Origin of the sequence: Streptomyces flavofungini (assembly GCF_014650815.1) — a bacterium.
Lineage (GTDB): Bacteria > Actinomycetota > Actinomycetes > Streptomycetales > Streptomycetaceae > Streptomyces > Streptomyces flavofungini.
Genome location: NZ_BMVR01000023.1, coordinates 1 through 56724 on the forward strand (window position 1 = coordinate 1; position 56724 = coordinate 56724).

General features: G+C 68.9%; 57 protein-coding genes and 4 pseudogenes (1 of these 61 only partly in view). 15 read left to right on the plus strand and 46 right to left on the minus strand.

Going from position 1 to position 56724, the window contains the following annotated elements:
- Positions 1–634: 634 nt before the first annotated feature.
- Both IE274_RS36760 and IE274_RS40265 read left to right on the plus strand, forming a co-directional pair.
- A pseudogene (locus tag IE274_RS36760) lies at positions 635–1368 on the plus strand (transposase).
- Positions 1369–1461: 93 nt separating this feature from the next.
- Positions 1462–1629 (plus strand): annotated as a pseudogene (locus IE274_RS40265) (IS5/IS1182 family transposase); the annotation flags it as partial.
- A 249-nt stretch (positions 1630–1878) separates the two neighbouring features.
- On the opposite strand, the pseudogene IE274_RS36765 reads toward IE274_RS40265, so the two are convergent.
- The 3 genes and pseudogenes from IE274_RS36765 to IE274_RS39860 all read right to left on the minus strand — a co-directional run.
- Positions 1879–2691: pseudogene (locus tag IE274_RS36765) on the minus strand (IS3 family transposase); the annotation flags it as partial.
- Positions 2688–2960: a transposase gene (locus tag IE274_RS36770; protein WP_190120290.1), complete on the minus strand. Its 273-nt coding sequence runs from the start codon at positions 2958–2960 to the stop codon at positions 2688–2690. The pseudogene IE274_RS36765 and the gene IE274_RS36770, both read right to left, overlap by 4 nt.
- 109 nt (positions 2961–3069) lie before the next feature.
- Entirely contained in the window at positions 3070–3639 is a 570-nt protein-coding gene (locus IE274_RS39860) for a hypothetical protein (RefSeq protein WP_229910051.1), read from the minus strand.
- Here IE274_RS39860 and IE274_RS39865 point away from each other — a divergent pair.
- On the plus strand, positions 3617–4051 hold the full coding sequence (locus IE274_RS39865; protein WP_229910052.1) for a transposase family protein: 435 nt from the start codon (positions 3617–3619) through the stop codon (positions 4049–4051). The genes IE274_RS39860 and IE274_RS39865 overlap by 23 nt on opposite strands.
- A 717-nt stretch (positions 4052–4768) precedes the next feature.
- Here IE274_RS39865 and IE274_RS39870 read toward each other — a convergent pair.
- Positions 4769–5020 carry a hypothetical protein gene (locus IE274_RS39870; RefSeq protein WP_229910053.1) on the minus strand — a complete coding sequence of 84 codons (252 nt, stop codon included), beginning with the start codon at positions 5018–5020 and terminating at the stop codon, positions 4769–4771.
- Positions 5021–5038: 18 nt separating this feature from the next.
- Here IE274_RS39870 and IE274_RS36780 point away from each other — a divergent pair, with 18 nt between their 5' ends.
- Positions 5039–5887: a hypothetical protein gene (locus tag IE274_RS36780; RefSeq protein ID WP_229910054.1), complete on the plus strand. Its 849-nt coding sequence runs from the start codon at positions 5039–5041 to the stop codon at positions 5885–5887.
- 271 nt (positions 5888–6158) lie between these two features.
- Here IE274_RS36780 and IE274_RS36785 read toward each other — a convergent pair whose 3' ends face one another.
- The 15 genes from IE274_RS36785 to IE274_RS36855 form a co-directional block, all read right to left on the minus strand.
- Positions 6159–7625, minus strand: coding sequence for an MFS transporter (locus IE274_RS36785; protein ID WP_190120292.1), 1467 nt, complete (start codon positions 7623–7625; stop codon positions 6159–6161).
- Between the two features lie 99 nt (positions 7626–7724).
- Positions 7725–8138: an SRPBCC family protein gene (locus IE274_RS36790; protein WP_190120293.1), complete on the minus strand. Its 414-nt coding sequence runs from the start codon at positions 8136–8138 to the stop codon at positions 7725–7727.
- An 89-nt stretch (positions 8139–8227) separates the two neighbouring features.
- On the minus strand, positions 8228–9484 hold the full coding sequence (locus IE274_RS36795; RefSeq protein WP_190120294.1) for an ACP S-malonyltransferase: 1257 nt from the start codon (positions 9482–9484) through the stop codon (positions 8228–8230).
- The gene (locus IE274_RS36800; protein ID WP_190120295.1) at positions 9481–10143 is read right to left on the minus strand and encodes a 4'-phosphopantetheinyl transferase family protein; all 663 of its coding nucleotides are present in this window, start codon (positions 10141–10143) and stop codon (positions 9481–9483) included. The genes IE274_RS36795 and IE274_RS36800 overlap by 4 nt, the downstream gene beginning before the upstream one ends.
- A gap of 44 nt (positions 10144–10187) precedes the next feature.
- Complete coding sequence (locus tag IE274_RS36805) at positions 10188–11078, minus strand: DNA-3-methyladenine glycosylase family protein (protein ID WP_190120296.1); 891 nt, start codon at positions 11076–11078, stop codon at positions 10188–10190.
- Positions 11075–12268, minus strand: a complete 1194-nt coding sequence (locus IE274_RS36810; protein WP_190120297.1) for a beta-ketoacyl synthase N-terminal-like domain-containing protein — start codon at positions 12266–12268, stop codon at positions 11075–11077. The genes IE274_RS36805 and IE274_RS36810 overlap by 4 nt, the downstream gene beginning before the upstream one ends.
- Positions 12265–13548: a beta-ketoacyl-[acyl-carrier-protein] synthase family protein gene (locus tag IE274_RS36815; protein ID WP_190120298.1), complete on the minus strand. Its 1284-nt coding sequence runs from the start codon at positions 13546–13548 to the stop codon at positions 12265–12267. Before IE274_RS36815 ends, IE274_RS36810 begins: the two co-directional genes overlap by 4 nt.
- A 28-nt stretch (positions 13549–13576) precedes the next feature.
- Positions 13577–13987: a hypothetical protein gene (locus tag IE274_RS36820; RefSeq protein ID WP_190120299.1), complete on the minus strand. Its 411-nt coding sequence runs from the start codon at positions 13985–13987 to the stop codon at positions 13577–13579.
- Between the two features lie 5 nt (positions 13988–13992).
- Positions 13993–14748, minus strand: a complete 756-nt coding sequence (locus IE274_RS36825) for a cyclase family protein (protein WP_190120300.1) — start codon at positions 14746–14748, stop codon at positions 13993–13995.
- A gap of 15 nt (positions 14749–14763) precedes the next feature.
- The gene (locus IE274_RS36830; RefSeq protein ID WP_190120301.1) at positions 14764–15978 is read right to left on the minus strand and encodes an NAD(P)/FAD-dependent oxidoreductase; all 1215 of its coding nucleotides are present in this window, start codon (positions 15976–15978) and stop codon (positions 14764–14766) included.
- Positions 15965–16444 (minus strand): SRPBCC family protein, encoded by a 480-nt coding sequence (locus tag IE274_RS36835; RefSeq protein WP_190120302.1) that lies wholly within the window; start codon positions 16442–16444, stop codon positions 15965–15967. Before IE274_RS36835 ends, IE274_RS36830 begins: the two co-directional genes overlap by 14 nt.
- Entirely contained in the window at positions 16431–16877 is a 447-nt protein-coding gene (locus IE274_RS36840) for an SRPBCC family protein (RefSeq protein WP_190120303.1), read from the minus strand. The genes IE274_RS36835 and IE274_RS36840 overlap by 14 nt, the downstream gene beginning before the upstream one ends.
- Positions 16878–16884: 7 nt before the next feature.
- Entirely contained in the window at positions 16885–17406 is a 522-nt protein-coding gene (locus IE274_RS36845) for an SRPBCC family protein (RefSeq protein ID WP_190120304.1), read from the minus strand.
- Entirely contained in the window at positions 17403–17645 is a 243-nt protein-coding gene (locus IE274_RS36850; protein ID WP_190120305.1) for an acyl carrier protein, read from the minus strand. Before IE274_RS36850 ends, IE274_RS36845 begins: the two co-directional genes overlap by 4 nt.
- 60 nt (positions 17646–17705) lie before the next feature.
- On the minus strand, positions 17706–19109 hold the full coding sequence (locus IE274_RS36855; protein WP_190120306.1) for a coproporphyrinogen-III oxidase family protein: 1404 nt from the start codon (positions 19107–19109) through the stop codon (positions 17706–17708).
- Positions 19110–19510: 401 nt separating this feature from the next.
- Between IE274_RS36855 and IE274_RS40270 the strand changes: the two genes are divergently transcribed.
- The 10 genes and pseudogenes from IE274_RS40270 (at position 19511) to IE274_RS36905 (ending at position 27833) form a co-directional block, all read left to right on the plus strand.
- Entirely contained in the window at positions 19511–19891 is a 381-nt protein-coding gene (locus IE274_RS40270) for a reverse transcriptase N-terminal domain-containing protein (protein ID WP_307822197.1), read from the plus strand.
- Between the two features lie 54 nt (positions 19892–19945).
- Positions 19946–20911: a GlxA family transcriptional regulator gene (locus tag IE274_RS36865; protein WP_372447276.1), complete on the plus strand. Its 966-nt coding sequence runs from the start codon at positions 19946–19948 to the stop codon at positions 20909–20911.
- Between the two features lie 743 nt (positions 20912–21654).
- On the plus strand, positions 21655–22758 hold the full coding sequence (locus IE274_RS36870; protein WP_190120308.1) for a sensor histidine kinase: 1104 nt from the start codon (positions 21655–21657) through the stop codon (positions 22756–22758).
- Complete coding sequence (locus IE274_RS36875) at positions 22755–23477, plus strand: response regulator (protein ID WP_190120309.1); 723 nt, start codon at positions 22755–22757, stop codon at positions 23475–23477. Before IE274_RS36870 ends, IE274_RS36875 begins: the two co-directional genes overlap by 4 nt.
- A 75-nt stretch (positions 23478–23552) precedes the next feature.
- Positions 23553–24497, plus strand: a pseudogene (locus IE274_RS40575) (winged helix-turn-helix domain-containing protein).
- A 436-nt stretch (positions 24498–24933) separates the two neighbouring features.
- Positions 24934–25797 carry an SPFH domain-containing protein gene (locus tag IE274_RS36885; RefSeq protein ID WP_229910055.1) on the plus strand — a complete coding sequence of 288 codons (864 nt, stop codon included), beginning with the start codon at positions 24934–24936 and terminating at the stop codon, positions 25795–25797.
- Between the two features lie 413 nt (positions 25798–26210).
- On the plus strand, positions 26211–26777 hold the full coding sequence (locus IE274_RS36890; protein ID WP_190120312.1) for a C40 family peptidase: 567 nt from the start codon (positions 26211–26213) through the stop codon (positions 26775–26777).
- A 378-nt stretch (positions 26778–27155) separates the two neighbouring features.
- Positions 27156–27416 carry a hypothetical protein gene (locus IE274_RS36895; RefSeq protein ID WP_190120313.1) on the plus strand — a complete coding sequence of 87 codons (261 nt, stop codon included), beginning with the start codon at positions 27156–27158 and terminating at the stop codon, positions 27414–27416.
- A 62-nt stretch (positions 27417–27478) separates the two neighbouring features.
- Positions 27479–27634, plus strand: coding sequence for a hypothetical protein (locus tag IE274_RS36900; protein ID WP_190120314.1), 156 nt, complete (start codon positions 27479–27481; stop codon positions 27632–27634).
- Entirely contained in the window at positions 27627–27833 is a 207-nt protein-coding gene (locus IE274_RS36905) for a hypothetical protein (protein WP_190120315.1), read from the plus strand. Before IE274_RS36900 ends, IE274_RS36905 begins: the two co-directional genes overlap by 8 nt.
- Positions 27834–27908: 75 nt before the next feature.
- On the opposite strand, the gene IE274_RS36910 is transcribed toward IE274_RS36905, so the two are convergent.
- The 27 genes from IE274_RS36910 to IE274_RS37040 form a co-directional block, all read right to left on the minus strand.
- On the minus strand, positions 27909–28793 hold the full coding sequence (locus IE274_RS36910) for a geranyl diphosphate 2-C-methyltransferase (RefSeq protein ID WP_229910056.1): 885 nt from the start codon (positions 28791–28793) through the stop codon (positions 27909–27911).
- A 14-nt stretch (positions 28794–28807) separates the two neighbouring features.
- Positions 28808–30121 carry a family 2 encapsulin nanocompartment cargo protein terpene cyclase gene (locus IE274_RS36915; RefSeq protein WP_190120316.1) on the minus strand — a complete coding sequence of 438 codons (1314 nt, stop codon included), beginning with the start codon at positions 30119–30121 and terminating at the stop codon, positions 28808–28810.
- Between the two features lie 106 nt (positions 30122–30227).
- Positions 30228–31640 carry a family 2B encapsulin nanocompartment shell protein gene (locus tag IE274_RS36920; protein ID WP_190120317.1) on the minus strand — a complete coding sequence of 471 codons (1413 nt, stop codon included), beginning with the start codon at positions 31638–31640 and terminating at the stop codon, positions 30228–30230.
- 1150 nt (positions 31641–32790) lie between these two features.
- Entirely contained in the window at positions 32791–36276 is a 3486-nt protein-coding gene (locus IE274_RS36925; RefSeq protein ID WP_190120318.1) for a LysM peptidoglycan-binding domain-containing protein, read from the minus strand.
- Positions 36277–36280: 4 nt separating this feature from the next.
- Positions 36281–36751 (minus strand): pilus assembly protein TadG-related protein, encoded by a 471-nt coding sequence (locus IE274_RS36930; protein WP_190120319.1) that lies wholly within the window; start codon positions 36749–36751, stop codon positions 36281–36283.
- Positions 36751–37260, minus strand: a complete 510-nt coding sequence (locus IE274_RS36935) for a hypothetical protein (protein WP_229910057.1) — start codon at positions 37258–37260, stop codon at positions 36751–36753. Before IE274_RS36935 ends, IE274_RS36930 begins: the two co-directional genes overlap by 1 nt.
- Complete coding sequence (locus tag IE274_RS36940) at positions 37257–37670, minus strand: TadE/TadG family type IV pilus assembly protein (RefSeq protein ID WP_190120320.1); 414 nt, start codon at positions 37668–37670, stop codon at positions 37257–37259. The genes IE274_RS36935 and IE274_RS36940 overlap by 4 nt, the downstream gene beginning before the upstream one ends.
- Positions 37667–37888, minus strand: coding sequence for a hypothetical protein (locus IE274_RS36945; protein ID WP_190120321.1), 222 nt, complete (start codon positions 37886–37888; stop codon positions 37667–37669). Before IE274_RS36945 ends, IE274_RS36940 begins: the two co-directional genes overlap by 4 nt.
- 53 nt (positions 37889–37941) lie before the next feature.
- On the minus strand, positions 37942–38850 hold the full coding sequence (locus tag IE274_RS36950) for a type II secretion system F family protein (protein WP_190120322.1): 909 nt from the start codon (positions 38848–38850) through the stop codon (positions 37942–37944).
- Positions 38847–39815, minus strand: coding sequence for a type II secretion system F family protein (locus IE274_RS36955; RefSeq protein WP_190120323.1), 969 nt, complete (start codon positions 39813–39815; stop codon positions 38847–38849). Before IE274_RS36955 ends, IE274_RS36950 begins: the two co-directional genes overlap by 4 nt.
- Positions 39812–41335, minus strand: a complete 1524-nt coding sequence (locus IE274_RS36960) for a TadA family conjugal transfer-associated ATPase (RefSeq protein WP_190120324.1) — start codon at positions 41333–41335, stop codon at positions 39812–39814. The genes IE274_RS36955 and IE274_RS36960 overlap by 4 nt, the downstream gene beginning before the upstream one ends.
- Positions 41328–42248: a hypothetical protein gene (locus IE274_RS36965; RefSeq protein ID WP_190120325.1), complete on the minus strand. Its 921-nt coding sequence runs from the start codon at positions 42246–42248 to the stop codon at positions 41328–41330. Before IE274_RS36965 ends, IE274_RS36960 begins: the two co-directional genes overlap by 8 nt.
- A 2-nt stretch (positions 42249–42250) precedes the next feature.
- Positions 42251–42928, minus strand: a complete 678-nt coding sequence (locus IE274_RS36970) for an SAF domain-containing protein (RefSeq protein ID WP_190120326.1) — start codon at positions 42926–42928, stop codon at positions 42251–42253.
- A 32-nt stretch (positions 42929–42960) separates the two neighbouring features.
- Positions 42961–43827 (minus strand): ATP/GTP-binding protein, encoded by an 867-nt coding sequence (locus tag IE274_RS36975; RefSeq protein ID WP_229910058.1) that lies wholly within the window; start codon positions 43825–43827, stop codon positions 42961–42963.
- A gap of 35 nt (positions 43828–43862) precedes the next feature.
- Entirely contained in the window at positions 43863–44387 is a 525-nt protein-coding gene (locus tag IE274_RS36980; protein WP_229910059.1) for a hypothetical protein, read from the minus strand.
- Between the two features lie 1883 nt (positions 44388–46270).
- A complete protein-coding gene (locus IE274_RS36985) occupies positions 46271–46918 on the minus strand; it encodes a hypothetical protein (protein WP_190120327.1) in 648 nt (215 codons plus the stop codon).
- Positions 46915–47781: a carbohydrate kinase family protein gene (locus tag IE274_RS36990; RefSeq protein WP_190120328.1), complete on the minus strand. Its 867-nt coding sequence runs from the start codon at positions 47779–47781 to the stop codon at positions 46915–46917. The genes IE274_RS36985 and IE274_RS36990 overlap by 4 nt, the downstream gene beginning before the upstream one ends.
- A gap of 35 nt (positions 47782–47816) precedes the next feature.
- Complete coding sequence (locus IE274_RS36995) at positions 47817–48263, minus strand: NUDIX hydrolase (RefSeq protein ID WP_190120329.1); 447 nt, start codon at positions 48261–48263, stop codon at positions 47817–47819.
- Between the two features lie 57 nt (positions 48264–48320).
- Positions 48321–50132 (minus strand): radical SAM protein, encoded by a 1812-nt coding sequence (locus tag IE274_RS37000; protein WP_190120330.1) that lies wholly within the window; start codon positions 50130–50132, stop codon positions 48321–48323.
- Positions 50133–50377: 245 nt separating this feature from the next.
- Positions 50378–50629 (minus strand): hypothetical protein, encoded by a 252-nt coding sequence (locus IE274_RS37005; RefSeq protein WP_190120331.1) that lies wholly within the window; start codon positions 50627–50629, stop codon positions 50378–50380.
- 77 nt (positions 50630–50706) lie between these two features.
- Entirely contained in the window at positions 50707–51306 is a 600-nt protein-coding gene (locus IE274_RS37010; RefSeq protein WP_190120332.1) for a hypothetical protein, read from the minus strand.
- Positions 51307–51403: 97 nt separating this feature from the next.
- Positions 51404–52309, minus strand: a complete 906-nt coding sequence (locus tag IE274_RS37015) for a hypothetical protein (protein ID WP_190120333.1) — start codon at positions 52307–52309, stop codon at positions 51404–51406.
- Positions 52306–53154 carry an endonuclease/exonuclease/phosphatase family protein gene (locus tag IE274_RS37020; protein WP_190120334.1) on the minus strand — a complete coding sequence of 283 codons (849 nt, stop codon included), beginning with the start codon at positions 53152–53154 and terminating at the stop codon, positions 52306–52308. Before IE274_RS37020 ends, IE274_RS37015 begins: the two co-directional genes overlap by 4 nt.
- 58 nt (positions 53155–53212) lie before the next feature.
- Positions 53213–53419: a DUF5999 family protein gene (locus tag IE274_RS37025; protein WP_190120335.1), complete on the minus strand. Its 207-nt coding sequence runs from the start codon at positions 53417–53419 to the stop codon at positions 53213–53215.
- Positions 53420–53671: 252 nt separating this feature from the next.
- Positions 53672–53926 (minus strand): hypothetical protein, encoded by a 255-nt coding sequence (locus tag IE274_RS37030; RefSeq protein ID WP_190120336.1) that lies wholly within the window; start codon positions 53924–53926, stop codon positions 53672–53674.
- Positions 53927–54202: 276 nt separating this feature from the next.
- On the minus strand, positions 54203–54622 hold the full coding sequence (locus IE274_RS37035; RefSeq protein ID WP_229910069.1) for a DUF6415 family natural product biosynthesis protein: 420 nt from the start codon (positions 54620–54622) through the stop codon (positions 54203–54205).
- Positions 54622–55128: an ATP-binding protein gene (locus tag IE274_RS37040; protein ID WP_190120338.1), complete on the minus strand. Its 507-nt coding sequence runs from the start codon at positions 55126–55128 to the stop codon at positions 54622–54624. The genes IE274_RS37035 and IE274_RS37040 overlap by 1 nt, the downstream gene beginning before the upstream one ends.
- 335 nt (positions 55129–55463) lie before the next feature.
- Here IE274_RS37040 and IE274_RS40615 point away from each other — a divergent pair, with 335 nt between their 5' ends.
- Positions 55464–56724 carry the 5' portion of an NsdA family TPR-like regulatory protein gene (locus IE274_RS40615; protein WP_506417312.1) on the plus strand. Its footprint extends 122 nt past the window's final position, so only the first 1261 of its 1383 coding nucleotides appear in the window; it begins with the start codon at positions 55464–55466; its stop codon lies off the right edge, out of view.

Sequence of the window (56724 nt, forward strand, 5' to 3'; positions counted from 1 at the left end):
GTCAATCGCCAAGGCCATCCTCACCCTTGAGCGGCAACGCTGAAGAAGCTCATTGTGAGAAAAGCGCTGCTGTGCTGTGCGTGGCGACGCAGAGTTTCATACGGAATTTCCATAGTTGATCTCCGGCAGTCACGTAGGCGTCATCTGCGAGCAGGGAAGCGATTTCAGAGGAATGCATCCCATTGAAGATCTGTAAGTAGTGGGCAGGGCAATGCGCGTGACCCGATAGGGTGTAGCGTCCCTTTTTCGCACTTCTTACTGGCTGTACTCATTAACCCGCGCGGGGTGTGGTCAGGCAAGGTCGGAGAGCGTGCTCCGTGCGTGCCTCCGGGCGTCGCTTTCACCCTTGCGCTTCTTGTAATGTCCGATTGTTGGGCTTTTGGGGGTTTTGGGCGCTCCCCGGCGGGAGCGGACCAAGGTCAGGATGCCAAGCGCAGCCGTATTAGGTTCCCCCGAGGTGCGGAGGAAGCTGACGGTGGGTCAGGCGGGTCTCATGAGTGGGTGGTTCGTGAGTCTGTGAGCTCTTTCAGCGTGGCCACTGATCGAGTGACGGGTTTGTGCTCCGCAATGGACGAGGATCCTGTGCCGTTGAGGGAGGTGTTCGAAGTCTCAACTCACCGGCACAGGAGCCTCGTTGGTTCGCTGTCCTGCCGCACTCGACCTGCCTCATGCGCTGGTCGAGTGGGTCACCATGCTCATCGTCGCCCGCGAGGGTGGCCGTCGCTGCAAGCTCCCGCCGCACCAACGTGCCCTGGTCGGCCTGGTGTACCTACGTCGGCACGACACACTTGCCCAGATCGCTGCCGACTTCGGCATTGCCGTCGGCACCGCCCACGCCTACACCGCCGCCGTGATCGACCTGCTCGCTGACCGTGCCCCCGGCCTGCTGCGGGTGCTGCGCGAAGCCGATCCCGACCACGTCCTGCTCGACGGCACCCTGGCCGAGTGTGACCGTGTCGGCGATGGCCGGGCCGACTACTCCCACAAGCACCGTCGACACGGGGTGAATGTGCAGGTAGTGACCGATCCGGCCGGCCGCACGCTGTGGATCTCGCCTGCGCTCCCCGGCCGCGGCCCGCACCCATCGGATCATCCGGATCTGTGAGCGCCAGGGCATCCCGGTCCTGGCCGACCGCGCCTACCTGGGCACCGGGCCGTGGGTGACGACACCACTCAGGCGCCCGCCCGGTCGCGGGCTGACGCCGACTCAGCAGACCGCCAACCGGGCGCTCTCGGCGGCGCGAGCACCCGTCGAGCGCGGCATGGCCCGGCTCAAGTCATGGCGCATCTTCCGTAGATCACGGTGCAGCCCGAATCGAATGACGTCAGTCGCCAAGGCCCGTCCTCACCCTGGAGCGGCAACTCTGAAAGAGCTCTATGAGTGGTTCTGGTGTCGCCTGATGGTGTGGGTGGAGTCGGAACGTGCCGATCCGGTGCCGGTGGCCTGCTGGGATCGGTGGGATGAGTGAACGCGAGCCGTACCAGAGCGACGTGACGGACGGGCGGCGGGCGTTGATCGAGCCGGTGCTCACGGCCTGGAAGAACCGGCACCGTTCCGTCAGCGGGCTCCAGGGCCGCTATCCGGTGCGGGAGATCGTGAACTCGATCCTCTATCGGTCCCGGACGGGGATGTTCTTGAGTTCGCGCAGGTTCGTTTCCCGGGACCCCGTCCGATCTAGCGCGATCAGGCGGGATCTTGCAGTTTCCGGGGGTGTTTTGAGGTCCGGCCGGGGCTGAACGGCAGTTTCCGGGGCTTTTGAGCTGACCCGAGTTTCGGAGAGTCCGATCTTGGTGGTTCAGGCGGACTGCGGGACTTGCTCCTGGCTCCGCCAGAAGGCTTGCTCGTACTCGGCGGGCGGTACGTAGCGGTACGTAGTCGAGTGCGGGGTGGAGGGGTTCTTCGCTGTGCCAGGTGATCCAATGGAAGATCGCCCGCTCGGCCTGGTCGCCGTCCTTCCAGGGGCCCTGCATCTCGGTCAGCTCGGCCTTGAAGGTGCCGTTCAGCGCCTCGGCCATCGCGTTGTCATGCGAGTCCGCGACCGAGCCGACCGAGGCGCAGGCGCCGATGTCGGCGAGCCGGTCGGTGTACCGAATTGACACGTATTGCGACCCGCGGTCGCTGTGGTGAATGAGGCCGGGATCCTTCTTGAACCTCCGTTGCCACAGCGCCATCTCCAGGGCGTCCAGCGGGAGTTCGGTCCGCATGGGGTTCGCGACCTGCCAGTCGGCGTTCATCCGGGAATGCACGTCCAGGACGAACGCCACGTATGCCCAGCCGGGCCAGGTGCGGACATACGTCATGTCCGCCACCCACAGCCGATCGGGGCGGTTCGCGGTGAAGTCGCGGTCGACCAGGTCCGGCGGGCGGGGCGCCGACGGCTCCGGGACCGTGGTGCGGCGCCGCCAGCCGCGGATGACGTCCTCCAAGCCAAGCTCGACCATCAGGCGCTCGACGGTGCAGCGGGCCACGTCCACGTCCTTGGGCCGAAGCGCGCGGGTGATCCGGCGGGTGCCGCAGGCGCCGCCCGACTCCGCGTGGATCTCCTCGACCAGCGGCATCAGCGTCCCGTCGCGGAGGCGGCGGGCCGACTTCGGCCGCTTCTTGCGGGCGAAGTACGTCGACGGCGACAGGTCCAGCGCCCGACAGACGGCATCGACCCCGAGACCTCTGTCACGCAGGTGGTCTATCACCTGCTCGGCCTCGTCCGGGGACGGTCGATCTCCTGGGCAAAGAACACCGACGCGGCTTTGAGGATCTCGTTCGCCCGCCTCAACTCGTCCTGCTCGGCGGTGGCCAGCCGGTCGTCGCGGTCGGCCTCGGCCTGGCGGACCCCGCCGCGCAGGGCCTCCTTGTGGATGCCCAGGTCCTTCGCGACGTGGGCGATGGGGCGGCCTGTGGCGTGGACCTCACGGATCGCGCGCTCGCGGAGCTCGTCGGGGTAATTACGGGGTGCTGCCATGGTGGTGGTTCTCTTTCGCCAGGACGGTAACCCTGGCATCAGGGACTCCACAAATCTCGGTACAGCTCACCAACCGGATCACCGACATCGTGAAGGCTGTCCTCGTCCTTCACCACGCCTCAAGCTGAGGTTGGAAAACGCTCAGTGAGGTTTTCTCAATGATGTCGATCGAGGTGGTGTTCGCAGTGGGGGGGCGGTCCGGTGCGGGGCCTGAACAGCATGTGAACCCCTGATAGGACGTGTTGTGTCCGCAACTCGTGCCTGTTGTAAGGGGCTTCACATGGTGCACTACTCCGCCATGCTCGATGTTCCGCGTCCCGTCGTCCAGTATCTGGCCCGGCTTCTGTGCGCCCGTCGACGAGAGATCGGCACGCCGAGGGGCTCGCGAGCCCTGAGCCCCTTCCGCCAGGCGGTCCTCGTGCCGCGCTGGTTCCGCGATCACGCCTGTGTGCACTGCCTGGCTCGCGATACGGGCATCTCCCGGGCCACCGCCTGCCGTTACCTTGGCGAAGCCATCGGTGTTCTGGCCGCCGAGGCGCCCGAACTTGCCGACGTCCTTGAGCGATGCCGGGACGAAGGGCTGCCGTTCGTCGTCCTGGACGGCACCCTCGTCCGCTGTGACCGTGTAGCCGGCGAGACCGAGCGCGGCACCGACCTTGTGGTACGCGATCCGGATCAAGCACTGCGCCGGCAACGTGCAGTTCCTCGCCACCCCCGACGGCATCCCGTTGTGGGTGTCCGGCGTCGAGCCGGGCAGCGTGCACGACCTGGCCGCCGCCCGCGTCCATGCTCTGCCGGACCTCTATCCGGCCATCCGGGACGGCCTGCCCGCCCTGGCGGACATTGGCTACCTCGGCGCCGGCGGCGGACTGCAGGTTCCCTTCCGGAAACACCCCGACCTGCCCGGCGACCTCGGCCTGGACAACGAGACCTACAACAAGCTCCACCGCGGGCTCCGCCTCCCCGCCGAGCGAGCCATGGCCGAGCTCAAGCAACGCTGGCGCACCCTCCAGCACGTCACCCTCAGCCCGAACCGGATCGGCGCCATCGCCCAGGCCGCCCTTGCCCTCAACAACGCCTGGCGACCTTGAACGTTGCGAAAACCTCAGTACCCCGATCGGCGAGTCCGTGCTCTGTGCGTCGCTGGTCTGCGGAAAGTACTGCTTCGCACAACTGGAGAGGTTCGGCGTAGCGCGCAGTCCGGTGCGTGGGACGGCTCAACCACGCGGCAGGGTAGGCCCCGCACGCTCCGCGCGGGACCAAGAGGAACGATCCGGCAGTGAGACCGCGGACACCCGGGACGCTGTAGTCGAGAACGCTGGAGACAGTGCCCGTATCCACGAGAAGGATGAGCTCGCTGCGCAGGTGGTCGGCGATCACGGGATGGCCGCCGTCGAGGGGAAGCGCAAGAGCGTCGAGTGTGTGAAGGCCACGCTCCAGCGGTGCAATGATGACGGCTTCCCATCCGGCGTCGACTCTGTCCCACGCCGTACCTACTTCAATGAGCTGTGTAGCGCCGCCACCTCCATACCGAAGTAGTCGAAACGTCTCTTCACTCGGATTGACGAATGACGCCCACCCAGGGGCAGTGTGCTTGGACTTGGCCACATCGGGACGTTAGCGGGCGTACAACTGGAAGTGGGCACGCACGGTGCGTGCTTCGTTATCCGGATCGGAGCTGGGCGGTGCGGAATCAGAGCGTCGGCCGCCGCGTAGCGTACTGGCGCGAGCAGCGACACATCACGCAGTCCGATTTCGGCGCTCTCATGAGGAAGTCCCGTCGGTGGGTTCAAGACCTTGAGGGCGGACTACGCCAGAGTGATCCCCGTCTCTCCGTGCTCGAACAGGCTGCGGCCGTCCTTCAGGTCCCGTTGGAGACACTCCTCCGCGATGTCCCACGCGCCCAGTGCAGAGACCGCGTTGAGCTCAACGCTGTCCGCGCTGCCCTGCAAAGACACGATGTACTCACCGGTACGACCGCCGATGAAACCGTCCTTCTGCCGGCAGACGTCCTTGAGCGCCGTCTGGCCCACGCAAGATCGGCCTTCCAGTCCGGCCACTTCGCCAGCCTCGGCCGCTTGATCCCCAAGCTCCTGATCGACACCAACCATGCTGTCGCCCACCGCCGCAACGCCGGGTGCCCCAGCGGTTTTCGCCTTCTGTCACTGGTCCTGGAACTCGCACAAGCAGTCGCGATCAAGTACGGCGACAGCAATCTCGCCCTGACCGGCAGCCACCGCGCTGTAGTCGCCGCCGAGCGTTCACAAGATCCGGTCGTCATCGCCTCAGCCGCACGGCACCTTGCCGACGCCATGATCATGCACGGGCAGGCTCACGCCGCTGTATCGTTTGCCCTCACCGCCGCCCAACGCCTCGAATCGGCGCTTCGCACCCGTCGTGCCGACGGTGTAAGTGTGCTCGGAATGCTCTACCTCAAAGCCGCCATGGCTCAGGCCGCAATCGGCGCCTCGGACGACCGGGCCGCCGCCGCAGCAGCCCGCACCGTCGCCTGCTTGCTCAAACAAGCCGACAAGCACGCCAAGGAACTCGGCACCGACGGCCTGAACGCGATGTGGACCGCGTTCGGCACCACGAATGTCCGCCTCCACCAGGTGGCCGCACATGTCCATCTCTCCCAGGCAGCAGAGGCCATCGCCGTCGCCAACGCCATCCCCGACACTGCCCTCAAGGCCCTGCCCAAGGAACGTCGCGCGCACTTCCTGGCCGACCTCGCCCACGGATTCACCCAAGTCGGCAACCACACCATGGCCGTCAACGCCCTCCTCGATGCCGAGAACCAAGCCAAAGAAGAGGTACGACGCCGACCACGCACCCGTCAACTCGTGGAGAAACTACGACTCCTCGGCACGGGATCCGCTGACAGACGCTTGCAAGCCCTGGCGATGCGCTGCGGACTACCCGGGTGATACGAACAAGCACACACCCCTGCCGCAACGACGCACGGAGAGCGCAGACTCATTGAGCCTCTTTCATCCTGTCCTGCAGGGCTGAAAGTGCCTGTTCAGTGCGGGTGTGCATGATGTGGCAGAGCCCCTTGTCGTTGGGGTTTTGGCCTCACTCGAACCGGCGCCAAGGGGCTCTGTGGTTCCGATCCTTCCATGCTCGATGTCCCGTACGAGCACGTCTTCTGGCTCCTCTACGACCGGCGACGAGAGTTCCAGTGTCTGGTGAAGGTCGTTAGATCGACAGCCCCGACCTGTCCTGGGGGGCGGGGTGTGGGGGAAGGGCGAGGGCGAGCAGGGCGATGACTGCCAGCAGGGCTGTGGTGAAGATCAGGGTGTGGCGGAAGGCGGTGATGAAGGCTTCGGGGTTGTGAGGCTGGGAAGAAGGGGCGAGCGCGACGACGGTGAGCAGGGCCGCGCCGAGCGCGTTGCTGAGCTGGGCTGTGGTGTTGAGGACGCCGGAGGCTGAGCCGGAGTCTTCTGCGGGGGTGGGGCGGAGGGTGACCTCGGGGATGGGCGTGATGGTCAGGCCCATGCCGATGCCGGTGAGGAGAAGAGTCGGGATCATGCGGGCGGTGGTGAGGTCGATGCCGTGGCGGGTGGCAGCCAGGAGGTAGAGGAGCATGCCGCTGGCCATGACGAGGGCGCCGAGGGTGATGACGTGGCGGTCGAGGCGGGGCAGGAGCCTGGGGACGAGGCCGCCCGCGGCGAGGGCGACGCCCAGGGACAGCGGTAGTGCGGTGAGGCCAGCACGGAGCGGGGAGAAGCCGAGCCCGTACTGGAGGTAGAGCATCCAGGTGAGGAAGAACAGGCCGATCGCGCACTGGAAGACGGCCTGGATGAGCAGGCCACAACTGAAGGGGCCCGCACGGAAGAGCGCGAGCGGGACCAGTGGTGTGCCCGCGCGGTCTGCGACTCGGTGCTCGTGCCAGACGAAGCTGGCCAGGACGACCGGGCTGGCGAGGAGGGAGACGAAGGTCCAGGCGGGCCAGCCGAGTTCGGGGCCTTGGATCAGCGGAAGCGTAAGCAGGAGCAGGCCGAGGGTGGCCAGGGCGACTCCGGGCAGGTCGAGGGTGGGGCGGCCGGGAGCCCGGGTCTCGGGGATCATCCTGGCGGCGGCGATCATGCCGACGATTCCGATGGGGATGTTGAGGAGGAAGATCGGTCGCCAGGAGAGGCCGAAGATGTCGGCGTTGACGATGAGGGCGCCGAGGAGAGGGCCGGAGACGGCGGCGAGGCCGAAGACCGCACCGTACAGGCCGAATGCCTTGGGGCGTTCGGCGGCGGGGAAGACGGCGTGGAGGGTGGCGAGGACCTGGGGGACCATCACGGCGGCGGCTGCGCCCTGGGCGAGGCGGGCGGTGACCAGGAACTCGGGGGTGGGGGCGAGTCCGCAGGCCAGCGAGGTGAGGATGAAGGCGCCCATGCCGATGAGGAAGAGGCATTTGCGGCCGGCGATGTCGCCGAGGCGGCCGCCGGTGATAAGGAGCAGGCCGAAGGCCAGGGCGTAGCCGGCGGCGGTCCACTGGAGCTGGGCGTTGGTGGCACCGGTGGTGGCCTGGATGCCGGGGAGGGCGACGTTGACGATGGTCGCGTCCAGGAGGTCCATGAACGTGGCAATCAGGACCACAGCGAGCACGGCCCAGCGGCGTGGGTACGGCGACGCGGGGACGGCTGACGCAGGTGCGGAGCTGGTGGCCATGGAGTGGTGGTCTCCCGGTGCGGTGGGCCTCCGGCGGGCGGAGGGGCGCGGTGGGCGGGCGCGGTCCGGTGGATCGCGCCCGCCCGTGTGGTTCGGTGCTCAGGCGGCAGCGAGGGTGACGAGTTTGGCGACGGAGTCGGGGATGTCGGCGGTGACCTTGGGTCCCATCTCGGGGCCGACGTGGTCAGCGGCGGGGCCGTCGATCTCGACGCGGTGGGTGACCTTGGTGATGTTGCCGCTTGGTTCCAAGGTGTGGATGAACCGGAGGGTGAGCTCGCCGAGCTGGGTCTCGTCGGTGAAGGAGCGGTGTGGCGTGGCCTCGGAGACGGTGAAGGGCAGCGTGCCCTGGCCCTTGGGGACGAGGGTGCCGGTGGTGCCGGCGGCGAGAGGGCCGTCGAGCTGCATGGATTCCAGGCCGCTGTCCCACTTGGGCCAGCTGGTGGTGTCGGCATAGAGGGCCCAGACGGCCTCGGGGGAGGCGGTGGTCTCCAGGCTGTATTCGTAGTCCCACATGGTGCTGTCGTCCTTTGCTGAGGTGGTAGGGGCCGGTTGGGAATGGTGTCCGCGGTGTGGCGGGGCACGGTCGGAGCAGGAGGAGGTGGTCATACGGGCTCCAGGTCCAGGGCGGCCGGGTGGGGCTGGAATCCGGAGCAGTGCAGTGCGGCGAGGGTGTGGAACAGTCCGTCGAGGTCGGCGCCGGTGCTGTCGGTGCTCACCACCGGGGTGGTAGTGAACCGGCCGAGGAGTTTGGACAGGGCGCGGCCGGGGCCGACCTCGATCCACAGATCGACGGAGTTGTCAGCGGCGCGGACCGCGGAGGTGAAGCGCACCGGGGCGGTGATCTGCTCGCTCAGGAGCCGTTTCAAGTCGGTGCCCGAGCCGAGCCGGTCGCCGGTGACGGTGGAGTACACCGGCTGGGTCGACTCGCTGAGGTGCAACGCGGCCAGGTCGTGGGCGAAGGCTTCGGCGGCTTCGGCGACCAGCGGGGTGTGAAAGGCACGCGACACCGGGAGGGGCGTCATCTCGATGCCGGTGGCTCCCGCCTGGTGACAGATCTCGGTCATGCCGGTCGTGGTGCCCGCGACGACGGTGTGGTCCGGGGAGTTCTCGCAAGCGACCCACGCCTGCTGGCCATCGGTGAAGTCGCGGGCAGTTTCCGGCGGACAACTGAGATTGGCCATGACACCGGGCACCCCGAGTTGCTGCATGCGTTGTCCGCGTACTGCGGCCGTTCGCAGCAGGGTCTGCTCGGTCATGGCTCCGGCCCAGTGCAGGGCACCCAGTTCACCGAGGCTGTGTCCCACTGCGGCCACGGCTTGGATTCCGAGCTGCTCCAGGAGATTCAGACCGGTGAGTGAGGCGGTGATGATGGCGGGCTGATCGACGCTGGTGTCACGACCCGGTCCGGTTGTGGCAGACGGGGCATCCGGGTAGCGGGCGGCGGCGAAGGGAAGCTGCCGGGCCCAGGCGCCGCCGTCCGGTTCGTACGGGACGGCCTGGCCGGGGAAGAGCAGTCCGATCCGGGGGGCGGTGCCTGCGTGGGTGTGGAGGAAGGTGCCGCTGCGGACGTCGAACCGGACCGCGTGGCCTTCGTCGAGCCACCTGCTGATCTTCTGGGCTGCCCGGACCAGCTGGCTGTGGTCTTGGACGACACAGGCCGCACGGACCCTGTCCGGAGCCGCGGTATCAATGCTGTGGTGCCGGGGGCCGGGGAGCAGCGTCGTGTGCGCCCAGGTCTCGACGAGATGCTGTCGCAGGGTGTTGGTGTCTGGTGCTGTGAACAGCACCAGGCGGGCGCCGTCGGGGCCGAGCGGGGCCTGGATCCGGGTTGTGCCGTCCGGGGAGTGCGTGTCGCTCATGAGGTGCTTCCTTGCGGGGCTGAGGCAACTGTGATGACGGAGTGCTGGTCGCGGTGCGCGGTGACGACCGACCAGGGGGCGGTGGGGTGTCCAGGGTGGTGGAGTTCCCAGGAGCTGTAGCGGTTGGTGGCGGGCCCCGGGCCGGGCGTCAGGGAGAAGGAGGGGAAGGGGAGGGCGAAGCCGAGGCCGAGGGCTTTGGCGTATGCCTCCTTGGCTGTCCAGATCAGCTGGAAGCAGGTGGGCTGCCGGTCGGTCGGCTGACTGCGCAGGTAGCGTCGCTCGACGGGGGTGAAGAAGCCGTCTGCGATGTCGTTCATGGCGGGCTGCGGGCGATTCGGCTCGATGTCGACGCCGACGGCACGGTCCCGGGCTATCGCGACGGCGAGGGTGTCACCGGCGTGGGAGAGACTGACGTCCCACGTCTCCCCGGCGACGGCCGCGAGGTAGGGCTTTCCGTGCGGTGAGAGCCGGAGCGGAACCCTGGCAGGGGGAAGACCGAGCCTGTGGGAGAGCAGGCACCGCAGGAAGATGCGGCTGGCGACGAACCGCTGTCCTGGACGGGCGGCCATGCGCACAGCGCGATTCCGCTCGTCCGGGGTGAGTACGGCCGCCGCGCTGGAGGACAGCGGACCGCTCAGATCGGCGCACCACAGCTCCACGCCAGGAGCTATCGCGGCTGTCCAGGCACGTGCTGCACGAGTGATCACGACCCGGCTCGCAGGTAGTGACCCCAGTAGCCCTGCTGGTCCCCGTAGTGCGCGGCGAGTTCGGTGAACTCGGCCTCGGACAACGATCTGCCGTAGACCTTAGCGGCGGCCTTGAGCCCGGCCGGGTCGGCGGGCATCTTCTCCATCCGCCCCAGGCCGCGGATGAGGACGAAGGAAGCCGACCAGGGGCCGATACCCGGCAATGAGAGCAGAAAGTCCTTGACCTCGTCGTACGGGCCGCAACGCAGGAACGCCTCGTCCGTACGTGCGTAAGTGTGGATAGTGCCGTGCAGGTAGCGGGCCTTGCGCTCGTTGCCGACGAGCGTGGCGAGGGCGCTCTCGCTCAGGGTGAGGAACTGGCCGAGGTCGGGGAAGGCCCACAGAGGGCCGGCGTCGGTCTCGACGCGGTTGCCGAAGTGGTCGACCAGGGCCTGTTTGGCCTTGCGGGCGGCGGGCATCGGGGTGCGCTGGGCCAGGATTGCCCAGCACAGGTGCTCCAGCGGGGTGGGGAACTTGACCTGGTGGTAGCCGTGCATGCGGCGGGCGACGGCGGCGAACGGCGGGTCGGCGCGTGCGGCGCGGTAGAAGCTGGTCAGGTCGTCGTCCAGGCTCAGGAAGAACGACAGCCGATCACGCGTCGCCGCGACCACAGGCTCGGTAAGGGGTTCGGCCGCGGTGAGGCGGCAGGCGACGGCGGGCTCGTCCTTGCTGCCGCCGTCGCTGAGCATGGCGGCGACGGTGACGCCCTCGGCGCGGAACGCCTTGGTGAGGGAGGTGCCGGTGGTGATCTGCTCGCCGCCGGTTGCGGGGAAGGAGCAGACGAAGTCAAGGGAGGCTGCGAACCGGTAGGGCGGTGCGGCGTCCAGCCGGATCTCCTGGGTGCTCACGCCGGACCTCCGGTCGCGGCCAGCAGCAGGCTCATCGCCTGGCCGTGGTTGTCGGTGCCATTGACCATGAGGCGCGCGGCATCCGGCAGCCGCTCGACGGCGGTGGGAAAGCGTCCGGCCGGCGGAGCCAGCACGTCTTCCAGCGCGCTCGGCGGGATCTCTGCGCGTCTCAGGGCCAGGCAGGCGGTCACCAGGCTGGTGGCCAGGGCAGCACCGAGCAGGTCGCCGTAGACGGCGGCCGGGGCGGCGAGCACGGCCTCGGGGCTGTCGGACAGCACGCAGGCCAGCGCCTCGTACTCGGCCGCATCGGCCGCACGGGTGCCACGGGCATCAAGGACGACACCGTCCACGGGGCCGGGCGCGGCGTCAAGGGCGTCGCACATCGCCTGGGTGAGGGAGTCCGCGATGCCGCAGTACTGCAGCTCGGCGTACGGGACGGCACCGCGGCCACGGGCCGTGACCGAGCTCTCCAGGACCAGGGCCGAGGCACCCTCCCCGAGTACCGCGCCATCAGCGCTCTGTGTGAACGGCGCGTAGCGTCCCGACGGCGACAGCTCGCCCTCGTCGCTGCGGGCGCGGTGCACCAGCGGGGTGAGCGGGGCTTCCACGCCGATGACGACCACCGCGTCCAGACGTCCGTCCAGGAGAGTGTGGCGGGCCATCTGCAGGGCGTGCCCGGCGCTGATCCGTTCGGCCGACAGTGTCTTGGACAGGCCCTCGATGCCCAGGGCGATGGAGATCTCGCCCTGCGGTGCGGTGGGGAACCAGGCGGTGGCCACGTACGGGTTGATCGCGTCGAGGTCAGGTCCCTGGTACAGCGGGGACATCTGCGGTTCGACATATCCCCAGCCGCCGGTGCAGTTGCCGACCAGGATGCCGATCCGGTCCCGGTTGGTGTCGTCGACCTCGATGCCGGCGTCGGTCAGGGCCTGGCGGGCGGCTGCGTCGGCCATCAGGACGAAGCGGTCCACGCGCTTGAGGTGGCGCTTGGTGAAGCCGTGCGGCAGCCGGGTGTCGTCGACGCGGCCCACAGTGACGGCCGGGTGGTCCTCGCCGTACAGCGGGGTCTGCTCGGTGACCGGGCGGCCGGTGAGCAGGGTGGCCCAGTAGGTGTCGAGGTCGCAGCCGGCCGGGGTGGCGACGCCGAGGCCGGTGACGACGGGGGCCGGGTGCTGTTCGGTGGTGTTCACGCGGCGCTCTCCTCGCAGGCGCGGATGATCAGGCTGGAGTGGATTCCGGAGAAGCCGCTGCTGGACTTCAGCACGGATGTCACCGGGCTCTGGCGGGCAGTGTTCGCGACCACGTCCAGAGCACAGGCGGGGTCCTTCTCGGTGAGGTTGATGGTCGGCGGGATGACGCCCTCGCGGATCGACATCACCGAGGAGACGATCTCGATGGCGTTGGCGGCCGACAGGCTGTGCCCGGTTTGAGACTTGATGGAGGTGACCGGGATGTGCGAGGCACGCGGGCCGAACAACTGGTGGAAGGCGTTGTTCTCGGCGACGTCGTTCAACGGGGTGGACGAACCGTGCGTGTTGATGAAGTCGACCTGGTCGGGAGTGAGACCGGCATCGGCGAGTGCTCCGGCCGAGGCACGGACGATCGGGGCGCCGTCCTGCGGCATGCTCGTCATGTGGTAGCGGCTGTTCACGCTGTCGAAGCCTGCTATCTCCGCGTAGATCCGGGCGCCACGGGCCAGGGCGGATTCCAGGGACTCCAGGACGACGATGCCGCAGCCCTCGGCGAGGACGAAGCCGTCACGGTCCCGGTTGAAGGGGCGGCTGGCCTGCTGCGGCGCGTCGTTACGCGTGGACGTCGCGTTGATCTGCGCGAACGCGGACACCACCAGCGGAGTGATCGGAGCGTCGGTGGCACCGGCGATCACCAGGTCGAGGCCGTCGTGCCGGATCGCACTGAGTGCCCAGCCCATGGCGTCCACACCGCCGGTACAGCCGGTCGCCATGATCCCGTGACGCCCGCGCAGACCGAAACGCTTGGCTACCTCGGCGCTGGTCGCGTTGAAGAGGAAGGGGTTGGTCAGGCCGGTGGTGTTCTCGCCGGGCGGCACGGGCTCAGCGCCAGAGCGGGACTGGCGGGCGTAGAGGGCTTCCATCCGGTTGATGTGGGAGATCGCGCTGGCGATGTGCACGCCGGTGCGTCGCCCGTCGTACCGAGCCAGTTCCTCGGGTCCCAGGCCGGCGTCCGCCAGTGCCTCGGCGGTGGCCTGCATCGCGAAGCGCAGGCTCCGGTCATCGCCGTCCGCGTCGGCCAGAGACTGGGCCAGGGTGGGCCCGTCGTCCCAGTGGTCGGCGACGCCAGCGATCTGGCTCATGTGGGCGGGGATGGCGAACTCGTCGATCCGCCGGACCCCGGAGGTGCCGTCCAGGCTGCGCTTCCAGAAGTCGTTCACACAGGCGCCGAGGGAGTTGACCGTTCCCAGGCCTGTCACGACCACACGCCGCTTGTCCATGTCGCGTACCTGTCTTTCGGAATCTGATTCAGCGCCGGGCGGGCTGGGGCTCGAGGAGCTGGCGCAGGGTGCCCAGCTCGCTGTGCATCCGTGCGGTCTGCTGGCGGGCCGCCGTGTCGTCCGCGTGGTCGGGGAGCGAGACGGTGAACTCCACCTCGGTGCCTGTGCCGGCTGGGTGCAGCAGCAGGGATGCCTGTTCTTCGCGCCCGTGGATGAGCGAGCAGATCGCTATCTCCTGGGCGCAGTCCGGCAGTTGGTTGTGTTCGGCCCAGGTCTGGATCGGACCCATCGCGGACTCGGCGGGGTAGCGCTCGTCCTCGGGCTCGCCCACAGATCGGAAGAAGCCGGTCCACTCCGGGAGGTGGGGGACATGGGCGAGGTAGTCCCCGGTGCGGTCGATGCCGGCCGGGACGATGACGCTGGCGGTGCAGACGGGCATGGTGGTCACTCCTCGACCATGGCGACGACGCGGCTCCAGCCGGCGCCGGCGTCCTTGAGCTTGATGGGGAAGCAGGCCACCGTGAATCCGGTGGGACGGCTGATGGCCGTCAGGTTGGAGAGCCGTTCGATGTGGCAGTACTCGCGCTCGCGGCCGTAGACGTGGGCGGGCCACAGCTCGGCCTGATCGCCGCTGGCCTGGTAGGCGGCGAGCATCCGGCTGAAGGGCGCGTCGAATCCGAAGCTGTCGACGCCCATGACCTTCACGCCGTGCTCGACGAGGTAGGCGGTGGCCTCCCGGGTCACGCCGCGGAAGTCGGTGAAGTACTCCGCTGAGCCCCACAGCCGGTCAGCACCGGTGTTGATCAGCACGATGTCGCCGGGGGCGAGGGTGTGCCCGATGCGCTTGAGCTCGGTCTCCACCTCCTGGGCGGAGACCGGCTCTTTTGCCCCGGTGTCGCAGTGGAGCAGGACGCCGGGGCCGTAGAACCACTCCAGGGGCAGCTCGTCGATCGTCCTGGCCCGCTTGCCCTCGGAGAACGGGCCGTAGTGCGCGGGCGCGTCCACGTGGGTGCCGGAGTGGCTGGTGAGCTTCACGTGCTCCAGGGAGATGCCGAGCCTGTCGGGGAACTCCTCCCGGCCGATGCCGCCGGCCCTGCCGAGGATGTCCGCGCCTTCGGCGTGGGAGACGAACTCGATCTCCACCGGAACGGGTTCGCTCGCGGTCGGCTCGACCATGACGCTCAGATCGACGAATCGCATGACAGCAGACCTCTTCTATAGGTGCTGGAAGGAGTTACGAAGGGACCTGACCGCATCCTGGGGGCGGCCGCACTCCTGTGGCCGGGACAGCAGGGACAGCAGCGGGACCAGGGCGGGGAGGTGGGGGTCGGCCAGCACCGGACGCAGCGGGGCCAGCACATTCCAGTGGCCGTCGTACGACCCGGAGCGCGCGGTCTCCTGCTGGGACTCCACGAACCGGCGATGGGCACCCGCCGCTTCCTCCCGCGCTCCGGCCGAGGTGGCGCTCAGGACACGGTGGGCGGTTTCGGCGGCGTGCACGCCGGTGGCGAGCGCCAGATCGACGCCGGTGGAGAAGAACGGGTCGAGGAATCCGGCCGCGTCACCGGCCACGGCGAACCAGTCGCCGGCCGTACGGGAGCAGAGGAACTCCTGGTTCAGCGCGGGAATGAACGGCAGCACCTGGCGTGCCCCGGCCAGCATCTGGGCAAGCGCCGGATCCTGCGCGACGCTCTCGTGGAACAGCCTCTCCAGCTCCCTGCCGTACGGAGCGGAGCGCTCGGCGCCGGCCACCACCCCGACACTGACCCGTTGCTCCCCGACCGGGATGACGAACGCGTAGCCGCCGTCCAGAGCGATCAGCGTCATGCCTTTCGGATCCACCAGACGGTGCGGCCCGTCGAGGACAAAGTGGGAGAAGACCGCCTGCCGGGGATCCAGCGACTGCCCGCCCTCCCAGGTTCCCTGCGTGTGGGCGATGACAGCGCTCTTACCGGAACCATCTATGGCAAATCGCCCCGTGAGTGTGCTGACGCCCGAGGCCGACGTGCAGGTGACGGTCGTTTCACCGGCGACACCCGTCACGCTCTCCACGCTGACCCCGGGCCGGTACTCCGCCCCGGCGGTGACCGCGGCGTCCAGCATCAGCTGGTCGAAGGCGTTGCGGTCCAGCCGCACCGAGGCGGGCGCGGTCGGGCCCTTGAGGGAGTACAGCGTCAGCCGAAGGCCGAAGCCAGAACAGCTGTCGACCAGCTCGACGCGCGTGCTGCCGTGCAGCGCGGAACCGAGACCGGTTACCCCGAGCCACGTCAGGAGGGCGGCTGAGCGGCCGCTCCAGGACTCCGGAAGATGGGTGCCCGGGAACCCGCTCTGGTCCAGCATGATCACGCTCAGTCCGCTCCGGGCGGCCTGCAGCGCCGCGGCGCTCGCGGCGGGACCGGCCCCGAAGACGATGACGTCACTGTCCGGCATGGGCCTGCTCCTTCCTGCTGAAGTGATCGGCGAAACGATCGAGGATCGCGCCGACGCGGATCTCGAAGGACTGCCCAAACCGCGCCCGCCGGGCGCCGAACGCCGCGGCGGACTCTCCCGGCTCGTCGCGCAGGCGGTAGTCGCGCGTTGCCCGCACCGTGCACCCTCCGCCGGGCGCGTCCTGGATCAGCCAGGCTCCCCGGTGCCACGACATCATCGGCGGCGGTTGCGGGGTGAAGAACTCCATGTCGTGCCCGGTGGTGCGGAACCGGACGGTACGGATGCGCTCGATCCGGCCGTTGCGTTCCACCGCCATGGTGAACTCCTGATGCACGGGATCCTCGTAGAGGACGGCGACCTCGGAGATCGGCTCCCACACCCGGTGCCAGGCGGTGATGTCCCAGAACAGGGGGCCCACGCGGGACGCCGGGGCCGCCATGGGGCGGCTGACGTCAACGCGGTCCATCGGCCTCGACTGCCTTGCGGAACAACTCCAGGTTGGTTGAAAGGAACCCGCGCAGTCGGTTGCCGAACTCCGCCTCGGTGACCCCGAGCGGGTTTCCGTCGGCGAGCGCGAAATCGCGGCTGGCGACGACGGTGGTGCGTCCGCCTGTCTCCTCGAAGGCCCAGCGGCCGTTCATCCGGGCCAGTCCCGGCGGAGTGGTGCTCTGGAAAAGCTCCAGCTCCGCCGGAGGACGGCAGTAGCGCACGCCCTTGACGGTCTCCGGTCCGGCCGGGCGGTCCACCGTCATGGTGAACTCCTGGTGGTAGCCGTCGAAGTAGATGACGTTGACCGCGACGACGTCGGGAAGGATCTGCGGCCAGCGGTCCAGATCGGCGAACGCCTGGTACACGGCCTGGACCGGGGCGTCGACGGTGACGGATTCCGAGACGATCACGGGAGGCTCACTTTCCGCTGCCGGTCAGAACGGACTGCCAGGTTTGCAAGGCCAGCCGGGAGTGACTGGCCAGCACGTCGCAGACCTGCTGGGCGGAGCTCTTGCCACCGCCGGGCGGGTAGACCTCGGCGGCCTCGGCATCCCTGAGGTTCCACACATGGGTGACGGTCACCCGGCAGCGCTGCGGCCCCTCCGCCTCGAAGCGCCAGACACCTCCGTGGTGCACCAGATAGGGAGGGGGCTCGGGCTGAAAGAACTCGATCTTCCTGTCCTGGCAGTTGCGGATGGAGCGGACCTTCAGCACCATCCCCTCGGAGTCCACGGTCATGTAGAACTCCTGGTACTGGCCGTCGTTGTACTGCACGTCGATCGCCGTGACGTGCGGAAGATACTCGGGCCAGGCGCCCATCCGGTGCAGAGCGGCGTAGACGGTGTCCACGTCACGTTCGATGACGATGCTCTCGGTGCAGCGGTGAGCGAAGCCCTCGGCGGAGTCGATGGTCAGCACGGCGGCGGTGGCAGTGGTCATCGGGAAGCACCCGCCGGCTGTCCCAGCAGCGCCGCGACGTCGCCGAGCGAAACCAGCCGGCGCAGCACCTGCGGCCGGTCGGCCATGGCCTCGCCGCGCAGTTTCTCCACGGCGGTCACCATCTGCGCGATCTCCTGGGAATCCATGTCGATGTCGTCCCGCAGACGGGACTCCAGGGTCACGTCGTCGGCGTCGATGTCCATGGCGGTGAGGATCTCGACGAGCACAACAGGCAGCACAAATACTCCTTAGGGCGTGTTCATGGGGTGAAGAGAGAGGAGAACGTGGCAGGAGACGGGTTAGCCGATCCAGTCCTCTCGGCGGCCGGAGAACAGGTCCACCATCGGGGTGTTCATCGACCAGTGCGGCGTCTCGGGAGCCGAGGTGTCACCCCAGAACCGCGGATTGGTGAACTCGATCATGACGTTCATGTGCCAGTCCCGGCCCAGCTCGGTCAGCACGAGTCGGTCTTCGCGGAGCTCGGCGAGCCCACGCTCCAGGAGACGGTGCACGGTCGGCGCGAAGTCGTCCTCGAAGCGGGTGCCGAAGCGCGCGAAGTAGCCGTCGAACTCGACCTGGAGGTACTGGAGCACGTTGATCACATAGCGCTCACGCCGGGTCTCCGCGTCCAGCTTGGCGGAGGCCGCGGTGATCGGATGACGGCCGGTGTCCACCGCCTCGATGTACCCCTCGACGTTCTTCGCCGAGCCGATCCGCTGGCCGTTCACGAAGCCGTAGGCGCCGGGCCCGACGCCGAGCACCTCGACGTCCTGCTTGAAGGTCCACTCGTTGTAGACGTTCTCCCAGCCGGGACGGGCGAAGTGATCGAACATGTACATGTTGAAGCCCATGCCCTCGGCCGCGTCGATCAGGTCGAGGTACATGTTCTTGACGTACGACGACTCCTTGTCGACCGGCGGCGGGACCTTGCCGCCCTGGATGAACCTGTCCTGCGGCGTCCCCTCATGGATCCGGTACAGATACGTCGTCAGATGCTTGATGTCCAGGTCACGGAGCTGCTCCAAATCGCTCTGCCAGGTCTTGCGGGAGTGACCGGGCAGGTTGTACATCATGTCCATCTGGATATTGGTGAACCCGCGCTCGTTGAGCGCCCGGATGACCTCGATGCTCTCCTGCGCGCCGTGCGGCGAACCGATCACCTTCAGCAGAGCCGGGTCGAAGGACTGCACACCGAGGCTGACCCTGGTGATCTGAGAGGAGGCGACGAAGTCGAGCTTTTCCTCGTCGTAGTCGCGGGCGTTGCCCTCCAGCGTGACTTCGCAGTCCTGCACCACCGGGAAGCACTCGAAGATCGTGTCCACGATCTTCTTGAGGTGCTTGGTCTCCAGGATGGTCCCGGTGCCGCCGCCGATGTACACCGACCGCAGCTTGCCCGTGCTCCACCTCCGATAGCCGGCCCAGCGTCGTAGGTCGGCGACCAGAGCGTCGACGTAGCGTTCCTCCTTGTTGCGTGAGTCGTGGATTGACAGCAGCTCGATGAAGTACGGACACGAGTGGCACCGCACGCGGCAAAACGGCACCGAGAGATACAGGACGTAGTCCTCGCCCTGCTCGTCCATGCCGAGGTGCTCGGTGACGAGCTCGTCTCCGAGGGTGTTCTCCCACAACGTGGGCGGGTAGAGCAGGAAGGGCGTCGTGTACTTGACGGGATACGGCGTGGCCGTGGCGGCAACCGTGGTCATGAACGAATCTCCAGGAATGCGGCGATGACGAGGGAGCCGACGGGAGGCGGGCCTCGGAGAGGAGGCACAAGGCAGCCGCTACCTGTCAGGGCCAAGAAAGGACTGGCGAAGGGGAATTGCCTGCGGGAGGCCGCCACCCGGGCCGGTCACTTTCGGGCATATCCATGGTTACCGGCCGAGAACGGGGGATGCTACCCGCGAAGCCGTACAGGGCCCAGAAGGTGGGAATCACGTCTAGCCATGAGAGTGGCGAGAGCCGGATGTGCCGCGACGGTGCGCGGCTGGAAACCGGGGCTGCAGGCCGGGACCTCTCCCGGCGGTTCCCGCATAACGGGCCGGACAGGGCAACTGCCCCGGTCTGAAAGGGCGCCGACGCGGGCCGGGCGAGCCTGTGAAGGCCGATGGACAACGGCACCGGAACCGGGGGGGGGCAAGCCGGACGCCACGACGACGCAGACGAGTGGGGCGGTGCAGACCGTCACAGGCCGCTGTCGCTGGGTGAGCGGACCCGAGGGCAGCGTCACCGGCCGGGCCGGGCCGGGCGGGGATCGACTGGCGACAGGCCGGGGACGGCGTACGCCGTTCTACGGCAGGCGATCTGCACGGAGCCGCAGGCAGGGGACCTGGAGAAGGCCCGTAACCCGCAGAAGCTGATGCTCCGTTCCCGGGCGAACGCTTTGATGAGCGTGCGGCGGGTCACGGAGCTCAACGCTGGCCGCGCGACGGCCGGGATCGCGTCACACCGCGGCCACACGTCCCCCAAGCATAATGAAGCGGCGTAAAAGGTGGGAATCCTGTCATTGCGGCCAGGCGTATTGATGCGCACACTGAGGTGTGTGAGAACCCGAAGTGTGCTGTTTGTGCTCTGTGACGGTGTGGCCTTGTTGGACGTAGCCGGCCCCATGGACGTTTTCACCGGGGCCAATGCCTGGGCGGCCCACCGGTCAGCGGGGCCGGCGCCCTATGCGGTGACCACGGCGAGCTGCGGTGGCGCGCCGGTGCGCACGTCCTGCGGCATGACCGCGGTGCCGGACGCGGACCTCGATGCCGTCGGCGCTCCGCACACGCTCTTCGTGCCCGGCCTTGAGGCCGGGCCTCAGGGCGAATTCGTCCGGCCGGACGTCGTGGCCTGGCTCAGGAGACAGGCCACGCAATCGGACCGGATCGTCTCCGTCTGCACCGGAGCTTTCCAGCTGGCGGGAGCCGGGCTGTTGAGCGGTCACAGGGTGACGACACACTGGAGCGCGGCTCAGAAGCTGGCCCGGGAGTATCCCCAAGTGGAGGTCGACCCCGACCCCATCTTCATCAGGGACGGCAAGGTGTCCACGTCCGGAGGCGTCACCAGCGGCATCGACCTGGCCCTGGCCCTCATCGAGGAAGACCTGGGGCGCGAGGCGTCTTTGGTTGTCGCCCGTCATCTGGTGGTCTTCCTCCGCCGTCCCGGCGATCAGCGGCAGTTCAGCACGCAGCTGCGAGCCCAAGTCGCACACCGGTCGTCCCTGCGCGATGTGCAGCAGTGGATCGCCGACCACCCCGACGCCGACCTCTCCGTCACAGCGCTGGCGCAGCGGGCCAGTCTCTCGCCCCGGCAGTTCAACCGGGCCTTCACCGCCGAAACCGGAATGCCGCCAGGACGCTACGTGGAACAGGCCCGCCTCGAGACCGCACGCCGCCTCCTTGAGGACGACCGCGACAGCATCGACCAGGTCGCCCAGAGCAGTGGGTTCACCCCCGAGGCCCTACGTCGTGCCTTTCACCGCAACCTGGGTCTCTCACCCACCAAATACCGTGACCGCTTCTGACCGGGGTCCGCACGGCGGCCTACCGGTAGTTCGTCAAACCGGTAGCTCGTCAAACCGAGCGGTGGGGATCGAAGGAACATCCCCCATGGGGGTGTTCGGGCATACGTTCAGCGTGCTGGTGAGGGCTGCGGCTTCGGCCGGGCCGGTGCTGAGCTTCCACCGGGTCTTGATGGTGACCCAGGTGGTCGCATGCCCGCAGGCGGCAGCCCGACCGCGACGCGGGTTCTGTCCGTAGCGGTGGCTCCGTCCCATTCGGCGGCCCCGTTGTACCGGGTGGTCCTAGCGGTTCTCCATTGCTCTCAACTGGAGCCGGTCACGCCTGCCCGCGCGGCGGTCGAGAGGCCGTGGTTCGTGGACGGCACGCTGATCCCAGTACGCGACCGGGTGAGGAGAAGCGTGCCGTCTACCGCACGTGCGGGTCGACATCGTGCAATACGTTCACCGCGATCAAGAACTGCAGGTGTTCCACATCTGAGCGAAAGTAACGTCTCCATGCCGTGAGCGTGAAAATAGTTCATGCCCATCGTTGTATGTCGTGAGTCCGTGATGGTCTCGGTGAAATCTGATGTGAATGCTGTGATGAAATACGAGGCGTTATGCACCCATCCGTCGCCTTCTTGTCAGCGAAGTCCGCTCTCCTCCGGGGAGGCGGAGGAGATCCGCTGTCTGCCGAGGTCCCGGGTGCGCGCTGGCGGCTCTCCAAGGGGGACGTCGCATTGTGCCTCGGTGCCGCGATCCTTGAAGTGCAGGACCTGATTCTGCGCGGCAGTCACGACTGGCTTTGGGGGGAACCGTGCTTCGCTTACGCGGCGATCTGGGCGGGCATGAGTGTTCTGCTTTTGATGCGGCGTCGCTGGCCGGTGGCCGTCACGGTCGTGGCGACGGTGTCGGACCTCGTGGCTTTCTACCCCGCGGCCGAAGCCGTGGCCATGTTCACGCTGGGCGCCTACGCACGTTCCTGGGCCTGGAGATGGACGGTCCTGGGCTCGTCTGCTGTCCTGCATTCGATCGCGATGGCGGCCGGTCACGGCGTGAGCGTGGAACAGCTGGGCGTGCACTACGCGGCTTGGGTGATCGCCCCCGTAGTGCTGGGGCTGTACACGGCGACGCGGCAGCGTTTGATCGCAAGTCTCGAAGAGCGGGAACGCCAGCGCGAGAGGGAGCGGGCGCTTCTCCAGGAACAGGCCCGGGCCGGGGAGCGCCGGCGCATCGGGCGCGAGATGCACGATGTGATCGCTCACGCGGTGAGCCACATGGCCTTCAGAGCAGGGACATTGGAGATGATGGCGCAGAGCCGCGATGCCGCCTGGGCGGCAGCCGAAGCGGAGACCATCCAGGCGCTGGGCCGTAAAGCACTCGAAGAACTCAGGAGCACGCTGGGACTTCTGGGGCCCTCCGGTGCGGATCGCTCCACGCGCGCTCCCTTGCCCCGCCTGGCTGACCTCGCAGGGCTCGTACAGCGGACGCGCGAGGCGGAGGTGCCGGCGGAACTCCACCAGGAGGGTGACTTCTCCTGGCTGGAACCACGGCACGAGCGGGCGGTCTACCGGGTGGTCCAGGAGGCTTTGACCAATGTTGTCAAGCATGCTCCGCAAGCGTCCACCCGCATCGACTTGATCGGTCTTGCCACCTCACTGACCGTGCGCGTCCACAATGCCCCTCCTGCCGCACCCACGCAGTCCCTGCCCGCCGGCGGCCACGGACTGCAGGGCATGCAGGAACGCATCGGCCTGCTGGGCGGGACCGTGGACGCCGGGCCCGACGGACAAGGCGGCTTCCTGGTCACTGCCGTCATCCCCCTGCCCACCGCAGCCCTCACCTCTTCAACCACGGAGTCTCACCCTTGATACGCGTACTGATCGCCGATGACGAAGCCCTGATGCGCAGCGGCCTGCAGATGATCCTGGACCTCCAGGACGACATCGAGGTGGTGGCCGTCGTCGAGAACGGCAGAGAGGCGATGGAAGCCGCTCGCCGCAAAAACCCCGATGTCGCCCTGCTCGACATCCGCATGCCCGACATGGACGGCCTGACCGCCACCAGCGCCATGACGAAGCTTCCCTCGCCCCCCGCAGTTCTCGTGCTGACGACCTTCGCCCTCGATGGCAACATCGAACAGGCGCTGCTGGCAGGAGCCGCCGGATTCCTGCTCAAGGACACGCCCCCCAGAGAATTGGTCGAGGCCATTCGCGTCGTCATGCGCGGGGACGCAGTCCTGTCTCCGGCCGTGACGCGCCGTGTCATCGAACTCCAGCGGCGTCAGCTGTCAGCACACAGCGGGCACTCGGACCACTCGAAACTCCTTGGCCGCCTCACCGACCGGGAACGAGAAGTCCTTCCCCAGCTCGCGCGCGGCCTGTCGAACGCCGACATCGCCCGCACTCTTTTCATGAGCGAAGGCACCGTCAAGGGCCATGTAAGCCGCATGATGGACAAACTCGGGGTCACGAACCGAGTCCAGGCCGCCCTCATCGCCTTCGAGGCCGGAGTGAACGACGAACAGCTCGGCCAAGGGCCCGTCCTGCGCGACGATCCGGCAGACGTCGCGGAACCGGGCGAGCGTTAGCGAGCTCGTTACTGACTTTGTAGGTGTGATGTCGTAACCGCTGACATTTGGTGATCGTCGCGGTAGGCCCGAAGCGTGAGATATCCGCAAGGCGGAGGCCTGACCGCCGAACGGCAGGCATTTCGCGAGCGCATCCGCATAGAGGCAGCGGAGATGCTTGCCGTCGGACAGGAAAACGTCGTGGTGGCGAAGCAACTACGGGTCAGTGCGCGGCCGGTGCAGCGGTGGCGCCGTGCCTGGCGCGACGGCAGCCAGCAGGCCCTGCAACCCAGCGGCTCGCCGGGGCAGCCCCGGCTGAGCGAGACCTTGTTCGCCGTGCTGGAACAGGAGTTGGACAAAGGGCCGGTCGCACACGGCTGGCCGGACCAGACCTGGACCCTGGCTCGGAGCAAGACGCTGATCGGACGCCGGTTCCACAAGAGCATCACGCTCTCGGCCATCGCACAGATGCCGCACCGGCACGGGTGGAGTCACCAGGTCCCGGCCCGGCGCGCGCTCGAGCGCGACGAGGAAGCGATCACGGGATGGGTGAAGGAGACCTGGCCCTGTGCTGCTATCGGCCCGGCGAACCGTCCCGGCTGAGCTACCGGCCCATGCTTCACAAGGACCACAAAACCAAAGAGCGCCGCAGTTTCGCCTGGACCGGCTTCCGCGACCTGCTCGTCGCAGCCCACCAGCAGCTCGGTGCGCCACTCGTTCTCGTGTGGGACAACGTGAACACCCAGCGCGCCGCCGGGATACGCGATTTCATCGCCGAGCACGACTGGACCACCTCCTTCCTCCCACCGGTCGCCCTACGCACCCGGCCTCAACCCAGTCGAGGGCGTCTGGTCCCTGCTGCGGCGCAGCTCCCAAGCCAACACCGCCTTCATCGACCCCGACCAGTTCGTCCGCCACCTCCGGCACGGCCTCCGCGAAATCCAGTACCGCAGTGCACTCATCGACGGATGCCCCGCCGCCACCGGACTCCCACAGACCAGATCACCCTGCCGGCATCACGCCTGCAAGGTCAGCAGCTGAAAGCCCGGCCTCCCGCACGAAGGTTCGTCACCAAAGTCTCAACCACAAAGGACGTTCGGCAGTGGTGAGAGCCGACTGCTGTGGATCAGAGTGTGACTCGACAAACCTGATGCAGCGTCAAGTGCTGTGCATTGCAGCCAGAATCAGGCACGGAGGAGAACGCGGCGTGCTGCCGGACAAGTCGAGGGAACTCAAAGCACCAGAAGACGGCGCAGTGGCACGCCGGTCAACAACAACGCCATCCGGCTTCGGCGGCTCTGGCTCGGTGCGCGAACCTCCCGCTAGGGAACGCGTGTTCCACGGGAACGCTCTGACGAAACAGACGAAACCCTCGCCGCCAGGACGTGCCGCAGGCAGACAGCAGACCGCGGTCCCTCCACGGCGGGAGCCAGAACCCGCCCCTCACAAGCCCCCGCCCCGCCTGAGCCAGGAACTGATGGAACGTCGCGGTGCCGCCTGCTCCGGCTGGTGGGCGGTCCTGGTGATGCTGCCATCGATGGCCGGCAACGTCTGGCTCACGCCCCTCGGCCCCCCCGCCGTTGAATGGCCCGCGCTGGAGCGGTGGGGCGCCACCGTGGGCTGCGGCGCGGTCACGCTGCTCTCGCTGAGCGGGCTCACTCGGGGAAAGACCGGCCACGCGTGGGTCCTGACCCTCTTCGGCCGCTACCGCGGCAGCGTACGGCGGACCGGCCTGCTCTGGATCAACCCCCTGGCGCTCCGGCACCGCGTCGACGTACGGCTGCGGCACTGGCGAAGCGAACCAATGCAGGTGGTGGACGCACAAGGAACGGAACTGCGCGTGGTCGCACTCGTGGTGTGGCGCGTGAAAGACACGGCAAGAGCGCTGTTCGCGGTGGATGACTACGTCCCGTACCTGCAGGAGCAGGTCGAAGCCGTCACCGCGCGGACCGTCTCACAGCTGCCCGCCGACTCCTTCGGCGAACCCTCGGCGGACACCCGTACCTTGCGCGACACCGAAGCCGTCGGAAACCTCCTGAGCCAGCTGCTCAGCGCGGAATGCCGCGCGGTGGGCCTCGAGATCTTCTCAGTACGCCCCACGCACCTCGCATACGCGCCGGAACTGGCCACGGCTATGCGGCGCCGACAGCTCGCGGCGATCGACGCCCAACACCGCGACCAGGTACTGACCTCCGCCCTCGACGCCGTCGACCACGCCGTGCGGCGCCTCACCGAGCGAGAGCTGGTCACCCTCGACGACTACGAACGCAACGCACTGGTCAAGGACTTGACCATCGCCTTCTACGCGGCACGCGGCAGCGCAACCGAGCCGGCCCCGTAAGCCGAAGCCAGCCGCTGCGCCAATCACACATGCGACCACCCGGGAACAAACACACCAGAAAGGGCCCTCCCATGCAGGCACCCGCTTTCAGAGAAGAGACACCCGCCGACTGCGACTGCGGCCACTGCTCCAGCAGACGGGTCACGGCGCTCCAAAGCAGCAGCGTGCTCCGGAGGAGCTCCGTGCGCGGGGCCATCGCAGCCGCGGTGGGGGCGACTGTGCTGGTGGGAGCGGGCGCAGGCATAGCCACCGCGGAACCGGCCCCGAGTCATGCCGGATGGGACGGCTCGAAGTACTGGTACAAGGACGCGACCGGCTGGTGGCGGTGGACGAGTCATCGCGACAAATACGAGCGGCATGCGGGAGGCGCCCCGACTCGCACTCATCCCGGCCCTTCGGCTGGACACCACTCCGTGAATCCGACGTTCCGCGGCCGTTCCGGCTGGGACCGCACGGACGGCGTCTACTGGTACCACAGGAACGAAAACTGGTGGTGGACCAGCCACAAGGACAAGTACGAGCGATACGCCGAAAGCTCAGGAACTGCAACAAAGCAGCACCCCGCCCGGCGCTCCACGCCCCCCGCACCAGGCAGGTCCTCCGGCACCCCGTCCCGCTACGGCACCGAAACCGCCATCACCTTCGCAATGTCGCACCTCGGCGACCCCTACAGGTGGGGCGGCAACGGACCGCACGCCTGGGACTGCTCAGGACTGGTCCAGGCGGCCTACCGCCGGGCAGGCATCGCCCTGCCCCGCGTCGCAGACGCGCAATACCGTGCCACCTCGCCGATCTCCCGCGCCCAGCTGCGCCGCGGGGACCTGGTCTTCTGGAGCAGCGACGGCACAACGCGAGGGATCCACCACGTCGCGATCTACCTGGGAAACAGCCAGTACGTGGAAGCACCACGCCCCGGAAAGAACGTACGCACCTCATCTTTCGCCTGGTATAACCCCAACCTGTATGGGCGGGTCCGCTGAGGTTCCCGGGCGGGTGTAGGTTCCGATGAGCGATGTCACCGTCCCAGGGACCTGTCGTCAACTTGTCAGTCGACACCCTCTCTTCGGCCCCTGCGAGACCGGGAGCGTTCGCCGCGCCCTACCGCGCGGGTCCGCTCTTCCGTTGACTTTCCCGGCTTCTCACCCACGTTACTCGTGGCGGAGGCCAGTGCCTTGGCGTCGATGGCACCGGTCACGAAGGGGTGGCCATGGCGGTTGATGTGGGCGAGACGGGCACGACAGAAGGCCAGACGGTTCGGGCCGTGTACCGGCAGGCTGGTGATCAGCTGGTCGAGGTGGGCTTGGACCAATTGCCCGTGGAGGAGCGGCAGCCGGACTGCCGGTCCGCGAGCTCCGCTGGTGCCGGGCCGCAAACACTCTTCGGGCTGGTACCACGCGGCGGCGACGGGCCAGTTGGTTGCCTGTGAGAGCCAGCTGGAGCTGGCCCGGATTCTGCTCGCCGACTTCGACCGGGACGTCGTGGAGATCGCGGCTCGGCCGTCCCAGCTGATCGGTCTGGACGGTGACCGCCTTCGGCGACACGTCCCCGATCTGTTCCTTGTCCACTCCGACGGTCTGGTGACCGTCGGAGTGGACGTCAAAACACCCTCACGCATATAAGGATTCCAAGGTGATCGCGCCGTTCGAATCGAGATGCTCGCCCCAAGCTGACCGCCAGGGTTGTGCCGGACAGGCCAGTCAACGCCGGTGAAGCGGCGTCGTTCGATGACGACCTCCAACGACAGGCTCGCGAGCCCGGCGACACCCTGACCGCCACCCACGCCTTCCCCGACGGCCTCACCCCGGCCGCGGCCGACGGCCGCGCTGCAAGTGTGTGATCGACGGCCAGAAGGCCACCTGCACCTGGTCGGGCTGCAGGGCGTCGGCCCCGCCCCCGCAGCCGGCCAGGGCTCCGCCAGTGACGGTGAACACCAGGCCGATCCCGGCGCCCAGAGCGACAAGACCATCACGTCCGCCACCGAGCCCAACTTCGGCGCCCCGGTCTCCCGCTTCGAAGCGCTGAGGCCCGCCGCCTGACGGCGGCGGGCCTCAAGAGGAGCACACTTCCCAACAGTGTCGGGTGACGGCCCGGCGCTTTCGGCCGGCGGTTGGTCAGACGCGGTCGGCCGCGATCAGGACGTATTGGAAGGAGCCATCCTTGTAGGAGTTGATGAACGCCTCTTCGATGCCGGTGACCAGGGAAGACGTGGCCCGCAGCTCCCAGTAGGGCAGGGTCGCGGGAGTCAGGTCGATGACGGCCTGCGGTACGAGACGGTTGTCGGCCATGGCGCGCAGGTACTCCCGGCGGGAGTGGATGTTGCACTCGAAGTGCGCGTTGATTTGGGAGACCCCCTTCGAGGGCTGGCCGTACCGCGGGTTCCAGCAGCCGGTGATGGTCACATAGCGGCCGCCGACCTCGAGAATCCGGGAGTGCTCGGCGAAGAGGTCCTGCAGATCGACGTACATGCTCGACTCGTTGTTCCACGAGCCCGCGGCCTGCCCGGTCTCGAAGGGTGTGTCGAGCATGTTGTGAACCCGGGCGCGGACGTGGTCTTCGATGCCGAGTTCCTGGGCGCGCTGGTTGGCGAAGTCGGCCTGCTTGGCCGACAGGGTGACGCCCTCGACCTTGCATCCGAATCGCTGGTGAGCCATGACCATCGAGCCTCCCCGCCCGCAGCCGGCGTCCACGAGCGTGTCGTCGCGCCCGATGGAGCCGAGGTGGTTCAGGAGGACTTCGGTCTGCGCCGACTCCAGGCGGTGGAGCTCGGCGATCAGCTTCTTCTCGCCCTCACTGCCGTCGGCGTCCTCCAGGGCGCCGTGGTCGACGTCGCCGATGCCGTAGTGGTGGTGGTAGAGCCCGTCGACGTCGCCGAGGCGCAGGTTCACGGGCCGGGCCTCGGCGTTCCAGTAGCGCGCGATGTCGCCCTGGTAGGGCGTCGCCGGGGCGGGGACGAACGCGGACGTGTGGTTGGCGGTGGCGAACTCGGTGCTGATCACAGATGATTCCGTCCTTACCAGAAATCGGGCAGGCTGTATCGATAGGTGTTGGTCTGGTGCCAGTAGTGGTTGCCGTCGACCCACACGGCCACTCCCCGCAGGAAGCGCAGCACGCTCGGGACGGGACAGGCGGCGGCCAGGGCGGCGGCTTCGGCTTCGAAATCGCGCATGAGGTCGTTGTGGACCTCTACTGCCTTCAGGTAGGCATCCCGGTCGGAGACGCCCTCGCGCCCGGCGATCACCACGGGCAGGTTCAGGTGCCGACCGGGGCCAGCGAGTTCCTTGGTGTACGAATACAGGTCGTTGACGATGGTGCTGGCGTTCCCGGCGAGCGCGAGGACCCGCTGCATGGCGGGCCGGGCGTGAAGGTCCGCCGGCAGTTCGTAGCCGCCGACGGTGTCGGTGATGGTGGGGCATGGCCGGAAGTTGTTGAACTGCCGCATCACCAGGTACTCCCACACCTCGGGCGTGTGGTCCGTCTGGGCCCAGGCGGCCTCCGCGAGGTACCCCAGGTGCAGACGGGCCATGTCGTGCCGCAAACGGTCGGCCTGGGAGGCGGTGGCCTGCTGGACGAAGTACTCCATCGCGGAGCGGTAGGCGCGCCGCGGGGCGTCCGCATGGAGCGACTGAGCCCACTGCGGCTGGTATTCCTTCGTCGTGTGAAGGGGGTCGAGGGCGGTGTGTGCCAAAAGAAGGCGTCCGCCGAGGCCGATGGGTGAACCTCCGTGGTCCTCGCAGTAGCAGTCGTCGACCGCGTTCTCGGCGACCATCAGCCGGGTGGCGAGCATCAGGTGGTCGATGGTCGGAGCGTCCGGATGGCAGGCGACCATGTAACGCCCGACCGAGAAGCCGTCGAACTGGCCCTCCCACTCCTTGGGGTACAGCTCGACCTCGTCCACCGCCCAGTCCTTGATCCGGCGACTGACCTCTTCCACCCGGGCCGGGTCGGGCTCCGGCACCGGGTGGTAGTAGAGGCCCGGGATCGGACGGCCCTCCGTCGGCGCCTCGGCCGCCGCAGGCACCGGCGCCCCCTCGCGCCGGGCCAGGCGCAGGCTCGCCGTGCCCAGACCGCTGGGGCCGCACAGGATCCGCTCCAGGGCAGGCCTCGGCTGCCCCCTCACCGCAGCAGCGCCCACCCCCACGTGCTGAGCGATCAGTTCGCCATCCGGGCCGCTGCCGGGTACGGGCACGGCCCCTGCGGCAGGGACGGGGGGCAGGCCGGGCAGGACGTCGGCGGCGCGGACGTGGGTGGGGGCATGGGCCGCGAGGCGAGGGGCGGCAGCGGCAGGCAGGCTCGACTGCCGAGGGGGAAGCCCGGGATCGGGCATCCGCAGCTCCTTGGTGAGATGGGTGGCCTTTCCCGGATCCGGGCATGCTCGCCCGGCCCGGGAAAGGCCGGGCTGTCGTGACTGCCGTGGCTGCCGAACGGATCCTCTAGTCGCGCCAGCGGGCAATCTGCACGTTCTCCAGCACGCCGAGCGCGTTGGGCACCAGGATGGCGGCGGAGTAGTAGGTGGTGACCAGATACGAGATGATCGCCCGCTCGCTGACGCCCATGAAGCGCACCGACAGGCCCGGCTCGTACTCCTCCGGCAGGCCGGTCTGGCGCAGACCGATGACGCCCTGGTTGTCCTCACCGGTTCGCATGGCGAGGATCGAGCTGGTCTGCTCCTTGGTGATGGGGATCTTGTTGCAGGGCAGGATCGGAACTCCGCGCCAGGCCAGCACCTGCTGCCCGCCGAGGTCGACGTGATCCGGGTAGATCCCGCGGGCGTTGAGCTCGCGCCCGATCGCCGCGATCGTCCTGGGGTGAGCGAGGAAGAGCTTCGTACTGCGGCGGCGGCAGAGCAGCTCGTCGAGGTCGTCCGGGGTGGGCGGGCCGGAGTGGGGCTGGATGCGCTGCTTGAAGTCGGCGTTGCGGAGCAGACCGAACTCCCGGTTGTTGATCAGCTCGTGCTCCTGGCGCTCGCGCAGCGCCTCGATGGTGAGCCTGAGCTGCTCCTCGGTCTGGTTCATCGGCCCGTTGTAGAGGTCGGCCACCCTCGTGTGGACCCGCAGAACAGTCTGCGCGACGGAGAGTTCGTACTCACGCGGCTTGAGCTCATAGTCGACGAAGGCACCGGGCAGCGCGACTTCGCCGACATGGCCCGCCGACATCGCGATCTCGGCCTCGCCGTGCCGGTTCTGGCGCTGCCGGGGGAGTGAGCTGAACTCGTGCATGTGGGCCTGGAGGCCCGGCGCTGCGGACAGCACGGCACCGAAGTCGGCGCGGGACAGGGTGAGCAGGGTACCGGCGGTCTCGGCGGTCGCGGTGTAGTCCCATCTGGCGTCGGCGTCCAGAAGAGCGCTCTCCCCGAACCGGTCGCCGTCGCCGAGTACGGCGACGCTGACCTCGTCGCCGTACTTGCCGAGGGAACTCTGGCTGATCCGGCCGTGGGCGATCAGGTGGAGCTGCCCGGCGGGGGTGTCGCGCGCGACCAGCACCTCGCCGGCACGAAAGTCGCGCTGGACGCACCGGTCAGCGATCGCGGTCAGCACCTCTACGTCTTCGAATCCGCGCAGCAGGGCCAGTTCACCGAGTTCTCGGGGGATCACCCGGACGTCGGCACCGTCTTGGACGAACTCGATGCGCCCGTCGCCGACGGTGTAGCTCAGCCGACGGTTCACCCGGTAGGTGCCGCCCTTGGTCTCCACCCAGGGGAGCATCCGCAGCAGCCAGCGAGAGGTGATCTCCTGCATCTGCGGGACGGACTTGGTCGTGGTGGCAAGGTTGCGGGCAGCCGCGGTGCTCAGACTGGACTGCGGGGGCGGCGCCGACTGCGCTTCCGGGCTGGTCTCAACGGTCATCGGGCGAGCACTCCTTCACAAGGGTGGTAATCGGCGTAGGCGCGCCAACCGGGGACAGCGGAAGTGGAGCGTCCGGATACCGGGAACAGTAGGGGCTGCTACGCGCGACTCGCCCGATGAGGCTGTTGGCGGTACTCGAAGCAGTGACCTTTCTTCGTGCGGGGTTTATCTGGACGACCGCAGCTCTTCCGCACCACCCGCCCACTCATGGGCGTGACGCATCGGAACCGATCCCCGGCCTCGACCTGCCCAGCTGTGCGCTTGCCGATCCTGGAACACAAAGAATCCCGCGTCCTTTCCCAGGTGAAGATCGTGGGACAGGGTGAAATGCGGGACTGAGGGTCCTCGCGGTTTTGGAAAGGAATCTGGTGATGGTTCCATGCCGTGATGCGCAACTTCCGACACTCAGCGTGGAATTCACGCAGAGGACGGTAACCAACCGCCGAGTGTAGAAGTTTGCGAGTGAGCCCGCAACGCGCTTACCCAGCGCTATCTGGATCTGAAAAACGAGTTCTACGAGCGCGTCAAAGAACGTGGGGCCACGCCCGACGTCGAGATCCGCCTCCGCAAAACCATCGTCAAGCTCAAAGGAACCATCGCGAACAAGAACACAGAACTCGACCAGCCCCGCACCGACGTTCCCAGCCTCGCCCGCGCCGTCAAACAACTCGAATTAGAGAACCAGGAACTCCGCAGAATGCTCGCACTACCGGAGCCGAACGTCATTCCGCTCCCCAACAGGCAACCGCCCACCAGCAGGACCTGACATCTGGCAGGGTCGTACCGCGGGCTCCAACGGAGGCTCCTGCAGCACGACACCGCCGCTGCCCCAGGGCCTTCATAGCCCCCTGAGGTTTTTACACGCTGACTTGGCAGGGAAGCGCATCGACTCGCGGACCCTGCAGCGCTGCAGGGTCCGCGACTTCGTGCGCACTGGTTCCTATGGAAACGCCGGAATGCGGGCTCGATGCGCACTCGTCCGGTCGGTCGGGAGCGTGCACTCCCTCCGTCCCACCGTGGATCAGAGCAGGATCGGCTTGCGTGTCACCGCAGGTCGCGTGATCCATTGCGCACTCAGTCCCGGATTTGCGCATCGAGTGCGCAGCCCTCAGCCGACATCGCGCATCGAGACACGGATCCTACGAGCGCCTCAGCTGGCGCTGGAGTCGAACAGGTCCCGGATCAGGGTCTCGGTCTCGATCTCCAGGGGAAGGTCCAGGGACCGGTTGATCTGTTCCAGTCGGGCGATGGCGGCATTGAGTCCGCGGCGGTTGCCGGCCGCTGCCTCGATGCGGAACCAGTCACGGAACAGCAGTTCGGAGAACTCGTCCGCTTCCAGTCCCGTGGTGATGGCGCGCCGGGCGAGGGTGAGGTTGTGGTGCGTGCCGGGCTGAAGGCGGTAGGTGGCGACGGTGTGCGCGACGCCGATGATGCGCATGGCCATCTCCTGCTGCAGCGGCTCGCTCCAGGGCAGCGGCTGGGCGCCGAACGGGCGGCCGCGTACCTGGTTGAGGGCGCGCTCGAGGTCGCCGAGGCCGGCAGTGCCGCGGGGGAGGGCTGTCTCGACGGTCTGCTGGAAGGTGTGCCAGTCGCAGCAGATCGCCTCCGAGAGCAGGAACGGGTCGGCCTTGACGGCGCGCCGGGGGACGTAGGGGTTGCCGTCGGCGTCGTTGCCCAGGCTACGGCGCAGGCCCCCGAGCCGGGCGTTGAGGGTGTCGGGTGACCAGGGATGGGAAGGGTCCATATCTGTGCACAGGGCGTCCGCGTCACGACCGGGCCGCAGATGCAGCAGGGCCGCGAGCTGCGCCTCGCGGGTGCCGTGCTTGGACGCGGCCGCGCCGGTGAGTGTGACCGGGCCGAGCACCCGGATGTGCGGGGAGGGCGGTCCAGGATTCGCCTCGGGCTTCTGCGCACCAGGTGCGGGGGCCGGGACGTGGGGGGTGCCCGTCGGAGCCGGAGCGGCGGTTGCTGGCTGCTCTCGGCGTGGTGGTGCCGAGGGCGCGGTCGGTGTGTGCGGCGTGCCGGGCGCGGTGTCGCCCTCGTTGTCCTCATGGACGGACGTCGCGCCGGGCGGATGCGGCGCCGCGGTGGCGATCCGGGGGATGGCGGAGGGCCCGGTCGAGGCGGCCAACAGCGCGGGGAACACCTCCAGTCCGCCCGCGGCCGCATCGTCGGTCGTACCGGGCCCGAAGGTGACGGGGATGGCGGCCTCGTCCAAGTCGAGGGCCCGGTCGGGCCCTTCGGCCTCGCCCGGTGCGGCCGGGGGCGAACTGCCGTACCCGGTCGCACGGTGAGCGGCGGGCGCCGGATGCACGGAGCTGGCTTCGCGTGCGGCGTGCGCGGTCTGCGCTTCGGAGGGTACGTGCCGCCAGGCGCCCTCGGCGGGGTCCGGATCCTGGCCGGACACGGCCAGCGCCGCGGTGATCTCCTCATATGCCTGGCGGGTCAGGCGTTGCAGCCTGACGTCGGCGGCCAGGGCTTGGAGGCGCTGCGGCTGCCGGTCGGCGGCGTCGAGGAGCTCGCCCTCGTCGAAGAGCAGCGCGTGGCGCGGAGCGGGTGCGATGACCGCGACCTGCATCAGGTCGCCGGTGCGGCTGAGGGCCTCCGCGATGGTCCAGGCGCTGTCGGCGTCGAGGTCGGCAGCGCACAGGATCAGGTAGGGGGCACGCTTGAGGCCCGCGTCCTGTTCCTGGTGGGCTTCCAGCAGCCGCTCGGCGAAGTCCTGGGCAGCGTGATCGGCGCTGGGCATGTGCGCGATCCGCGCGGTGGGCAGCAGTTGGTTGAGCCCGTCACCGAAGCCGCTCACCACCACTTCGACGTCGCCGGCCCAGGGGCTCATCCCCAGTTCCAGGGCGAGCGAGGTGAGGATCTCCTCGCGCGCCTCGCGGTCTCCGTTGAGGAGGATGACCCCGCTGTAGGGCAAGTTGAGCAGGAGAAGGCTGCCGGAGGCGTCGGCGCCGATGGTGGCCAGTCCCGGGTAGGGGGCGTGGGTCTGGGCTGCCTCGGCGGGCAGTTCGGCGTCGTGGCCGAGCGTCCACCAGCTTCCCTCCCCGTTGGTGAACGGCGCCGGGGGCGCGGCGGTGAGGTCGACGGGCAGGACATCGACGCATGTCCGGGTGATCCGTGCGCCGCGTACCGCGGGTACCTCGCGGTCCTGGTGGGCGGCGTGGTGGGCGAGTGTGCGCAGGGCGAGGTCCAGGCGCTGCACCCCGTCGGCTTCGGGGGCCTGGGCGGCTTGGGCGAGTTGGGCTTCGGCGGGGGAGGGCTGTGTGAGCATGGCGATGAGTTGTCCGGGCCGGGCGCGGCGGCGCTGCAGGATGCGGCGGATGGTCAGGGCCAGCGTGACCGCGGCGGCCAGTGAGACGAGTACCCCCGCCACGCGCGTGACGGCGAACGCCGGGGACTGGGAGTTCTCGGCGGGCCTTGCGGTGGCGGAGGGGGCCGGGGCCGTGGGCGCCGGTGAGGTCGGTTTCTGCTCGGGGCTGGCCGAGGGACCGGGCTGCTTGTCCTGGTGCGAGGGGGCCGGGTCCGGCTTGTCGGCGGGCGCCGTCGCGTCGTCCTTGTCCCGCTCCTTGCCGGGCGTTTCCGACGGCTCGTGCCGGTCGTGTTCCCGGGGCGGGACGGGCGGTGCGGCGTCGGCGGCCGGAATGGTGACCTTCTGCCCGGGGAAGATCACGTCGGGGTCCTTCAGCGGGGGAGTGCCCTCGGGCTGCGGCCGGTGCCTGCTCGCCTCGAACAGGCGTGGCCAGTCCCCGGCGTCACCGGTCTCCTGCTGCGCGATGAGGGACAGCGATTCACCCGCGCTGACGGTATGCGTGCGGTCCTTGTCCTTGCCGCGCGCGGCTGGTTCGTCCGCGTCGGTGAGCGGGTGCTCGGCGGCGGCGAGCTGGACTTCGGCGCCGTCCGGCTGCGACGGGAGCTTCAAGGGAGCGGGCTCCGGGAGCGGCGCGGGGCGGGCATCGGACGGCAGGCGCACTTCAAGGCCGGGAGGCAGCAGCGCGGTCTGCGGCAGGCCGGGGTTGAGGGCGCGGATCTCCTCGGCCCGCGGCCCCGAGCCGAGGTAGTCCACGGCCAGATCCCACACCGTCTCGCCGGTCTCACCCACCACATGCACCGGCCCGGACTCCGCCGCGGGCTCGGGTGCGGCCGCGGCCACAGAGGTCTCGGCCACGGCATCGGGCGCGGCGGGAGCGCCGGTGGCGGCGGGCTGCAGCGGAGCGGTCGCGGCCACGGCCGGTGCCGGGGCGGCCACCGCGGTACCGGCCGGCAGCAACAGCAGTCCGCCCAGCAGGAACCCGGCCAGGCGCTGCGGCGCGCCCAGCGGACGACGGCGCCGCGCGTGGCGGCGGGGACGCAGGCGCCGCGGGATCTCCGCGGCCAGCCCCAGCACGAACCACGCCCACCCCGCCCAGGCCAGCACCGTGAGCACGGTGAACAGCACGCGCCCGCCGTCGTCGCGTGAGGTCAGCGTGTCGGCGATGGCGGAGCCGCTGGGCATGGAGGTGGGCAGGGTGCCCGCGCTGGACAGGATCCACGGCACCCCGGCCAGCAGCACGAGCAGGGCGGCGAGACTCGCCCCGGCACGCAGCACCCGCAGGGCCAGGGCCGGTCGGCGGCTGGGGAAGGAGTGGGGCATGGTCTCAGGCTCCGGGATCGGTGCGTACGAGGGTGACGTCGGCCTGGGCTGCCACCTGCATGCGGGAGTAGCCGAACCCGCCCAGCAGCAAGGGGTTGTAGGTGTCGTGGACGGTGATGGTGATGCTCTGGCCGTCCCCGGCGACCCACACCGAGCCCTTCGCGCCCGCGTCAGCGAGGAAGGCCTGGGCGGCCGCGACGGCCTTCTGCGGGTCGGCGCGGGTGCCCTCCCCGGTGATCGCGTCCGGGCCGTTGACCTCCTGGCCCGCGGCGCGGGCCGCTTCGGCCGCGATGTCGTCGGCGTCGGCGTCGGCCATCATCAGCCGCCCGCCGTCCACGAGCACGGCCAGCAGCAACAGCATGACGACCGCGAAGCCGATGAAGTACAGCGTCACCGACCCCTCATCGCCGCCGCGTGCACCCCGGCGCGGCGGCCGCCCGCGGATGCGGCCGAGCGGGGAGCTGCAGGGTTCCATCAGCGGCCACCACCTTTTTCGACGTAGCGGTCCACGGGGCTGTGCCGGGTCGCGCTGAGGGTCTTGGAACCGGGCAGGCCGGGGACCGCCAACTGCGCGAGCGGGATTGTGCAGTCCACGCGCACCGAGACGCTGCCCCCCTGACCGGGCGCGCGGGGAAAGCGGCTGGTGTCGACCTGGATATCCGCGCTGTGGCAGGTGCGCTGCGCCTGCCACAGCGAGGCGAGGGCCGCCTGTCGGGCGCGGCTGGCCGCGGTATCGGGATCGGCGGATTCACTCGCGGCCCGCGCGGCCGCCGTCGCGGCGTTCGCCGCGGTGCTGTCGCCCAGACCGGCCAGCCCGTACGCGGCCAGGATGCCCAGGAACGGCACCAGCACCACCAGACACAGCAGAGCCTCCAACGTGTAGGAGCCCTGGTCCGTGAACTCCCGCCCCGAGCACGCCGCGCGGCGCCGCAGCCGCGCGGCTGCAGACCGCGGGGAGCGGGCCCTCGCCGTCGGCGGCGTCACTGGTTCTGCTCCACGGTGTCCTCCGCGCTGCGCTCGACGCGCAGGTCCCACGGCAGGAAACTCATCACGCTCCCGGTCACCGTCACCCGCACCCGCTCGCCGCTGGAACCGGCCGTACTTACCTGGGCGTTGCGGACGACTCCGACCTGGCCGAGCCAGTCCCGGGCGCGCGTCGCCCCCTGGCCGGGCCCGGCCAGGTAGGCGGCTCCGGCCTGGGCACCCTTGCGGGCCGCGGTGTGGGCGGCGGTACTGGCCAGGAAGAACACCCCCAGCTGCAGCACGATGCACGAGATGATCAGCAGGGCGGGCGCGATGAGGAGGAACTCCAGGGTGGAGATCCCCGCGTCCCGGCGCGGCCCCCGGACGGCGTGTCTGCGTGTACGCCACCAGCGGCGCAGGTGCGGTCTCACAGTCCGACGGCGGACTTGAAGCGGTCCATCAGCGTGCCCGAGGTGGACTTGAAGACGGTGCCGAACGTGACCGCGACCCCCAGCACCACCGCGCCCAGGATGAGTTTCTCCAGGGTTTCCATGCCCATGTCCCGGCGCGGGCCCGTCATCCGCTCCCAGTGCACCAGCGCGGAGGTACGCACCCGGATGTACGCCCGGTCGAACCTGTTGAACGTCATGATCTCTTCCCCCTTGGTGAACCGCCGTACGACGGGTGAGCAGAGTGAATGGGTCAGATCGAGGTGAGCGCGCTGAACGCGGGATAGGCGAACATGGCCAGGACGACGGTGAACAGCACCGTGCCCGGCACGACCAGGCGCTCGGAGGCCGAGTTCGCCTCCGCCTCCCGGTCGGTGAGGAGGCGCTGACGCAGCAGCAGCGCCTGGGTGGCCAGGGTCTTCTGGATCGAGGCGCCCTCACCGGCCAGCGAGAACGACTCGGCCGGTGCGGCCAGTTCGGGGATGTCGAGCTGGTCCCCGAGCTGTTTGAGGGCCTCCCACTGCGGGATCCCGGCGAGCTCGGCGCGTTTGAGCGCGGCCGTGATCCGGGTGAGGATCCAGTGGTCGCCGACCTCGGCGGTGCGCTGCACCGCCGCCTCCGGCCCCACGTTCGCGCCCCGCTCCAGCTGCGCGCGCTCCAGGAACGAGGCGATGGCGTACCGCACTTCCAGGCGGGCCGTCCTGGCCTGGCGCCGCACCCCGGCGTCGGCGTCGATCCAGATGTAGGCGGCGAAGGCGAGGGAGCCCAGCAGCGGCAGCGCGAACGACATCCCGAGCCCCGCCAGGGTCATCAGCAGCCCGGCGAGCTGCACCATCACCAGTGCCAGCACGGAGCCCACGACCTTGGTGCCCACGTGCTGCGCGGCCGACCTGCCCAGCAGCTCCAGATCCGCGCGCGGCACGCTCAGCCGGTGGCCGTGCGCGGCCAGGATCTGCTCCCCGGCCCGTTCCCACAGCGACCCGTCCTTGGGCCCGGAGTGGCGGGCGCCGGTGGGGCGGGCGCGCGCGGGCGCCGGACTCACGTTCTCCAGCCGGTCTAGGACCGCGTTCATGTCCGGGCGGGAGGGCAGGAATTCCCGCACGACCAGGAACAGGCCGCCGCCGAACAGCGCCCCGCACACGAGTACTCCGGGTGAGATCACAGCATCGCTCCCTTCCGCCGGGCGGCCCGCGTCGCCTCGCCGCCCGGCGCCTGCGCGGCGCGCCGTGGGTCCGCTGCGGGTGCGGGCAGCGGGTCCAGCAGTCGGGGCGCGGGGTGGGACTGGGCGAGCTTGCGCATCCACGCCAGCGCCGCGGCGAACACCGTGGCGAGCACGAACATGACGCCCTGGCCGGTCGCGGTGCGGTAGATCTCGCCCCAGGAGGGGTTGGCGAAGATGTACGCGGCGATCAGCAGGGTGATGACCGAGATCCAGCGGGTGCCGGTGCGGACCTGGCTGCGCTTGGCGTCCACCGTGCGCAGCTGGATCGCTTCCTGCTCGGTGAGCGAGGCCATGGACTGCAGGGCCCGGCTCAGGCCGGGCCCGTGCTCCTGGGCGTGGGTGAGGAAGAGCATCACCGCGTTGTCGACCGCGCCGTCGGCGAATTCATCGGCGAACTGCCGGTAGGCGACCGAGGGGGTGGCCCCCACCCGCAGCCGCGCCGCCAGGAGCCGTACCTGCGGCCGGATCACCGTCGGCGCCCGGGGCGCGGACGTGGTGATCGAGCTGTCCAGGGTGCCGCCGGCTTCGTGCACCCCGGCGAGCTGCTGCATCCACTCCGCCATCGCCTCAAGACGCACGATCTGCCGCTCGCTGGTGCCCGCGGGGTTCCAGATCCAGGGGATGCCCAGCACCGCAACCCCCGCCAGCAGCCCGTGCACCGGACGCTGCCAGTACAGCCACCCGCCGACAGTGGCCGCACCGGCTGCCCAGGCGATGAGACGGTAGCGGGCCGCCCACGCCTCCGGCAGCGAGGCCTGCGCCCGCTGCCAGCGCACCACCCACCGCGACGGCCGTCGCCCGGCCGCGACCGGTGCGAGTGCGAAGCCCTGTGCCGCCACCAGCAGCCCGCCGACGATGAGCGCGCCGCACAGCGCGGCCAGCAGATTCCACTGATCACTGCTCATGCCGCGCCCGCCGCCTTCCCGATCAGGTCCATCGGGGCAGGCCAGGCCCCGTGCTGCGGCACGGTCAGCCAGCGCCGGTCGAAGCCCGCGTGCTCCTCCAACTCGCCGATGAACGACGGCACCAGCTTCGGCACCGCCCGGGGATCGGACCCCGCCGGGCCGAAGATCTCCTGAATGGCGGGGCGGCCGCCCTCGCCCGGCTGGACCTCCAGGACCTGGTGCACGAAACGGTGCCGCCGCCCGCCCTGCCGGGTCTGGTTGATCTGCTTGAGATAGACGATGACGTTGATGGCGGTGCCCACGAGTTCGTGGACGTCGTCGCGGTGCATGCCCCGGCACAAGGTGACCAGACGGGGCAGGACGAGATTGGGGTAGGCGGCGTGCAGCGTGCACATGGAGCCGGCACCGCCGGCACTCATGGCCTGGAGCATCGCGATGGCCTCGCGGTCACGGACCTCCCCGACCAGCACCCGCGTAGACAGCATCCGCAGCGCGTGCGGGAACATGTCCTCCACCGTCACCTGCCCGGCGGGCCGGCCGTCGACGAGCTCGCCGTTGGACTCGCGGGCCTCCAGTTCGATGAACTGCGCGCCGTCCTTGAACCGAGTCAGATACAGCTCGCGGTCCGACTCCAGGACCACCACCCGCTCCTCCGCCGGGATCTTCTTGGCCAGCGCGCGCAGCAGCGACGTCTTGCCGGTGCCCATGTCCCCGCCGAACAGCACGTTCTTACGGGCCAGGACCAGCGCGTGCAGGAACGCCGACAGCGAAGGTGACAGCGTGCCCCACTCCTGCAGCTGCTCGAGACTGGAGTCCACCACCCCGTGGCGGCGCACGCCCAGGAACGGCTGCGGGCTCAGGATGGTGGCCTCGGCACGCGATCCGTCGGGAAGCCGGAAGGACACCATCGGCGTCGTCGGCGACAGCCGCCGCTCGCGGTGGCCGGAGTTCGACGCCAGCCGGTTGATCAGAGCGATGAGCTCCTCGTCGCTCTCGGCAACCCGCGGGACCCGCACGGTGGCTTTGTTGACGTAGTCGACCTGCACGTCGTCACCCAGCACCACGACGTTCTCCACCAGCGGGTCGTTCAAGTACCTCTGCAGCGGCCCCGCGTGGAACAGCGCGTCGTACACCGCCTGCGAGAGGGTGTCGACCTGCGTCTGGGTCAGGGCCGCGTGATGTCGCGCCCGCTCGACCGCCCACCGTGAGACGCGTTGCGCGACCAGCGAGCGGGCCCGTTCCCGGCGGGCGCTCTCGTTGGGCAGCGGGTCCTGGTCGTCGGCGGCGACAATGTCATCGCTGACCTCGTCGCGCAGCAGCGCGATGTCCTGCGGTGTCGCCGGCAGTGCCCCCGACCGGTCGGTGATCTCCACCGCCGACGGCGAGGCCAACGCCACCGGCCCACGGCCCGCTCCGAAGCCGCCGCCCGGACCGCCCGGCGCGGGCAGCTGTTGGGACAGCGACGCCCGCAGCACGTCCTGCAGCCGCGAACCCCGGTTCTCCCCGTGCTGGTCAGCCACGCGCCATCACCTGCCGCGGATCCTGCACGGGCACCGGAGCGGGTAGACGGCTTGCCGCCAGGCGCTGCAGCACCCCGGCCTCGGCCGGGGAGATGCCAGGAGCCGCGGGCATGTCCAGGGCCCGCCGCCGGGTGTTGACCTCCACGCCGATGGCCTGGACCGTCTTGCGGGCCTGCTTGACCAAGGCCATCTTCGCCAGCCGGGGCGGCCGGTGCGCGCCGTGCGTGAGCAGGGTCCCGGCGGCCGGATCCCACGGCAGCAGATCCACCACCGGGGTCCGGAAGCGACGCGCGATCTCATCCGAGCGCAGTCCGCCCGAGGACGCGGACAGTTCCTGCACGACCAGCAGCCGCAGTGCGTCCGCGCCGGTACCGTGCTGCTCCAACTCGCCCTGCAGCAGCCGCGCCACCGGCAGTGTCTGGGCCACCGACGTCAGGGTGTTGCGCAGCACCAGCAGCACCAGATCGGCCCGCTGGGCCAGCGGCGCCGGATACAGGGTGCGGTGCAGGCCGCCGCCCTCGACGACGACTTGACCGGCATCAACCACCACGTCGAAGCCCGCCTGCTGGTCCATTGCCCGCAGCAGCAGGGACAGCGGCTCCCACGTGGCCGCGAGCGCTCCGGCCTGCGCGGGATCGGTCAGCCCTGGCAGGAGCAGCCGGTTGCCGTCCTCATCGAGGCGCCGCAGGTGTGCCTCGAAGGCCTCGGCGAGCTGGTTTTGCAGCTGGGCCTGCGCGAGGTGGAACAGGCCGACTTCGCCGCCCCATGCTCCCTGGCGGTAGCCGGTGCGGATCGAGGCCTGCCGGGCGGCGGCTTCCACCAGCAGCGTCGGTCGCGGGGCGGACAGCGCCAGGGCGAGCGAGGACACCGTGACCCCGCAGCCGTGCCCGCCGGTGAGCAGCATCACGGACATGATCAGCCCCTGCTCTTCAGGACGATCGCCACCCGGCCCGCGCTCGCGTCGGCCGCCACCGCCGCGCTGTCGGTGTCCTCGACCGCGGTCTGGACGACGACGTCGCCGCTGGTGGCCGGGGCCCCGACCTTGACGACCCGGCCCGCCACCTCGACCAGTTCGGTCTCTTTGCCGGTGACCTCGCCGTCCTGGGGGCGCGTCACCAACTGCACGGCGTCGCCGGGCCGCAGTGCGTCCACCGGTGCCATGGACCGCTTGACCTCCACGGCGACCAGCGCCTCGCCGGGCCGTAGCCCGCCGCGCCCGGTCAGCTGCTTGTCGGTCAGCAGTGAGCCCTGCGCCAGGGCGGCCGCGGCCCGGCGCCCCAGGACCGTGTCCTTCTTCGACGCCGACACCGGCTTCAGGCCCGGGTCATCGGGCAGGGAGACCACCCGCAGATCCGCGGCCGTGAGCTTCTTGCCCGACGGCACGTCCCGGGCCAGCGCCAGCACGTCGGAGCGGTCGCTGGAGGCGTTCATCAGCCCGGCGAAACCGATCGCGCCCGCCAGCACCATGACCGCGCCGAGGACCATGAAGGAGCGGCGCCAACGGCGCGGCTGCTCGGGGTCGACGATGTCGATGTCCGGGCGCATCACGTCCCCGCCGGGCGGCGCGGGAACCGTGGGCCTGTTCTTGGCCATGCTTTTCAACACGTGCTCGCCATCCCGCCTGTCTAGTCGAGGACTCTCATCTCGCCCACGGACACCGCGAGGTCGCTCTCGCGGGTCTCCGTGAATTCGCCCGTCTCGCCGCCGCCGGTGACGTGCCACTGCACCGCCCACGTCGCGACCGCGGTGCCCTTGAACCGGCCACCGGCGCGGTCCTTGGACGAGGAGCGGTAGAAGTGCCCACAGGTCGGCGACTTGGCCATGCCGTACGACGCCTTGTACGCGGTGCCCGCGCCATCGCAGGTCACGGTCCTGCCGTCGCCCATCGACCAGCGGATGGAGGAGACCTTCGCCGTCGCCGACACCGTCAGCCCGGCCAGCGACGCCGAGGCGGTGTTCGGCCCGAACGTGGTGGGGGAGGGGGTCACCCACATCCACATCGGCACTCCGACCGTGTACTTCCCCGCGGTCCGCGGGCTCGCGATGTCCGGCCCGGTCAGCAGCATGCTGTCCACGGCCTGACGCGCCAGCTGCTCGGGGTCGACGTTCACTTCCGGGGCTTGCGCAGCCCAGAACATCTGCGGTGCTCCGCCCGCGACACCGCCAGCCGCGATGCCCAGCACGTCGTCCAGGCAGACCCGCGCGTAGATGGCGCCGTCGCCCGGCTTGTGGCCCTTCCACAGCGGATCGCTCGCCGGCGGCTGCGGATCCAGCCGCTCCACGGCGCAGACCGCCGGCCCGGCCTTGCCTTTGCCCTTGCCCGCTCCCTTGCCCTGCCCGGCGGGCTTGCCGCCGGAGGTGCTGCCCCCGCCGCCCCGGCTCGGCTCCTTCGCACAGACGGTGACATAGGACGTCTTGCCCTTGCAGATCCCGCCGCCCTTGACCGGCACCCCGACGCCCGCCTCGGCGAGGGCCGGTAACGCGACCGCCACGAGCGCCCCGGCCAGCAGGCCGGGTAAGCCGCGCCTCAGCAGGTTTGGTCGCCGTGAGAATTGATTCTGGTGATCATCCACCGCTTCCCCCACTTCTCCGCATCGATCGTGGTGACGTAGCGCAGAGGCTGATTGGACGGATACGGCTGGGGCTCACCCGTCTTCTTCTTGACCGTCTGCCACTTGCTGATGTCCAGGCAGTCCCGCAGCCGTGCCTTGGGGATCTTCGGCGCGGGGGCGAGCGAGACCACCTTGGTGTTGTGGGAGGGCGCGCCCTTGGTGGCCGTGCCTGCCTGCTTCATGGCCAGGAGGTCGCCCATCGCGCGGCCCAGCGCCTCCTTGGTGGCGTACTGCTTCAGCTTCGTGCCCTTGATGTCGGTCTTCTCGTACGCCTTGGCCTGCTCCTCCCACATCCGCTCGTAGACCTTCAGGACGGCCCTTTTGTCCTTGGCGAGCGGGTCGGCGCTCTTGCTGGTCTCGGGCGCCGTGGGGGACTTGATGGGGGAGGGAGAGGTCTTGCCAGCGTTGCCGGTGTCGTTATCGCTGCAGGCAGTGAGCACAGCTGCGGCGCAGAGAGCGAGGGCGACGGCAGACGCGCTGCTTGATTTCCTCGTGCGAATTCCGGTATATGCCTGCTGGCTAGGTGCTCGTGTCACTGGGCCTCCGAGGGCGGCGTGATGCTGTGCCGTCGTCTCCCGGACCTGGAGAAATGTGCCGCGGGGGATCGTACGGCTGGTTCGAGCTGCGATGATGCGTTTATGTGACGGTCAGGCTACGACGCATGACGCCCGTAGCCCACACCTTTCACGCGCGTGCCGTCCAATAATTGGTCCGCATCTGGTCGCAACGAGTCACTGTTGTCGACAAGTTGTCGCACTCTGTGCCCAATAGGTCGTGCTTGAAGGAAGGCTGGGGCTGCAATGGCGAACGATCACGCCTGTACTTGCGACCGCGTCTGACGTCGCCGTGAAACGCAGATGAGCATCTGGCCACGGTGCGTGATCTGACATGAGGGCTCGCTGCTGAGCTGGCTTCAGGCCCTCTAGAGCTGTGCTTTGGGAGGTTCTCCACGGTAGGCCCGCGCTTCGGGGTATTTGCCGTGGCAGGCCAGAGGACAGCGTGATCGCTGGTGTGACCCAAACGGGTGCGGGCGCTCGCCAAGCGGTGCTGGAGGCTGGCCGGCAGTGGACGTCCTCAGCCCGTGGCGGGGTCGGGCTGGGTGAGCCGGTCTACGCGAGCCGCGCAGACCGCCGAGGCGCGCCAGGTGATGCGGAGGGGGGCATGGGTGATCTCCCTGGGCGAGTCAGTGGATTGGTACAGCCAATTCACTGGCCCCGACCGGTCCGTCGACCAGTGGACCCCGACCACGGCGACGGATTGGTCACGAACCCGCGATCCGGGCAGTGGTAGCAGCTACCACCGCATCGACCATGACCGGATCCGACCACCGACTTGCTGGCCACCAGACCGCAGGGCCTCAGGTCGTCGTAGGCCTGGCTCTACACGCGTGGTCGCGGCACGTTCTTAAGCCTGAGTGACACGGTCGGTGCATTCACTGCTGAGAGTCGGCAACTCGTGGCGCGCGTCGGCCCTCCCTGCTGCGTCAGGGAGGGCCGATCTCCGAGTATGCCGCTCATGCACCTGCAGGAAGCCGGGCGTACTTGGGGCAGAGCAGCGTCTGTCAACGGTGGCCTCCTGCTTGCGGGCAGGGTGCGACGTCAATCGCGACCGCTCTGCGTTGTACAGCTCGCCTTGTTTACGTGGCTGCAGCATCCGCCGCAATGCACGCAACGGCCAGAGTGAGTATCAATCCGTGTGTCTACCTGGCCACGCCTCGCGCCCGCAGGCACTCCCTGTCCGAGACGGCGAGAGCCGAGCACTGGCAGCATTCGCCTCCCGTCGTGACGGGGCTGTCCAGTCAGTAGGCGCCGGGTAGTTCGGCTCCTGCGTGCGGAGCCTGATCGTGATCCTCGCCGGTCTCCATACGCGGTCGACGACACGCTGATGGAGCCCGTACGCGCTTCGCAGCTCCGTTGCAGGGTGTTCACCGCTGCATGATCACCCACATCAGGATCCCGGGCACTTGGTGAGCCAGGGTGGCTGCCGGAGGTTCCGCTGGAGCCGCTCCCGTCGTCAAAGCATCAGCCACCCGGGCTGACCAGATCGGGGACGCTTCCTCTTCGCGGTCGTGGCGCTCTCGGCCTGCTGCACGTGGGTACTGTGCGATGCCCGCTGGGCGGTCACCGCGTGGCTGTTCACCTGACGTGGTGCGGCAGCCGACCAGCGCGCCCACTTTCCGGCCCCGACGTCGACGGCGAACAGCGCGGGCCAGGAGGAGAAAGCATGCTGCAGTTCCTCCCGCCGGTCAGCCGACTTCAGCTTGACTGCGCCGGCGGTGCTGGGGGGCGCTTAGTGGGAGTTGCCACCCTGGACCAGCGTCGCGTCAGATGACGGTCAGCTCGGCGAGGGTGCGCCGGGTCTGCTCGATCTGCTCGGTCGTCATGCGCTTGACTCCGACCTCTTGCTTGGATTCCGTGGCGGCGCCGTGCTGCCACCAGGATTCGCCGGTGGTGCGGTCGGCGACGAGGAAACGCTGCTTCATCGCGGGGCCGCGGACGATGAGGGTGACAGTGTGGGGTTCAGCGACGGCGGCGTGGATCATGCCGTGGTGCAGCGTGTAGCTGTCTCCGGCCTTCTCGGTTCGGACCATGTACGGCTGGAGCGCGCTGACGTCGATGCTCTCGTCGAGGTTGTTGTCCAGCCCGTACAGCGTGTGCTGGTAGCTGCCGCGCAGGATGCGCGAGGAGTAGGACCAGCGGTGGTTGTGGGGGCGGTCGAAGTAGCCGGGGAGGAAGATGTGCAGCCGCAGCCGCCAGCCGGACGGGTCGTCGTGCAGCACGAGCTTGTCGAGGATGTCGTAGTGCTCGGAGAGTTCGCACAGCCGCTCGTTGCCCGGCACCTGCTCGACCAGGTGGTGCAGGAGCGCGCGGTCGGTGGCGAGGGCGTCCAGCAGTTTGCTGGACGTGGCGTTCACGGTGTCGGTGTCGTTCCAGTCGAGGCCGTTCAGTGGTTCGGTCAGTTCGGTGATCATTGGACGAGTCCCTTCTGGGGTGTGACTTCCGGGCTGAAGTCGCATGGCAGGGTGCAGTGCTCGGTGCCGGTGTGGCAGGCCAGGCGGAGTGCGTCGGGAAGGCCGAGGCCGTCGAGGTAGGCGAGGGCGAGCCCGGCGGAGAACGCGGCTCCGGCGCCGTGGGTGCTGCGGGTCGGCACTGTCTCGGCGCGGACGAGGTGGGTGCCGTGTGCGGAGCGGGCTCTTGCGCCTTTGTCGCCGAGGGTGATGATGGCGGCGTCTGGTCGGAACATGGACATCAGGCTGTCCGCGAGGGTGTCGACGTGGTCGGTCTGGCTCTGGGGCAGTCCGGTCTGGACGGCGTAGACGGTGGCCGTGCGCGCGGCCGCGATGATCGCGGGGTCCGGTTGGTCGTTGCCGAGGTTGAGCAGGACCGGTACGTCGTGAGCGGCGGCCGTCTGGATGGCGCGGGCGGCTGTGGGGGCCAGGATGCTGTAGCCGTCGATGTAGGCGAGACGGGCGTTGCTGATGGGGGTGAGGTCGAGTCCGTCCAGTTCGTGCAGTGCGGGGCCGGGTTCGGCGTACCAGGTGCGGGTGCCGCGCCGGTCGGCGATCACAGTGAGGTGAGCGGTCTCGGCTGCGGGGTGCATGGGGACCTGGTGGACGCCCGCGACGCGGAGCGCCTTGAGTACGTCCCTGCCGGGTCCGTCGTCGCTCACTGGGTTGGACAGCAGGATGGTGGTGGCCCCCCGGCCGGCGGCCACGGATGCGGTGATCGGTCCGTCGGCGGCCAGCGACATCTCGCTGTGGCGCACGACGGCGCCGGTGTCAGCCTGAGGGTAGCGGTCGACGTGGAGGACCCTGGCGTACGCGAGATAGCTCACGCACGCCAGGTCCCACCCGCGGTGGGGTATGCCGGTCACCGCGTCTGCGCCCAGCCGCGTTCGGAGTACAGGACGCCCTTGGCGATGTGGGCCAGGGCCTCGGCGGCGTAGGGGATCATGTTCTCGGGCAGGGCGTCGGGGGCGAACTTCTGCCATCCGGCGCACTTGTCGGGCTCGCGGTTCTCCACGGTGCCCTGCCAGTGGATGGCCTCGAACAAGAGTGCCACGCGGCCTTCGTCGGTGTGGTGGTGCATGACGTGCACGAGGGCCAAGTCCTCGGGCCGGAGGGTAATGCCGAGTTCCTCGGCCGCCTCGCGGATAAGGCCGGCGGTGGCCGACTCGCCCTCGTCCAGGTGCCCGGAGGGCAGGTGGAAGTGGCCGTCCATGTAGCCGGTGTTTTGACGCTCGCCGAGCCAGAGTTGGCCGTCATCGCGCAGGAGGAGATGCAGGTCGGTACAGGTCTTGTGGCGGTTGCCGGACACGGTTCTGCCCTTCGGTGGGGTGGTGGGTCGTTGGGTACAACGACGCGGTGGTACGGGTTAGTTGGCGGGAATGGACTTCCACAGGCGGCACACGGGCACGATGTCCGGGTAGGTCTCGCACGAGGAGCGGCCGTCGACGACCAACTCGGCGGGGCAGCCGCCCATGCATGAGGCGGGGGCTTTGCAGCCGCCGCAGCCCGGCTTGGTCAGGGCTCCGGTGAACAGGTCGAACTCGTTGTCGCCCTTGCTCAGCTCGATGCGGCCGTCGGGGGTCGTGGTCGCGAAGTGCAGGTCGGTGTCGAACAGGAAGCTGCACACATACGCGCGGCCGTCGGGGAAGAGGCTGATGCGGTCCAGGGTGCGGCCGATGCAGCCCCGGTAGCCCTCGGCCTCGAAGCGGGGCATCTCCGAGCGGCGGGCGAACGTCGGCTGATACCAGCAGCGCGTCGTGTAGCCCGTGGCGGAGTCGCGGAGCCGGTCGGTGAAGTCCAACCACTCGCGAGGCTCCATGCCGTCCTCGGGGCTACCGTGGCCGCGCCCGATTATCGACATGACGTGGTACTTCACCAGGCTCACGCCGAGCTGGTCGGCGATGTCGAGCAGGCGCAGGCAGTCGGCCTCGTTGCGCTTGGAGACCGTGCAGATGATGCGGGTGTCGAAGCCGCGCTCGCACAGCTCGCGCAGCGTCACCAGGGTCTCGTTGAACTTCCCCGCGCCGCGCACGGCATCGTGGGTGGTGGCCGAGCCGCCGTCCACACTGATCTGCACGTACGCGAAGTCGGAGGGCTCCAGGCGGCGGAACTTGCGCCGCGCGGGGGCCAGGCCGTTGCTGGTGGTGATGACGTGCTCGTAGCCGATGCGGCCCGCAAGGCGGATGACGTCCTCGTAGCGGGGGTGCAGCGTAGGCTCTCCGCCCAGGATGGTCAGCTTGGAGCCGCCCATCTGCCGCCACGCGGAGAGCGTGTGGCCGATCTGCTCGTAGGGCATCTTCAGCGCCCGCTCCAGGCGGTCGCCCATGTAACAGCCCGAGCAGCGGAGCTGGCAAGCCTCGGTGATGTACAGGTACACGTTGCGGAAGCGCCCGTACTCGACACGGTCGATCTTCTGGGGCGCCGTGGCGTCGGCGGGGACCGGCATCCGTGCGTGCCCGTATTCGTCCTTGCGGAAGGTTGGTGTGGGCAGAGGTGTAGGGGTCAACGTGGGGCTCCCTCTTCGTTGGGTGGTGTGGCGGGAGAGGGCGGCCAGGGCGGCCGCTACGACGCTGGCCGTGTCCTGCTCGGCGTCGACGGTGTGCCACGCGGCCCCGGCCGACCGCAGGGCGGCACGCAGGCCGGTGGCGTTGGCCCGGTAGCGGATCTGGCGAAGTGAGGCGGAGGTTCCGTGGTCGCTCCGGCGCTGCTCCAGCGGTTCCCCGCACTCCTGGCACCGGCCTAGTGGGGTGGATCTCGCCGGACGCCGCCGGTGGGGGTCACAGACAGGGCAGACCCGCCGCTGTTGGACGCGCCCCGCGCAGACGTCCGAGGAGGCGTTCAGCTCGATCGCCGTCAGCCGCCATCGCTCCCGGGCACTGTCGTGCGCCAGGGCGCGGGCCTGGACTTCGTTGCCGGGGTATCCCTCCAGCAGTACTGCCGCAGCGCACAGGGTCTTCAGGGCCCGGCGCACCAGCAAGGTCGCCGTCGCGTCCGGTAACCAGCCCAGGGGGTCACGGGTCTGCGTGAGTTCCTGGGCGAGCTGGTGGTCGGTGACGGCCTGGGCGCGGGCCATCTCGCGCAAACGGAAAACGTGGAGGCCGGGCCCGCTGGAGCACAGGTGCGCCGAGACGGTGCTCTTCCCGGAACCCGGGGGGCCGAACAGAGCGATGACATCCATGGCAGCCACCTTCTGCGGAGTCGTAGGGGGACGTGCCCGGCCCATCGCACCGGCTGCACGGCACTCGGCGTGATCAACTTTCGTCCTGTGCAGGCTTGTTGCAGATGCCGCACGCGGTGTTGACGGTCGCGGCGAGGAAGGGGCGCCGCTCGGCACCGTGCCGTACATCACGGCGCCGGGCAACGGCCTGGGGTCCCAGGGGCGGGCGGGGAGCCGGGGCCGTGGCAGGGCCGGGGCGGCGGCACTCATCTGCGTGCCAGGCCGAGCGAAGTGTGCGCGCTGCCCCGGCGGGCGCGCAGGAACATCTGGCGCAGCATGCGGCGCTCGTCTTCGCGTATGGTCGCCTGGTCCGGGCCGAGCCGTTCGCGGCCGTGAGCGCACATGCGCTGGTTGATGACGATGAGGTCGCCGCGCGCCAGGAGGAACCTCCGCTGCCCGGCAATAACCTCGCGCTCCAGGGCCCGTGCCGCGCTCGTGTGCGCGTCGCGTGAGTCCATGCCAGGGAGCCCTCGCGTCGAAGCGGACGAATCCGTCCCGGTGCTCACGGCCGTCCAGGATAGGGAAGGGCATGTACTCATCGCCGACGCCCGTCAGGTTGTCGAAGTCCCCGTACATGAAGGCACGCTCGGCCAGAAGACGGCGTTCCTCGTCGCCCAGGCGCAGCGCGGCCCGGCGGAGATGGGAGACCAGGCTGTGGCCGCCGCCGCTCGGGTCCGGGCGCAGGCATCACTGGGCGACGTAGTCCGGTGGTCGTGTGGCGTTTGACGATGTCGATCTGGAAAGGGTGGTACCCGGTGCTGGTGACGTGCGCCGGCTCGCTGGCCGGATCGGTGCCGAGGGGCTGCCACAGCGGTAAGGCGTCGACGATGTTGAGCGGGGTGGCGATCCATGTCAGCAGAGCTATGGCCGCCCTCGGGCCGTGCTCGGGGCCCAGGTCCAGCAGCGGCGCGGCTTCAATGATCACGAAGCCGTCCAGGTAGACGCCGTCGAGCGTGGTCTTGCAGTGGGCCAGCAGGTCCTCGGCGCCGACGGCGTTCGCGCGCAGGGCCTGGTAGGCCCGGTTGACGTCGGGGTGGAGCAGTTCGCCGTTGGCTTCGGCGTCCGGCAGGTGGGGCGCTTGATTGGCGAGGGCGTCGACGAGCCGCGCAGCGAGGGGTACGCGGTAGGGGGTCATGACGGTTGTCTCCTTTTCGGAGCTCTGGCTGGTCGGGGTCGGGGCCGCTTGGTGGCGCTCGACGTCCCGGGCCGTCCACCGGGGCGCCGAGCGGCGCTCAGGGGGCCGCGTGCGGCGGAGGGAGCTGCATCGTGTTCTGCAGGCGGTCGAGGTAGAGCACGAGCTGCTGAGGCCGGTGGCCGGAGAGGGTTTCCAGGTGTTGGTCGGTGTCGGGGTCCGGGTCGCCCACGGTGTATGCCTTGATCGAGGCGCCGAGTTCCACGCTGAGCACGGTGCGGTCGATGCGCTGCGGGCCCGCCTGTCTCGTCCCGGCCTGTCCGTAGCCGGCCGTCGCGCGCTGCGCGGAGTGCTGGCCGAGCTCATGGGCGACATGGCGGGCGGCGTCAATGAAGCCCGCCGCGGTGAGGATGCGGTCGGCGCGGTCGTCGGTCCGGCGGGTGCCGTCCTCGGCGATGTAGGTCCGGTTGACCATGAACGCCTTGTCTTTGACGTTGCGCCAGTCGATCAGCCGGGCTTCGGTGGGCATGCCGTTCCAGTCGCCCATGCCAATGAGGAGGTATCCGGGCGCGGCGAAGGTGGTGTACCAGTCGGCCTCGATGGAGCGCACGGTGGCGGACCAGGAGCAGTCGTGCTTGGAGACCAGCGACAGCACCCGTTCGCTCAACTCGCCGCCCGCACCACGCAGCCGCACCGCGATGTTGGCCGGGGCGTGCCATGGTGCCCAGCCATGCTCGTACTCGTCCTCGACCGCGAAAAGGCCGTCATCGTGCACGAAGATCGCGTTGCTGTGGGGGGAGCCAGGCAGCGGGATAGCGGGGTAGCCGTGCATGTGCAGCAGCTTTTGCACCCTCAGCAGGTCGTCGGGGTGCAGCCCTTGCCACAGCACCGCATCCGGATGCTGCTGCGCGATCCATGCGCAGGCCTCCACGATGTGACTGTCCGTGCTGACGTTCCAGGAAAGGAGGCGGATCTCGTTGCCCGGATGGCTGTCGAGGGTGTTCACACCAAGCCTCCCTCGTATTCGAACGTGGCGATGACCGGCAGGTGATCGGAGAGTTCGCGAAAGCGGGAGTCATCCAGCACGTGGCAGGCCTTCAGGGGCCAGCGCAGATGGCGCGAGGGCAGGATGTAGTCCGAGCGGTGATCGCGGAGCTGCTGCCTGTCCGCGTAGCCGCAGCTGCGGGCGAACGGCAGCTTCAACTGGACCTGGGGGTCGACGAAACCGGCGGCCAGCAGCGCGTGCATGGCGCGTTTGTCCAGGCCTCCGTAGCTGCCGTCCGGGTTGAGGATGCGGTGTCGGGAGTAGTGCGAGGCAGGAAGCCAGTCCCACGAGTCCGGCTCGGGATCGCCAGGCGCCTCGCAGTTGAGGTCCCCGACCAGCAGGGTGTCGTGCCGCGTCCCGTACTCCGTTAGCCACTTCACTTCCGCGGCCCGGGCCTCGGGGTCGAACGGAGCCAGGTGGGTGTTGAGCACCCGAAGCGCGCCCGGCACGTTCTTCACGATCACATCGGCGCGCGACACGGCATGGTGGAACGTGCCACCGCCGACGTCCTTGAAGAAGCGGGCCATGCGGACCTTGGGGCCGCGCACGAACGTGAGCAGATGACAGCCGTGATGCGCCGACGGCGCGAGACGGACCTCCGCACCCAGCGCCGCGGCGCTCGCGAGGACGCGTTCCTCGCCGCCCTCGTCGTAGTACTTGCCCTCCTGCACGCACCACACGTCGACATCGGCATGCCTCATCAGAGTCATCTGCTGCTGCCACCGGTCCCAGCGGAAGCGCCCGGCCTCGTGGTCGCGGCCGCCGTTGAGCAAGTTGTAGGTGGCGACCTGCAGGTACTGCTTCACGTGGTTCCTCTCAGCGGAGCTGGCCGCCCCAGACGGGCAGGCGGGATTCGTGCCGGGTTCAGACGGCGGTGTATTCGGCGGTGACAGGGCGATGCGGGGCAACGAGGTCACCGTTCGGCAGCAGCTCGCCGGTGTCGTCGAAGAGCAGGACGCCGTTGCACAGCAGGCTCCAACCCTGTTCCGGGTGGTGTGCCACCACGGCCGCGGCCTCCCGGTCAGAGGCCTCGGCCACCGGACAGGGCTGCTTGTGCGGACACCCGTACATGTGGTTCCTCCACGCTGATTGATTGGGAGTTGCGGGTGGCGGTCGCCGCTCGCCCCGCCGGTGCTGAGCGGCGACCGGGGCGCCTGCTGCGCGCGCCTTGTGAGCGCGTCGTCCCCATGCAGCAGCGCCGCGCCCTCGCGAGTCGACCTTCCGCTGCCGCGCCAACTCGGGGGAGAACGCGGAACGGAAGCGGGAGGGCCCATCGAGGGCCGTCCCAGGTGCGGCTAGGGCCGCAGGCAGGGACGACCGGCTTCAGAAGAGTCTTCTCAACGGCAAGGCGGAGAGACAGGCGACACCGGCGAGCACGCAGACGATGCCCACCACCAGCACGATCCGAGGCCCGTCCTCCTGCTTGCCCTTGGCCTCACCCGATGCAGCAGCGTCGCCGCCCGCGGCGGGTCCGACGGACTGCTGGCCGGGAGCCTCAGCCGAGTGTCGCCCTCGGCACTTCGGGCCGAACGTCACGAGAAGCCCGATCGCTGCCACGACGGCTAAGCCCACGATCATGACGTCGCGCCTCCGCCCATCGCGAGGAACACCTCGGAGAGAACCCCAGCGACCGGGAGCCCGTCCAGATGGATGCCCGCGACTCCGTTTCCGCGCGAGCTACTGCCACCGTGTCCCGGAGGGGCGTCAGCCTGCCTGGGCTCCGCTCGGGGTTTCGCGGGCCGGTCCCTGTCAGTGGGCTGGGACATCGTGATCCTCCAGGTAGTCGTGACGTGCGAGGGAGGGGCGGTTGCAAGGCCGACGCCCCGAGCGGTCTCTCGGTCTGGGAGGTGTTTGTCAGGGGCCATCGGTGTCCACGAGCTCAAGGAGGTCCTGGACGGCGAGACCGAGGCGTCGAAGGTGCCCGCGCGCCGACGAGGGATCACCAGGCACGCCCTCGCCCATGACGAGCTCAGCGCGCCCGGCCAAGGCACTTGCGGAGGCCGTCGGCTGCCCGTCAGCCCGCTTCCTCACGATGGTCACGAGCTGAGGCAGGACTCTGCGCAGCCGAGACGTGAACTCGACAACCTCGCTTGGTACCGGCGGAAACGGGCCGAGCACCACATCGAGGTCGCCATAGACCGCGTCGAGGGCATGGTCGTCCCTCAGCGCTTCCAAGACCCGTCCGAGCATTGCCCGGACGTCATCGGGATGTACGTAGGCAGGTGCCTCGGCTTCAGAGGGCACCGGGGTGTTCGCCAGCGTGTCCTGCTGCATCACGCGTTCTCCTTCGCCGACGAGATCGCAAGGGAGCACGAGAGCCAGTCGTCAGCCACTTGCAAGCCCGTCGTAAACGCGTCCACGAGAGGCAGGCCACGGCCGTTCTCGTCGAGCGCGAGCGGGTCCGGCTCGTGGATACGGACGCCGTGAAGGTGGCCGCTGCGTACGGCGAACCGCACGCTGCCAGTGAAGAGGGCGAGGCGAACGTCGATGCTGCGACCGGTGCCGTGAAGGAGGGCGTTGGTGAGTAGTTCGGACAGCACCACATGTGCCACATCGAGCTCGGCCGCCGACCTCACACCCCAGGCGAGCAACGTAGAGACGCCCTCACGCCGGACCTCTCCCACCCACCGCAGGTCGCCCTCCGCCGGCATTGCACCCAGAGATACGGGCGTGCGCCTGCGGGTGAACTCAGCGCCGGCAAGGTACCGCGGTGGGGTGAGGGCGCCGGGCGCCGTCGCGTACTTGGCCTCCGCGCCATGTCCAGCCGCCAGCATCTCCACACCTTCTCTCGCGTGTCCATCAGGCCCGCTCCGAGGCCTTGTTGGCCTGCGCCAGTGTTGTGGCGCAGGAGCTCGGCGGCTTCGGACGGAACACCAGAAGTGATCGCGACATCAGCCGGGTTCGTGGTGACGGGACCGGCATGTCCGCGCTGCAAGATCAGAGGGTCCTCGCGAGGGGTGTCGCCAACAACCGTAAAAGTTCGCGGTTCACGGGAACCGGAAGTCTGGTTTCACGGTTCACCTGCAAAGCCGTGAAGAATCACGGTTCTTGGCGCAGTGTGTTGGCCTGCTTACTACGCTCTGTTGTGCGGTTGGGTTGGGAGGACGAGCGGGATATGGAACAGAGTTCGGCACCACACGGCCCGTCCTGTGCCCGGCGTATCCGGGAGAGCGGGACCGAGGCGGGGCACGGCGTAGAGCAGGTCGTCGCGGACATCCATCGGTGCTGCCAGGTCAGCCTGCTCCGCGCTCAACGGCTCGCACGCGGATGGAGGCTGGCGGAAGCCGTCCTTCATCTGTGTGCTCTCGCGGAAGATCTCGGTATCGCCGCGCCCCGCACAGACGTTGAGCAGCTACGGCTCTGGGAGGTGGGGAGGCATCAACCACGGCTGGGCGCCGTCAACTTGCTGTGCCGCCTCTACCACTGCACGGTGCATGACCTCGGGTTGGCGAGCCCACATGGATCCTTGGCGCTCCCAGAGACCGGCGAACTGCGGGGGCCCGCGGCCCCATGTGTCGGCTTAGTCACCGCCGATCCACTCACCGACCGGGTTGATGCCGCCCGGCGCTCAGTGGACCGCATGCTCGCGCTGTCCAGCGTTAGTACGACCCAGATGGACCTGCTCGATGGGCGTATCTTGGACGCGCGACGGCAGTACCTCTACACCCCGCCCTCGCAGATGCTGCACGCGCTCCTTAACGAACTTGACGAGGTCAAGAGCCTGGCCATCGACCGGCAGCCCGCCGCTGTGCAAGGTCGGCTGTCAGAGATGACGGCGGTGCTGGCGACGCTGGTCGCAGACTCGCTGATGAAGCTGGGCAACCTCGCCTCGTCCCGCGCCTGGTACGACACGGCACAAAGCGCAGCAGATGACAGCGGCAACGTGATGTTACGCGCCCGGGTGAGGGCGCAGCGCGCCATGCTGCCGTACTACTACGGGCCCCTGGAAGGGGCCGTCACCCTCGGCCGCGAGGCCCGGTTACTCTCGCGCGGCCGACCGACTTCAACGGCTTCCTTTGCCGCTGCGGCGGAGGCACGAGCACTCGCCCGACAGGGCAATACCGCCGAGGCAGAATCCACCATCATCGTTGCTCAGCGGCTGTATGAGCAGTGTGAGCCTGGGGATCAGGACGACGCCTTCGCTTTCCCTGAACGACGGATGCTCCTGTACATGAGCGGCGTGTACACGGCGATGGGGCGCAGCAGCCAGGCCAGGAAGGTGCAGGAACAGGCACTGGCCCTCTATCCGGCGCGTACGGGCATCGACCCGGCCCTCCTCCAGCTTGAGGCGGCGATCTGCTTGGCACTCGACCGCAGCCCATCCGAAGCATGCCAGCTTGCCGGAGCTGCCTTCTTGAAGGTTCCAGCCGGGCACC

What these genes read in the sequence shown, in the direction of transcription:
- IE274_RS36770 (WP_190120290.1), bottom strand. Translation starts at nt 2,960, where the DNA reads ATGGCAGCACCCCGTAATTACCCCGACGAGCTCCGCGAGCGCGCGATC.
- IE274_RS36785 (WP_190120292.1), bottom strand. Translation starts at nt 7,625, where the DNA reads ATGGCCACCAGCTCCGCACCTGCGTCAGCCGTCCCCGCGTCGCCGTAC.
- IE274_RS36790 (WP_190120293.1), bottom strand. Translation starts at nt 8,138, where the DNA reads ATGTGGGACTACGAATACAGCCTGGAGACCACCGCCTCCCCCGAGGCC.
- IE274_RS36795 (WP_190120294.1), bottom strand. Translation starts at nt 9,484, where the DNA reads ATGAGCGACACGCACTCCCCGGACGGCACAACCCGGATCCAGGCCCCG.
- IE274_RS36815 (WP_190120298.1), bottom strand. Translation starts at nt 13,548, where the DNA reads ATGGACAAGCGGCGTGTGGTCGTGACAGGCCTGGGAACGGTCAACTCC.
- IE274_RS36820 (WP_190120299.1), bottom strand. Translation starts at nt 13,987, where the DNA reads ATGCCCGTCTGCACCGCCAGCGTCATCGTCCCGGCCGGCATCGACCGC.
- IE274_RS36825 (WP_190120300.1), bottom strand. Translation starts at nt 14,748, where the DNA reads ATGCGATTCGTCGATCTGAGCGTCATGGTCGAGCCGACCGCGAGCGAA.
- IE274_RS36830 (WP_190120301.1), bottom strand. Translation starts at nt 15,978, where the DNA reads ATGCCGGACAGTGACGTCATCGTCTTCGGGGCCGGTCCCGCCGCGAGC.
- IE274_RS36835 (WP_190120302.1), bottom strand. Translation starts at nt 16,444, where the DNA reads ATGGACCGCGTTGACGTCAGCCGCCCCATGGCGGCCCCGGCGTCCCGC.
- IE274_RS36845 (WP_190120304.1), bottom strand. Translation starts at nt 17,406, where the DNA reads ATGACCACTGCCACCGCCGCCGTGCTGACCATCGACTCCGCCGAGGGC.
- IE274_RS36855 (WP_190120306.1), bottom strand. Translation starts at nt 19,109, where the DNA reads ATGACCACGGTTGCCGCCACGGCCACGCCGTATCCCGTCAAGTACACG.
- IE274_RS40270 (WP_307822197.1), top strand. Translation starts at nt 19,511, where the DNA reads ATGGACAACGGCACCGGAACCGGGGGGGGGCAAGCCGGACGCCACGAC.
- IE274_RS36885 (WP_229910055.1), top strand. Translation starts at nt 24,934, where the DNA reads ATGGAACGTCGCGGTGCCGCCTGCTCCGGCTGGTGGGCGGTCCTGGTG.
- IE274_RS36915 (WP_190120316.1), bottom strand. Translation starts at nt 30,121, where the DNA reads ATGCCCGATCCCGGGCTTCCCCCTCGGCAGTCGAGCCTGCCTGCCGCT.
- IE274_RS36920 (WP_190120317.1), bottom strand. Translation starts at nt 31,640, where the DNA reads ATGACCGTTGAGACCAGCCCGGAAGCGCAGTCGGCGCCGCCCCCGCAG.
- IE274_RS36925 (WP_190120318.1), bottom strand. Translation starts at nt 36,276, where the DNA reads ATGCCCCACTCCTTCCCCAGCCGCCGACCGGCCCTGGCCCTGCGGGTG.
- IE274_RS36930 (WP_190120319.1), bottom strand. Translation starts at nt 36,751, where the DNA reads ATGGAACCCTGCAGCTCCCCGCTCGGCCGCATCCGCGGGCGGCCGCCG.
- IE274_RS36945 (WP_190120321.1), bottom strand. Translation starts at nt 37,888, where the DNA reads ATGACGTTCAACAGGTTCGACCGGGCGTACATCCGGGTGCGTACCTCC.
- IE274_RS36955 (WP_190120323.1), bottom strand. Translation starts at nt 39,815, where the DNA reads ATGAGCAGTGATCAGTGGAATCTGCTGGCCGCGCTGTGCGGCGCGCTC.
- IE274_RS36965 (WP_190120325.1), bottom strand. Translation starts at nt 42,248, where the DNA reads ATGTCCGTGATGCTGCTCACCGGCGGGCACGGCTGCGGGGTCACGGTG.
- IE274_RS36970 (WP_190120326.1), bottom strand. Translation starts at nt 42,928, where the DNA reads ATGGCCAAGAACAGGCCCACGGTTCCCGCGCCGCCCGGCGGGGACGTG.
- IE274_RS36985 (WP_190120327.1), bottom strand. Translation starts at nt 46,918, where the DNA reads ATGATCACCGAACTGACCGAACCACTGAACGGCCTCGACTGGAACGAC.
- IE274_RS37000 (WP_190120330.1), bottom strand. Translation starts at nt 50,132, where the DNA reads ATGGATGTCATCGCTCTGTTCGGCCCCCCGGGTTCCGGGAAGAGCACC.
- IE274_RS37005 (WP_190120331.1), bottom strand. Translation starts at nt 50,629, where the DNA reads ATGGACTCACGCGACGCGCACACGAGCGCGGCACGGGCCCTGGAGCGC.
- IE274_RS37010 (WP_190120332.1), bottom strand. Translation starts at nt 51,306, where the DNA reads ATGACCCCCTACCGCGTACCCCTCGCTGCGCGGCTCGTCGACGCCCTC.
- IE274_RS37025 (WP_190120335.1), bottom strand. Translation starts at nt 53,419, where the DNA reads ATGTACGGGTGTCCGCACAAGCAGCCCTGTCCGGTGGCCGAGGCCTCT.
- IE274_RS37030 (WP_190120336.1), bottom strand. Translation starts at nt 53,926, where the DNA reads ATGATCGTGGGCTTAGCCGTCGTGGCAGCGATCGGGCTTCTCGTGACG.
- IE274_RS37035 (WP_229910069.1), bottom strand. Translation starts at nt 54,622, where the DNA reads ATGCAGCAGGACACGCTGGCGAACACCCCGGTGCCCTCTGAAGCCGAG.